The following is a 57,671-nucleotide window of genomic DNA, read 5'->3' on the forward strand; positions in this document are numbered from 1 at the left end:
TGATATGCAAAACAATGAATATGAAAAGGACACTACCCGATTCGATACTTCTAATGGACAGGCCTGTAGAAAACACCTATAGAAATATAGATATTCCCGCCATTAGGCAGGATATAGGTCTACAACACAGGCAACCGGATTTACTGGTATACGATTCAAAGCAGCACAATAGCGATTTCATACAGAACCGGCCTTTTCGATCCGGCCACTTTTCGGTGATCCTTATCATTAAAGGCAGCATGAAAATTAAGGTCAATTTCTTTGAATACGAACTGGCTGCAAAGGAAGTACTGATCATTCCTCCTAATGCTATCCGCGAGATGCTATGGGAAGGCAACGATGTACATTTTATTTCTTTACTCTTTACCACGGAGTTTCTGGCTGAGGCAGGGATACTCGGGAAATACTTTAACGTAGCGAATTTTCTCAAAGAAGGGATGGCTTCTTTTAGTAAAGTTTCCAAAACAGACCATGCCCTGCTGTTACAGTTGACGCAAATAATCTATACGCTGCTCAATACCGACCCTTATGCCCCCACTGATGATGAAGTGATACGTAACCTTTTCAGGGCTGTGCTGTTAAAGGTTAAGCAGTACTACGATGAAATCCCGGTAGATAAAGTGTTGTCTGCCAGCCTTATTTACCGATTTATAAAATTGCTCTCGCAGCATTACCTTAGTCATAGGGAAGTAGCCTTTTATGCAGAAAAATTAGGCATCAATGAAAAATACCTGACCCAGCTGCTTAAACGCAAAACGGGCAAGACAGCCCGCCAGTTTATTACCGAAATGGTTGTCCTTGAAACCAAGGTGTTGCTTAATGAAAATATTCTTTCCGTAAAAGAGATCGCCGCCAGGCTTCACTTTGAAAACCAGTTCCATTTTAGCCGCTTCTTCAAACAATATGCGGGCGTGTCCCCTACTGGATACAAAAAAGGATAAGAGATTTAGAGGTAGCACTAAAAATCTTAACTTTTTATTTTTTAGCATTTTGGTTAAACCATGAGATATAAGCATCAACTGCTTTTTTAATAAAGTCTTTTGTCCCGCCTTCTTTAATGGCTCCACTTTCGTCAAAGAGCTCATTCACCTTGGCGAGGTATACTTCCGGCTGCTGCATTACCGGTATGTTTAGGAAAACTAAGCTTTGCCTTAAATGATGGTTGGCACCAAAACCCCCCACAGCACCAGGTGAATTGCTAAAAATAGCTCCCGGTTTGCCATCCCAAACACTTTTACCATAAGGCCTTGAACCCACATCGAGCGCATTTTTTAGAACAGCAGGAACCGACCGGTTGTATTCCGGCGTGATAAAAATAAATCCGTCCAACTGACCTACCTCTTCCCTAAAAGCGGTATAGGCCTGCGGCACTTCATTATTGTCGTCGAAATCCTGATTGTAGACCTGCAGGTCGTCCAACCTGATTGCTTTAAACTCAAACCCCTCCGGCGCCATTGCTATTACAGCGTTGCTCAATTTTTTTGAAAACGATTCTTTACGCAGGCTCCCTGCCATGATACCTATTACTTTGCTCATATATTTTTATATTAATAGTTGTTGCATCTATACAGCAACTTAGTTTTACGAAAAATTACAAAAAAAAGTGCCGGTTACCCGGCACTATAATATTACTTTAACCTTTGTAGTCTCCAATTAAAAGTACTGATTTAATGGTCCTTCCTTTTTCAGAATCTTCAACCGCCTGGTTGATGTCTTCAAAAGCATAGGTTTTAATCAGCTTGTCAAAAGGGAACTGCCCGTGTTGGTACATTTTTATAAGCTTAGGTATAAATTCCTGGGGCACGCTGTCGCCCTGGTTTACGAATTTAATTTTAAAGCCTTTGGTAAGGAATATATTGGTTTCAAGTTCCAGCGGTTTGGTAGCAACGCCAATTATCGCGATTTCACCAACGGGAGCCAAAACGGCAAGCGCGTTATTGATCACTTCATTCCTTCCAGTGGTATCTACCGCATACTGTACCCCATTAGGAAGTATTTCCCTGATGCGTTCCTGCACATTTTCTCTCAGGCTGTTTATAGTATGGGTGGCACCAAGTTCCTTAGAAAATTCTAAGCGTTCATCATTAATATCTACCGCAATGATTGTAGTTGCCGAAGAAGCTTTAGCAGCCATAACGGCAGAAAGGCCCACAGCACCCGTACCTGATATCACCACTGAGCTGCCCACTTTAACTTTCAGGGTGTTGATTATTGCTCCGGATCCTGTTTGTATACCACAGCCCAAAGGGCCTAAAATTTCCAAAGGCGCATCTTTAGGCACAGCGATCACGTTATTTTTATGGGCAATGGAATACGTTGCGAAAGACGATTGCGAAAAGAAATTGTCATTAATGGGTTTATGGTCATGGTCATGGTGGCTGTGCGACCCGTCTACGCGCGCCCCGGAAAAATTCCTTTGGAAAAATTCATAACAGTACGCCGGGGTACCGCTACGGCAGATTTCGCATTCGCCACAATAGCCATAGGTAAGTACTACGTGGTCCCCAACCTTCAGGTGGTGCACATCTTCCCCTATCTTTTCTATAATACCCGCACCTTCATGGCCCAGTATTACCGGAAAATTAGGCGAACCCATGATAAAATCACGTGCTACCAAATCGGTATGGCAAATGCCGGTTGCTACTATTTTAACCAATACTTCTTCAGAGCCCGGCTCGTCAAGAAGCACTTTACCAAGCTCAAAATCGCTGCCTTTTTCGCCTACGATTGCTGCTGTAATTTCCATAAAATATATTTTTTTTAGATTGTTATTTCGGGCATTGTAGTTAGTACTACTGCCATAAATGATGATCAGGTTATTTTTAGGTACGATGATTTTATAACTTATAACCTGTATCGTTCTCTCAAAGTTCCTGATATTATTCATCATACACCCTTAACCTAAATTAAGAAATACTCTTAATTTAGGTTAAGCAAAATACTTGAACGCAGTAATTAGAATTTGAAAAGGAAGGGATAATACAATCCGTAAACAGATGTATTACAGCTATTATTTTACGAGGCGGATACCACTAAACTGCCATTGGTGCCTGGGATGAAAAAAGTTGCGGTATGTAGTGCGGCTATGGCCGTGCGCCGTTGCTACTGATGCCCCACGCAACACCATTTGGCTAACCATAAACTTGCCATTATACTCCCCTATGGCTCCTGTTTCTTTTTTAAAACCGGGATAGGGAAGGTAAGCGCTGTTCGTCCACTCCCAGCGTTCTCCCCATTTAAGGTTTACTGAACCTACTTCCCACTCTGCCTCGGTCGGTAATCGATGGCCTTTCCATGCTGCAATTGCGGACGCTTCATAAAAATTGACATGGCATACGGCGGCATTGGGGTCTATTTCACATAGCCCATTTAGGGTGTAATGCATCCACTTCCCATCGACCTGGTGCCAGTACAGCGGTGCCTGCACGCCTGTTTTCTTTACCCAGTCCCAGCCTTCCGAGTGCCAGTAGCGGAAATCAGTATATCCGCCGTCCTCTATAAACCAAAGGTATTCAGCATTGGTTACAGGCCTGTCCGCTATTTCAAAAGCATCCAGGTACACCTTATGCCTGCCCATCTCATTGTCAAAACAAAAGCCATCGCCTTTAAAACCTATTTCATAAACACCTGCGTCGACACGTATAAAGTGTACATCGCCATGCGCAGTTTCACTACAAACATTGTGGGTACTATAGGCCGGAAAAAGCGGGTTATGCCCCAGTATGTATTTAATATCGCTATACAGCAGCTCCTGGTGCTGTTGCTCATGGTTAAGGCCAAGCTCTAAAAGCCCGGCGAGTTCCTGTGATAACGTGCTGCTTTGTAAAAACAATTCCATCTGGACATCAACGTAAGCCCGGTACCGGTAAACATCATTAACCGAAGGGCGGCTCAGGTTGCCACGGTCGGTGCGCATTACCCGTGCACCAACACTCTCGTAATAGCTGTTGAAGACAAAATTATATTGCGGATTAAACGCTTTATACCCTATAAAATTTGGCTTAAGGATAAATGTTTCAAAAAACCAGGTGGTATGCCCCAGGTGCCATTTTGGCGGGCTCACATCGGCAATGGGCTGTACTACATAATCTTCTGTTTCAAGCGGTTTGCAAATATCCTCTGAATGCTTTCGCACCTCTTTAAATAGCTGCAAAAGTGTACTGTTACTATCGGTTGTTATCAAATTGCTTTCCATAGAATAAAATTATTGGGCAACCCATAATGAGTCTGTAAACCACCCATTAGAATCAGTAACAGAGCACGTGATTTCAAAACCTGTGGCGTTGGCAAGTACCTGAATATCCTCTTGGGAGAATTTTTGGGACACTTCCATATAAATAAATTCATCTTTAGCAAAAGAAATAATTTTTTCATCTATGGAAACCTTCTGGTCATCACAGCTTATAAGGAAACTACGGCAAGCTCCGGTAAGTGGGTCATAATTTTGGTAGTGCTTAAAACTATCTATATTAAAGTTAGCTTGTAACTCGCGGTTTATACGGGCAAGCATATTAAGGTTAAATGCGGCGGTTATTCCGGCCTTGTCGTTATATGCATCTAATATAGTTTGTGGGTTCTTTTTAAGGTCGAAACCCATTACTACGATATCGCCAGGATTTAAGTGCTCCCTAAGTTCAAGGCAAAATGCAAGCGCCTCTTCTTGTTCCATATTGCCAATGTTCCCTCCCAAAAATAAAACTACCTTTCGTCGTCCTGATATTTTAGTTGCCTTTTTAAGCATTGTAAAGTAATCACCTTCCAGGCAAGTTATAGGTAACCCCGGTATATCAGCCTTAAGTTTTTCATTTAAGACATTCAGGATGTTACCCGAAATATCAATGGGCATATATGCAAACTCGATATTTTGGCGAATAAGGTGTTTTAGAAGATACGACGATTTTGTAGCATCTCCTGCGCCAAGTTCGATAAGGTCGAATGCTGTACCTGCATTAGTAATAAGGGTAGCTAAATCAACTGTCCTGTTTTTAAATATATCAAGTTCACAACGGGTAAGGTAATATTCCGGCATTGTCATAATTTGCTGAAAAAGACCATCGCCGATTGCGTCATAAAAATATTTAGACTGCAATTTTTTAGGGGTATCGCCCAAGCCTTTTTTTACATCGGTCTTAAACTGATCCTTTATATTCCCTCGCTCCATAGCACTAATATGCAGCGATTTATCTGCTTGTGTCATCATTTGCTTCATCCACATCTTTTAAATTAACAATAATTGGCTTAGGTAGCTTAAAAAAGCCCATGCCCCAATATTGAAAATATTTATCGGCATCATAAAAAATTGAATTTTAAGCCGTTCACTAAACTTATAATACTATAAATTATATCCTGCCTTTTTTAAAAAGCACTATCCACCACACCGCCATCTACGCGTAACGCCGCACCCGAAGTAGCCGATGATAAGGGGCTGGCTATGTACACTACCATGTTAGCAACCTCCTGGGTATCTGCCCAGCGCTGGATAATGGATGACGGACGTTTCTCTTTAATAAATTCTATTTGTGCCTGTTCGACGCTAATACCTTTATCACGAGCAATTTGCTCAAACATTTTAGCGGTGCCTTCTGCCAATGTAGGGCCGGGTAAAATCGCATTGACCGTTACATTAGTCCCTTTTAAATGTTTTGCCAACCCGCGGCTTAAAGCAAGATATGCCGTTTTTGTCACGCCATAAAGTATCATGTCTTCCGGTATATTAATGGCCGACTCACTTGATATAAAAATAATACGTCCCCAGTTTTTAGCTTTCATTAGCGGTGCATAATGGCGTGAAAGGCGAACGCCGCTAAGAACATTTACTTCAAAATCATGCAGCCAGACTTCATCGCCGGTAGTTTCAAACGGCTGGTCGCCATAAACCCCGACGTTGTTAATTAAAATATCAACCTCACGCAGTGCACTAATCAGTTGGTTTACCTCTTCTACCTTTGCGAAATCGGCGACAAAACCCTCAACTAATGCTCCGGGAACTTCCTGCTTTAGTTTAGTTATAGCCGTATTTACAGATTCCCGGGACCTGCCATTTACATACACTGTGGTACCTTCTCGAAGTAAGCCAAGGGCAATACCATAACCTATACCACCCGTAGAACCTGTAACAAGTGCCGTTTTACCTTTCAACTGTAAATCCATATATTTTTATTTAGACGACTTTTATCGTCGTGAAGTTTACTGAATCTGGATAGATTCTATAATTTAAACCCTGAAACATATTTAAATTGAAACCTTAAAAGTGATTCAGGTATTTTTAGTGAAATTATACTTTAAGTAATGATTACAATCTTGCCTCCGCCGGAATTGGTTTCCATGAAGCGGTGGGCTTCGACGATCTCATCCAGGCTAAAGGTTTGCTTGATGGCCGGTTTAACGGCACCTCCCTCTATATCCTTTATAAATTCCTGAAAAAAATTACCTTCAATACGGATTTCTCCGGTATTGTAAACCGTAAGGCTTACCGTTACAGGAATAAAATCCATGGGGGCAAAATCTGCAATCGACCACTCTTCAGCAAGCATACCCGTCATGCAGACAACACCGCCCTGAGCCGTACAATGCAGAGAGTCTTTTAAGGTAGCTGTCCCGACCAGTTCGAGTACTTTATCAATTTTAAGGTGATCGTTGTTTTTAATAACCTCAGCAAGATTTCCATTGTCGATCAGCACCTCATCGGCACCATTATCAAGCAGTAGATCCCTTTTAGCTTCATTTCGGGTGGTGGCTATCACTCTAAGCCCGGCTTCTTTAGCCAGTTGTGCGGCCAACAAACCCACCGAAGATGTACCACCCCGAATAAGCAGCACTTCGCCTGCCTGAATCTTAAGTGCTTTATGAAGTGAGCCATAGGCAGTCTGGAACATTTCCGGTAATGCGCCAAGGACCTCCCAGGGCAAGGTACTGTCAAAAGGCGTTAGAAGCTGAACAGGCAGCAAAGCGTATTCTGCATAGCTGCCGTCAAAATCACGCCCCATGCCCCCCATAAAGGCAGCCACTTTTTGGCCCCTGGCGAAAAATCCGCTGGGGTCCTGCTCTACCTGCCCTATACATTCAATACCCAATACCCTTGGGAAAACCACACTGGGAGAAAGCCCCTTGCGGGTCATCAGCTCCGACCGGTTCAATCCGAAAGCCCTGACCTTTACCAGCACCTCGCCTTCGTTGGGTACTGGCATACTACGCTCTTCTATCGAAAAATTTTCAGCACCGCCAGCCTTTCTTAATACCGCTGCCTTCATATAAATTGGATTTTTTAAGGTTAACTAACCTGTTTTACATTGTTAAAAATGTAACGGTAAATTTTCCAGCCAGCATCGGTACGTTTCAGTATAAAAAGGTCAATACTGGTCTTATTAATGTTATTTTGTTTTAAAGCCCCCCTGTTCGATGTTTTTGCCAAAGCTTCGACAAAAGCATAGCGTTCGTCGATATTGATATTTTGTATAGCATACTCGATTTTAAAGCCGGATTCCTTTAAATAGGTATTGCCCAGGGCCTTTAGATCGCTGCGTTTGTACACCACATTCATACTGTCGGGTATAAACAAACCGTCTTCGGAATAAAATTCCGGAATTAATGCTGACTCGGCAGCATTGAGTACCTGGGCATACCGCCCAAGTACATTGCTTATTGCTTCTTTTTCCTCCTGATAACTCATAGCATTCTTATCTAATTGTTCATCACCAAATTTGAGTATAAGGACAGGCCTATTTAGTACCCTGGCTTTTTATACAGCTTTTCGAAATTTGGCTTTATTTCTTTGTTATACACTTCGTCCATCCATACCGCTTCGTCGACCTCTTCTATAGCTACCGATATGTATTCTTCCGGTTTACCGGTTTGTTCCTGAATTAACTTTGTAATCCCTTCTGCAATTTTTACTTTGTTTTCCTCAGGAGTACCCGGGTAAAATTTTACTACAATGTGTGGCATCTTATTTCTTTTAAAATTAATAGTACTTGCAGACAGTCCAATGATTATCTGCCATGTTACACTACAAAAGTGCGATGTAAAATCTACTTAATGCAATAAACCTGTTTAAGAAATATACTTAAACAGGTTTAAGGGTAAAACTTAACCTATATTAAGAATATGTAAACACCTTAATTGGGCTGGTTGTACTCATACCAGGCCAGCTTCCACTGGTTGTCTACTTTTTTCACGATGAAGATTTCGCGGTAGGCAGCGGGCGCTTCCTGTCCGGCAATAGTTACAGTACCGGCCGAATGAGAACGTACATAACCGTACTCTCCATCAATTACAACCTCATCTATAGTGAACGCAAGGTGTAATGCCAGCGAGCTAAACACGCTTTCATACGTTGCCTTAATTGCCGCAGTACCTTCCATTGTTGGGGCATCGGGAGCCATTAAAACACCATCTGCAGTAAACACATTTGATATTGCAGCAGCGTCAGAGGCATTAAGTGCGTTAGCGTACGTATTCGTTACCAGCGAACTAATAGCCGCACTATCCTGTTCATTATAGGAAGTTGTGTTATTTTGAACAACCTGCGTAGTAGTTGCCTGGCTTAATACACCCATTTTATTATAAATGTATCGCGCAAGCTTCCATTGGTTATTTTCTTTCTTGGCAATAAAAACTTCCCTGTTCTCTTCCGGTGCTGATGTGCCTGAAGCATTTACCGTGACAGTACCGGCAGATGTTGAACGAACGAAAGCATAATTATTTCCGACAATAATTTCGTCTACTTTAAAATTCAGTTCTAAAGCAACCGCACTAAAAATACCTTCGTAGGCGCTGTCCAACTGCGCGGTACCATTTGCCGTGGGTGAGCCTGGTCCCATAACCACACCGTCTGTTGTAAATACAGCCGTTATATTATCAGGATCGGATGATGCCAGTGCATCCCGATAGGATACCGTTACCAGCTTCTTTACGGCATCACTTTCCTGTTGTACAGTTGCAGTATTGTCGTCATCATTGTTGCAGGATGCAAAAAGAGCAGCTACTGCAAATAAAAAAATAGATTTTTTCATTGTTAGTGTTTTTAAAATTAGATGACAAACCTATACTATTGCCCTTGTCTTTACCTATAAACGATCTTAAGAAGTATCCTTAACATATTTTAAGATTGTTTCTTAATCTACATTAAGTTCTCCTCGAATTCGATATCGTAATTTTATTGTACGCTAAAGAACCAATAATCAGAAAGACTGGTTCAGGTTAACAGCGCATTATTGAAATTAAATTTTATTATGGCACAATTAAAAGACAAAGTGGTATTTATAACCGGCGCCGGTGGCGGCTTGGGTAAAGCCATAGCAGTAGCATTTGCAAAAGTGGGCGCAAAAGTGGTAGTAGCAGATATTAAAGAAGAATTTTTAAACAATACCGTAAAGGCTGTAGAAGCGGAAGGCGCAGAGGTACTTGCTGTTACTGTAGATGTTACAGACTATGAATCGGTTAAGGCGGCACTGGCTAAGACCGTAGCAACTTTTGGTACGCTGGATATTGGTGTAAACAATGCTGGTGTTGTAGGCATTGGCAGTATCGAGGAAATCGACACCAACGAATGGGATCGCGTATTAGGCGTAAACGCCAAAGGCGTATTTGTATGTACCAAAGCCGAACTTGAAATATTTAAACCTAAAGGCGCAGGTGCTATTATAAATACCGCTTCAATCGCAGGTAAAATGGGTATGGCACACCTGTCGCACTATGTGGCTTCTAAATTTGCTGTGATTGGTTTTACCAACAGTATCGCGAAAGAAGTAGCCGCTACAGGCATTACCGTGAATGCTATTTGCCCGGGTATTGTAGGTACCGGAATGTGGCGCGGTGAAGGTGGCGTAGCCGACCGATGGAAGTTAGATGGCGAAACCGAGGAGCAATCCTGGGAGCGTAACAAACAAAACCTTATACCGCAAGGGGTTGACCAAACGCCTGAAGATATCGCTGAAGCGGTATTGTTCATAGCAGGCGCCAAACATATTACCGGACAGGCGATTGCCATAGATGGCGGTATGACCATGTAATTTCTTTCCTAACACCCGCTAAAGAAAATTCTATAATTTCCTTTAACGGGTATTACTATAAATTGTAAATTTAAATTTTATAAAAAGACCCTCTTTAATTAAGGGTTGCTTATACCATGACAGAGATTTTTAAAATGTTCCGTATCACTACGGCAGAATCTGAAAAGATAATGCAGTCGGTCAATGAGCCCCATGCCCATAATTTTGAGGAACTCATCATTGGGATGCAGGGACAGCTGGAACATTTTATCGATTTTAAGTCGCGGCTTATGGATGCCCCTTTTATCAGTTTTATAACACAGGGCAAGGTCCATCGCGTTCGCCCCCTTCCTAAAGATGGGCAATGCGATATCTGGGTATTGCGGTTTAAAAGCGAATTTATTGCAGATACTACTTTTAGCCTGTACGCCTCTTTTCACGACAAGGCCAATATTTGTATGCAGGGCAATGGCTGCTCTGAAAAACTGAATATGATATGTGGCATCATTTATGACGAATACCAACAAATTGCTCCCGATTTTGCTGTCATTCGCCAATTGCTGAGTGCCCTGTTTACGATAATAGAATCGGAACGCAGAAAATTAAACCTGGATGACGAAGAATCTAAAAAGATACAGGGGCCTACTTTCAAAAATTTTCTGCACCTTTTAGAAGAACATTATAAAGAACCGAAGGACGTAAATTTCTACGCCGATAAGCTTTTTATGTCTTCGCGCAACCTAAATTTAATCTGTCAGGCCATATTGCAAAAAAGCGTTTCGGAAATTATCGAGATCCGAAAACTTACCGAAGCTAAAAACCTTTTAATGAGTACTGATAAAAATGTAGCCGAAATAGGTTATCTGCTGGGCTTTAACGAAAAAGCCTATTTTACCCATGCCTTTAAACGCAAAGCTGGTGTAACTCCAACCGAATTTCGTGAGGAAATGCAGAAGCTGATTTCCTAAAAACGCTATCTTTCTTCCGAAAAGCGTTACCGTTACCCTTCTGTTATGTTGCAACTTTGTATCAATAAAAAATGATACATTATGATACATTCAATCCTTAAACAAGCAGCTGCTACAGTACTTGTATTTACAGCCCTGACTACAACCGCTTTTGCACAAAAAAAAGATGACAAAGCGGCCTTGGTTAAACAAATTAAAGAGCTTACCGCAGCGAATGCCGAAGTTGCAAAACACCTGTCCACTTTTGATACGCTTGATTTTACCGTTTTTAGCAACCGCGACTGGACACGCCTGCATGAGAGCCACGCCAAAAACATTAAAGTACACTTTCCTGACGGCCATACCGAAATTGGATTGGAACAGCACATTAAAACACTGGATGCTATGTTCGTTTATGCGCCGGATACCCGTATTAAGGAACACCCTTTTAAAATCGGTTCAGGCAACATTACTGCTGTAATGGGGTATATGGAAGGAACGTTTACAAAACCAATGCCTATTGGCGATGGCAAATTTATACAGCCTACTGGTAAAAAATACAAATTACAAATGGCAACTATTGGCGTTTGGGAAAATGGTACCATGATAGAAGAATATCTATTTTGGGATAACAAATCGTTTATGGACCAAATGGGAATTGGTAAATAATTAATTACAATGGACAGAAAAGATTTTCTAAAGACTATGGCTATTTTACCTTTAGGGGCTGCAGCATTAAAGCTGGGCACTCTTAAATCAGTAACCGACACCTTTGCTCCAACAGAAAGGATGCCTGTCCTGTTTTTGGGGCACGGCAACCCTATGAATGCCCTGGCCGACAACAATTTTACCCAAGGGTTTCAGGCAATTGCCAAAACTTTGCCCAAGCCCCGCGCTATATTGTGTATATCGGCTCACTGGGAAACCAAAGGCACTTTTGTAACTGCCATGAAAAAGCCGGAGACCATACATGACTTTGGAGGCTTTCCAAAACAGCTTTTTGATTACCAATACCCTGCCCCCGGCAGCCCGGAGCTTGCTATGGAAACACAGCAGTTAATCAAATCGGTTCCTGTTGGATTGAGCGACGCATGGGGCCTTGACCATGGCTGCTGGACGGTAGTTAAATTTTTATACCCAAATGCAGATATCCCTGTAGTAGAAATGAGCATCGATTACTCGCAGCCCGCCTCTTACCATTATGCCCTTGGCAAAGAGTTGGCGGCACTACGACGCAAAGGCGTACTTATTGTGGGCAGCGGTAATTCGGTACACAACCTGCAGCTCGCTGCCTGGGATAAAATGATGACTCCGGGATACGCCTTTGACTGGGCTACCACGGCCAACGAAAAGATAAAAAAAATGATCCTGGATAAAGACCACCAGTCGCTTATTAATTTCGACAAGCAAGGCCGTGAGTTTAAACTGGCCGTACCAAGCCCGGAACATTATATTCCATTACTATATACACTGGCATTACAGGAAAAAGACGAAAAGGCTACGTTGTTTAATGATGGCATCGTGGCGGGGTCGCTCAATATGCTGTCGGTTAAAATAGACAAGGCATGATCAAAAATAAATATGTAAGGGGCATTATCGTTATCCTTATTTTAGTTTCAACTTTTAGTTTTACAGTTATGAATAGTACACCAACACAACCCAAGCTGCATTACCTGGTAAGGCAGCCCAAGGTTAAGACAACGCACCCTCCTCTATTACTTTTACTTCATGGGGTTGGGGGCAACGAGCAAAACCTGTTTTCATTTGCCGATGCATTGCCCGATAACTATCTGGTGGTTTCAGCACGCGGCCCACTTACCCTTGGTGCTAATAGCTTTGCGTGGTTTCAGGTCGATTTTTCGAGCGGCAGGCCACAGATCAATGAAATACAGGCAGAAGCCGCAAGGGTAACCCTACTTGATTTTATAGAAACCCTTAAAAAAGACCTGGATTTTGACGAGAAGCAGGTCTACCTGATGGGCTTTAGCCAGGGAGGTATTATGAGCTACAGCGTGGCACTTACCGAACCGGAGAAAATTAAAGGCATTGCCGTAATGAGCGGAAGGCTATTACCGGAGGTTAAACCTTTGGTTGCCGATGAAAAACGCCTGGCCAAATTAAAAATATTTGTATCGCACGGTAAGCAGGACCAGGTTTTGCACTTTCCTTTCGCTACAGAGGCTGTCGATTATCTGGAAAGCAAAGGCCTAAATCCTGATTTTCATCAGTATGATGATGGCCACACGGTAAACCAGCAAATGCTTGCCGATGTTATAACCTGGCTTAACAAAAATTAGCCTGCTCTCGCCCTGTATTAATTATCCATCCTTAAACTACATTAAGGGTAAATATTAAAATAGTTTATTCCGGTTAGCTTGATAAAGCAGGAACTTTGCCATAAACAACCGTTCGTAAATCCAGATGTAGAAGTCCTTCCGAACGGATAAATAATTTAATGATGAGAAAAATCCTGACACTGGCATTTTTAATTTTATCCAGCTTTGTTATGAAAGCACAAGACCAATACAGTGGAAAACTAAAGATCGAAAAAATGATGGAATCCGGCCAGAACAGCATGGGCCAGAAGATTGTCTACCCCGATTTTAAAGATGCCAAGGTAAGCATGATGAAAATCACGTTTCCCCCCGGAGAAACAACCGGCTGGCACAAACACGATATTCCTGTATTCTCCTACGTGATGCAGGGAACACTGACTGTAGAAATGGAAGACCACAAAATTATGGAATTTAAAGAGGGCACCTGCTTTGCAGAATCCTTCAACCTGTATCATAAAGGCACAAACTTAGGAACCAGCGATGTAGTGGTTTTTGTAGTGTACTTGGGCGGAGATGGAAAAAGTTTATCGATTAAAAAGAAATAGCAATTTTTTTTCAAATAATAACAACATATCGAATTAAGGATTTTTCCTTAAATTCGGAAGTTAAATAGTAAAAAAACAATTAATAATTAAACACAGTAAAAAATGAAAAAATTTAATGTACTTACACTGGCAGCTGTTACTTTATTTTTAACGGCATGTGGTGGAAAATCATCTGAAGAAGTTAAAACAACCGAAGAGCAGCAGGTAGCCGAAAAAACAGGCGAAGTGCTTGCTGTAAACCTTGAAACATCTAAGGTAGACTGGAAAGCATTTCATAAAGGGGGCATGGCTCCGCGTTGGGGAACCCTTGCTATAAAATCAGGCGAAGTATCTGTTGAAGGTGAAGCGCTTACAGCTGGTGACTTTGTTATCGATATGACATCTCTTAAAGTAGACCCAGCCTCGGTAACAGAAAAAGATAAAAAATATTCTGAATTAGAAGGCCACTTAAAAAGCGCTGACTTTTTTGACGTTGAGAAAAACCCAACGGCTGATTTTAAAATTACCAGCGTTACCGCTTTAGATGGAGCAGCAGCGAAAGATGCAGTAGCAGGCGCTAATAAAACCATAAGCGGAAACCTTACCCTTAAAGGTAAAGCACTTAATGTTACATTCCCTGCAAAAGTTACGGTAGCAAACGGAACCGTGACACTTGAAGCTAAATTTACGGTTAACCGTACCGATTGGGATATCAAATTTGGATCTTCTGAGGCAGACCCTGCTGAGTGGATGATAAGCAAAGATATCGAAATCGGTATCAATGTTAGCACAGCCAAAAAATAATAAAAGGTTTATTATTATTCTAAAAGTGCTCCTCGTTCTCTAAAACGGGAGCAATTTTTTTGCGTTATTTATCAGACTATAAATTTGCTTTAAAGACGATACTAATTAGATACTTAGCGCAGAATATTTACCTGATGCACCTCTGTTGGCGTATACCCAAAATGATACAACGGACCCTGGAGCAAATGCGCCAGACTTACTTGGTATATCAGGAAGCTCCAGTTGTGTTCCAATTAAGCTGGTCTCACTATTTGAAACTAATGTGGAGTGATGATTATATTGAGAGAAGATTTTATGAAATAGAATCTGTAAAAAAAAATGGAGCTTAATGGAATTAAACAGGCAATATTATTGTGCCCTTTTTACCCGGCGTTCGCTTACAAGAGACGGATCAGAGGTTCTAAGGCCATCTATAGAAGGCCAATTGTTAGAAAACCAAAGGATCTTATTTCAAGATCGTTATATCCTGGAATTTATCGGGTTGCCTGACCGAGCAAGCTATTCTGAAAGCGAACTCGAGTCAAAGCTGATTGAGAAGTTGGAGCATTTTATCCTGGAATTGGGTACTTTAAATCTGTCGCCAGGCAGGACCGTTTAAGTTTCGATGATAAGCATTAGGATCGACTTGGTATTTTACAACCGCATCTTAAAATGTTTTGTACTTATTGATCTAAAACATTATCGAAGACCCAAATTACAGCGTAGCTACTGACCGTTTTTAGCATAATCATAAAATTAGGTTGATTAACTGGTAATTTATTTTTAACTTAGTATTGCAACAGTAGCGAAAGGCGGCCTAAAGGCCGCCTTTCTTATAACACAGGTTAAATGAAAAGAATTACAGATATACTGAACCTGCGCGATGGCGAAGATGACAGGCAAAAGACATTAGAAAGCGTTAAGAAAAATATTGATTTTAAGGGAGCTAATCTTTGGATTCTTGCCTGTGCCATCATTGTGGCCTCCGTAGGGCTGAACGTAAATTCTACGGCAGTCATTATAGGGGCCATGCTAATTTCTCCCCTAATGGGTCCAATCGTGGGTGCGGGCTTTGCCCTAGGCATTTATGACTTTACCCTGCTCAAAAGGTCATTACGAAATTTGCTTAATGCGACGGTAGTAAGCCTGTCCGTTTCTACGCTTTACTTTTACCTTAGCCCTTTTAAAGATGTACAGTCAGAGTTGCTTGCCCGCACGTCGCCCAATATTTATGATATCCTAATTGCTTTTTTTGGAGGTGTCGTAGGGGTTATCGCTGTCACACGTACTGAAAAAGGAAATCCGATTCCGGGTGTGGCAATTGCTACCGCTTTAATGCCGCCGCTATGTACCGCGGGATACGGGCTAGCGACAGCACATTGGTCCTTCTTCTTTGGCGCATTTTACCTGTACTGCATCAACTGCGTCTTTATTGGGATCGCCACATTCATTATAATCAAATACCTCAAATACCCCGCCATCAAACAGGCAAATGAAAAACAGCAAAAAAGGGTGAAAATAATTATACCTGTTCTCATTACGGCAATGCTCGTTCCCAGTGGTTACCTGGCGTATTCTTTGTATAGGGAACAACAGTTCAAGAAAAATGCCGACCTTTTTATCGAAAGGGAGTTTAGTGATAAAGGATATACCGTGGTTTATAAAAAGACGGATTTTAATCCTAAAGGCAAAAAGCTGGAACTAGCCTTCCTATCCAAGAGGTTTGATAGCTTAGAAATTAAAGAACTTAAAGAAGAAATCAACGACAACCAATACCTAAGAGGTACGTCACTCGTTATACGGCAGGATAGCACCGACCGCTTTAATGCACTTAAGGGCGATATCCTCAGCCAGATTAAAAGTAGCGAAAATGAAATGAATGCTAAGGATGTCAGGATCGTGCAGCTTGAAAAGGAACTGGCAAAGAACACCTTTGATAATAAACAGCTTTTAAAAGAAAGCAGGGCATTATTTCCAACGATTACTTCCATTTCCGTGACCAAAAATACCCTTGTTACTCCCAGAGATAGTGTTATTCCCCTCACGGCTGTAATCTATGATGTTACCAAAGCGTTGAGTGGTGATGACCAAGAAAAATTCAGGAACTGGCTTAATGAGCGGTTATCGGTTAAGAATGTGGAACTTTTTAAAAAACAATAGCTTTCTTATCTTGTTTTTGCTTTTGTTGCCTTCTATTGTACAGGCTTAAAACAGCATATCCTGATATACCGGCAAATATTGAAGCAACCAGCACGGCAAACTTCGCTTCATTTTGGTATTCGGGTTTCTGAAATGATAATAGGGCTATAAAAATTGACATGGTAAAGCCAATGCCCCCCAAAAGGCCTAACCCTAAAACATGAATCCAGTTAGTTCCTTCAGGAAGGTCCGCTATCCTTAATTTAACCGATAGCCACGACATTATAAAGATACCCGCGGGCTTTCCTAAAAACAGCCCCAGCACAATGCCCAGCCCAAGGTTGCTGGCAAGCCCTTCGATCATCCCCGATTCAAAAGTAATGTTGGTATTGGCAATGGCAAACAGGGGCATAATGAAAAAATTTACCGGGCGTGTTAAGGCATGCTCCAGCTTCTCAAGTGGCGAATCGGTATCTTCTTCATTGGTGGGCAGGGTAAGTGCGGTGAGCACGCCGGCAATCGTAGCATGGATACCCGAATGGTGGATAAAATACCACATTAAGGCACCGGGCACTAAATAAAAAAACAGGTTTTTGAAGCCCAGCCTGTTAAAAGCAATTTGCAGGGCAAAGATACCGGCTGCATACCCCAGGTATATAAAATGCAGGTCGGACGAATAGAATACCGCGATAACTAAAATAGCCATAAGGTCGTCCACAATGGCCAGTGCCGCCAAAAATATCTTCAGGCCGGAAGGTACCCTGCTTCCCAAAAGGGAAAGTATCCCTAAGGCAAACGCAATATCGGTAGCCATGGGGATGCCCCAGCCCTTGGAAGTTGAAGTATCGGCATTAAATAGTGCGTAGATCAATGCTGGTAGTGCCACCCCGCCAATGGCTGCCAGCACAGGAAGTGCAGCATGCCGTAGCGTCGACAGCTCTCCCTCTATGATTTCCCTCTTTATTTCGAGCCCTACAAGCAGGAAAAATATTGCCATAAGCCCGTCATTGACCCACAGTAAAACCGGATAGCGCAATTCAACCGTGTCATTGGCAAAACCAAGTTCGTTGTTCAGCAGCTCCTGAAAAGATTCCGCCCAGCCCGTGTTAGCTATTATGAGTGATACTGCCACACATAAAAGCAGGATGATTCCACCGGCCGATGATGAGTGAAAAAAACGCGCGAAAATTTTGAGGTTGATGAGTTTTGCCATAGGTGCAAAACTAACGGTTATTGCCTGATCAGGCAAGTATATTATCTTGATAAACCTAAAGAATAAAAAGTTATGATCTATCCATACCACTTTATTTCGTAACCCTCGGAGCGAATTCTGTATTAGCTTGCCTTACTCTTTTTTAACGAAGTGTAACAAATTACATACTGAAATTACAATACCTAAAATAGCAAGCAATAGGATCGTTATCTCATAAAATATCAGTCCTGGCTCTAAGGAGTGACAGAACGCAAACATAAGCTGGAAAATAATTTACTGACACAGTACCTATATAAATACAATAAATATTAGCCGTTACCAAGCTTTAGGTTAATTGCTTCTTCATGATTAATTAAGTTTGTATGTTTGGAGTACTTAGCCTAATGAGCAATAATCGCTCCTGGTCATATTTAACCATAATTTTCTCCCGCTCTATTATTCCTTTTAAAGGTAAGTGCCGTGATTTATACCACTTGTTTTTATAGCGGCCTGAAATTGGTAACTGCACCTTCTATGTTACTTACATCATTCTTATGCGTAAAACAGAAAGATTAGTGAAATACGGGAAGTCGTTGAATAGCATTGTGAGCTTTCACCTCCTGCACCGACCGGGTGCGACCATTGCCGAACGGTCTTATATTCGCAGCATCGCCCTGACCGAGATTAAGGCTGTTTCGTGTGAGTGAATCAGCCGGATGAATTAGATTTCATCTTTTAAGAGAGTGAAAATTGCTGCAATTTAATACTGTCAGATCGTATTTCCACTCCGTTCGCAAAAGGGGGTGACAGGCAGTAAAGTCTTTGTCTAAAACAGTCAAAAGTACCTATTGAGATTGCCTTATACGGGCAAGGCCTTCAGGTCTACTGTGCAATACTATAAAATATCACTTCAACGAAATGGGATATTATAATGGTAGTAAGCCTTAAAACCAGAGCAGATCGCTTTTATCTTATTTGTATCTATTATTTCATGCGCTGAAGGATCTGCTTCATCTGTAGTATTTCTTCCTCCTGAGATTTTATGATGCTATCGGATAACCTCCTTAACTCCGGGTCTTTAATATTCGCATTTTTACTGGTCATTATAGCGGATGAATGGTGAGGAATCATTGCCTTCATATATTGTACGTTTCCAATAAATGCCTGGCTTCGCAAAGCAGTGAATGCAAATACAAAAACAGCAATAGCAGCTATTGTTATGATAGAATTAAGTTTTTTAATCGTATACATACTGCGCATCATCGCTAACATTAAGAGTGCCATGGGCGAAATCATTAGAAGTGTCATATACAGCCTTGTGAAGCTTAAATAAATGTGGCTGAATTCATCCACATTAAAAAACATTACGATATACATAATTACAAAAGAGATAAGTAACATTAAGGCAAGCTTCCTGTAAGGGGTGGTAGTGCTGTTTTCCATAGTATTTTTTTATTTAGCAAGTTACATATATAATAATGAGAGACTTAACAATAATCGTGTTTAACAAGTTATTGGCAGTGGATAGCGCTATTTCAGATGCCTGAAATGATAAGCCCCATATATAGATCTGATTCTTAAAATAATATTTATTCGGCGAAATCCGCCAAAATTGTGCGCACTTCGCGGGGATCTTTAATAAAATAGCGGGCAGCCGTTTTTTGGCTGCCTACCTTTATGGTATAGGCAGTATCAGGCAGTTCCTCAAACATAAACTCGTCGGTCCAGTCATCGCCGACAGCGAGTATAAAATCATATTCTTTGCCACTGGTCAGCCGTGAGGCTGCCCGGCCTTTGTTTACGCTGCTGCTTTTTACTTCAAGCACTTTATTACCCTCTAAAACCGACAGCGAATTATTGGCAAGCAGACCGGTAAGTACATGTTTAAGTTCCATGGTACGCAGGTTCGCTAAATCGCTGTCCGCCCTTCGGTAATGAAATGCAAGGGAGTAGTTTTTCTCCTCGATAAAAGTACCCGGTGTACTGTCACTAAAATTTTCCATTATGGGCCTTATGTTTTCTTTCCAATCGGTTTTAAGCCGCTCCAGGCTTGTCCAATCCTTTCCTCTTTTTCGCAGCCATACGCCGTGGTCAGTTATAAGGGTATAATTTTTATGGCCAAACCATTGCTCAAGTGTAGCACGGTCCCGGCCGCTGATAATGGCGACCTCTGTACTTTTATCGGCCGCCAGGGCGTCTAAAAGCTCATATAGGTTGGCATCGGGCCGGGCATCTGCCGGGATATTCTGGAAGCCTACAAGTGTGCCGTCATAATCGAGGAGCAGCAATTTTCTTATTGCCGTCTTGTAATGCTGCCTTATCTTTTCACGGTGCACACCATTGAATTTTTTAGAAACCGCAACAGGCTCAATAACTTTAGTCGTGGCAAGGGCTTTCATGAATTCTCCGGCCCATCGTTCCACATTGTACCGTGACACCCTTTTTTGGAGGGCGCCCATACGGGCTTTTTGCTCATCGGCAGGCATCTCTAACGCGTATTTTATACTGTCAGCAACCTGTTCAAAATTATTAGGGTTCACTAAAATTGCCTCATGGAGCTCTTTTGCTGCCCCTGCCATTTCGCTTAATATAAGCACCCCTTCTTTGGTTGTCCTTGTGGCTACGTATTCTTTTGCAACAAGGTTCATCCCGTCCCTGATGGGTGTAATCAACGCTACGTCGGCAGCTACGTAAAGGTCTATAAGGTCGTCAAAAGGCATAGAGCGGTAAAAATACCAAATTGGCGTCCAGTTTACGGTAGCTAACCGCCCGTTGATCCGGCCCACCAACTCATCTGTTTCCCGCTTCAGCATCTGGTACTGGGGTACATCTTCCCTTGATGGGACCGCCAGCATAACAAGCCGGACCTTGCCTTTATATTCAGGGTATTTATTCAGGAAGTATTCAAATGATTTTATCCTGTTGGGTATTCCCTTGGTATAATCCATCCTGTCAATAGACAATACAAGGCTGGCATCCCCGTAAGACAAATTATGCAATTCGATATTGCGCATAAGCTCGGATTTTGACTCCTCAGGCCTCAGGCTATGCTCAAGTGCGGCACTGTGATAGCGTGTGTAGTCTATACCCATTGGGAAAAAATCTACCTTTATAACGCGCTCTCCGTATACAATCTCATTGAACCTTACCTCAAGCCCGGTGATCCTGGCTGCTGAACTGAGAAAGTGGCGCACATAATCATACGTATGAAAGCCAATCAGGTCGGCACCCAACATACCGTTAAGCAACTCATCGCGCCATGGGCAGGTACGGAAAAGTTCAAAAGAAGGGTATGGTATGTGCAGGAAGAACCCTATTACAAGGTCGGGCCGTTGTTCCCGGATCATTTGCGGGAGCAGTAAAAGTTGGTAGTCATGTATCCATATCGTGTCGCCTTCATCCGCATTGCTTATCACAACATCGGCAAATTTTTGATTTACCTCTTTATACGACTCCCAATGGATGAGCTCAAATTGCGTGTAGGCCTGGAAATAATGAAAAAGGGGCCATAAGGCCCTGTTACTGAATCCGAAATAATAGTTTTTTATATCTTCTGCTGTCAGGGGAACCCTGATGCATTTTTCATCCCGCAGGGCACGGTCAACGTGCGCATGCTGTCCATCCCCAATTTCTTCTTCCGTGAGTCCGGACCAGCCTATCCAGATCCCGTTGCCCTGAGAATGCACTGATTTCATGCCCGTGGCAAGCCCCCAATACTGGACTTGGCCACAAGGGTATCATTATCAAATCGGAGATCGACAGGAAGGCGGTTGGAAACTATTATAGTTTTATTCATCTAAACGGGTTTACATTAATAAGCGGTTTACGTAAATTTAAAAAATTACATCCCCAATACCAACCTATTACACAACTTTATGATTAAAAATAATAAATCCCCAATGTTTATCGCCCTACAATATTTTTACTTTGCGTAGGTGCTACAATGATACTTAAAATGAAAATTCAGACCGGCAGCCCCTTAAGTTCGTAAAAATGTTATAAATTAAAATTTTCTTGGAATGCGATTTTAATATGCGTAATTTTGAACCACTAATTATCGGAACACTACTATATATTTATAGCTGTGTGTAAATAATTCGTTATTGCTTTACATCGATGGGCTGTTAATTCTACACCCCGGCTACCACAGGTATAATTTTCCGACACCCTGACAATCCATCACTAAAAGTACCCCTGCGTCTACATTATACATCTTAGTATAGCTTTGTGCCCGTTAATCACAATAACACAACGTAAAACTTTTACTATGGATAACATTCTGAATGTACTTTTTTTAGACAATACGCTTATAAATTGGATAATAGCAGCGATAATAATCACAGTATCTTTTTTAATCACAAAAATTTTAAAAACTGTTGTAATCAGGCGGTTAAAAAAATGGGCGCTTACCACGAATACCACTTGGGATAATTTTATAATTGATATTATAGACAGGTCTGTAATCCCACTTTTGTATATCAGCTCGGTTTATTTTGCCCTCCTGACACTGAAATTCAATGCCACTGTGGAGAGGGTTATCCATATTGCCTATCTTTTCTCCGTTACTTTTTTCGTGTTAAAAGTTATTAGTGCCGCATTTAAAAAGTTTGTATATTCCTTTATACAGCGCGAAGAAGATAGTGAAAGTAAAGAAAAACAGGCCGGCGGGCTTATTGCAATTGTAAACATCATTATTTGGATCTGTGGTGTAATTTTCCTTATAGATAATATGGGGTATAACGTAACTACGCTTATTGCCGGGCTGGGTGTGGGAGGTATTGCAATTGCACTGGCCGCACAGGCTGTACTGGGCGACCTTTTTAGCTACTTTGTCATATTCTTTGACCGCCCGTTTGAAATTGGCGATTTTGTTACCTTAGGCGATGAAAATGGTGTTATTGAATATATTGGCATTAAGACCACCCGTATTCGTACCCTTAGCGGAGAGCAGCTGGTTTGCTCCAATACGGACCTGACTAATTCCAGGCTACACAATTACAAACGCATGGAAAAGCGCAGGATCGTGTTTTCACTCGGGGTTACCTATCAAACCACTCACAGGCAGTTAGCAAATATACCCGTAATGGTAAAAGATATTATAACCTCCCGATCGCAGCTCCAGTTTGACAGGGGACATTTTTCAGGCTACGGGGACTTCAGCCTTAATTTTGAATTTGTTTATTATGTGCTCAGCCCTGAATATAATATCTATATGGATAACCAACAGGGCATCTATCTGGACATCTTTACTGCTTTTGAAAAAGAGGGTATTGAGTTTGCCTTCCCCACACAAACCCTGTTTGTAAACCAGGAAGCACAAGTACAAGAAGGAGTTTAATCCAATGTGGGCCTTAAGGTAACGCCAGCTCATTGTAGCTACATTATTAGCCGGACGCCTCCAAGCTCGGAAACCCTGTAGGAGAATTTATCACCGGGAGAGGCAATAAACATAAAGTTTTTAGGGATGCCCCATTCTTCGGAAAGTTCATTGATAAGGTCCGGCCCGAAAACCCCGTCGATTTCTACAAATTCGATGTGTATATCAGGATACGCCCTGTCAAGCACTTCCAGGTCTTTCTTTAACGCTTCATTACAATCATCACTACCTTTTACATTAACAATCTTGAGCTTTCTGGTAGTTTCGTTATCCTGTACGTATTGCATCACCTTGTTTAATATCGCAACGTCATCGCCTTTAGTAAAAAACACAAATTCCTGCGAATTAATTTTGCGGTGCATTTTCTTTAAATAGCGATTGCTGACTATAGCAAACCTTCGCACCGGTTTGTAAAAATATTCCAGGGAATCAAGGCTTAACTGGATAATCAGGGAGCGGTTCAGCATAATAAGTACCAGTACTATTGCGGGTACCAAATATTTTATAAAAGTTATAAAGGCATCCCTGTTGAGGATGATATTACCGAAAAAGCCAACGACAATAAAGGCTATTGCAACAACCACGGCCAACCCTTTAGCTTTCTCAGGCCTGGGTAATTTCCGGCGCTTTACCTTTAAGAGCAGGTTGCCAATTCCAAACAGTGCCATCACTGCAAGGAACGAGAACGTATATACCCCGGCAAGCGATTCAAGTTCCCCATTAGTGACAAACATTACAGATACACAAAGAATTAGGAACGTTATAATGATCCGGTAATTAGAGCCGTTCTTGTTTTCTTTTAAAAAATAATTGGGCAATATACGGTCCAGCGTCATCCTTTGAAGCAGCCCCGAAACACCTACAAAAGAAGTAAGCACCGCGCCGCATAAAACCAATACGGCATCGATAGATATGAGCCACGATAGCCATGCGCCACCAGTGGTATGCCCCAGGTAGGATAAAAGTGATTCCCTGTGTTCTCCAAGTTCAGCAATCGGTATAATAGCAATGAGCAGCAATGCTATTACGGGGTTAAAAAAACTTACGATAGCCCACATATTGCGCAGTGTTTTTCGGAATACACCCGGCTGCTGCTCCTCTACAAAGTTTGCGGAGCTTTCAAAACCGGATATCCCCAGCATTGCCGCCGAAAAGCCAAGGAATAGCGTATAGATAATTCCCTTTGACGTGAGTGGGAGTTCCCAGTTAAGGTGAAAGGTATCTAAGCCATTTGAAAAAACAAACCACGCCGAGGCCGCTACCAACAGTGTTAAGGAAAGCAAATGGGTTATAAAGATAATTACAGCAACAATCGCCGATTCCCCAATGCCTATAATTGCCAGAATTGTAAACAATACAAGTACAACACCGGCAGCGATAAGAACATTAAGCCCATGGAAAATGGTACTTAAATAATGCATTGCTTCGGTAGCTGAAATTACGGCGGTAGTCATATATGAAAGTACCGTAAGCACCGCGGCAAAAGATGCAATGCGCTTTGTAGAGGTATTAAGCAGTACATTATAGGCGCCTCCATTAAGTGGCAGTGCACCTACCACCTCGCTGTAAATTTTGCGGAAGAGGAATAAGACAAACGCTACAATGAGCAGGGAAAGCCATGCATATTGTCCTGCGTAGCCTATGGTTAGCGCTGATACATACAGGCAGGATGAAGTTATATCATTACCGCAAATAGCCGTGGCCTGTAGTTCATTAAGTTTATGCTTTATCTTTTCTGTCATAATTAAGATTTACTTGGAATATTTCTGGATAAGTTTATCGTAAACATTTATTTGAGGAGGTGATTTACTTTAGTATTTTGCTGCTTCAAATCGAATATACCCTACCAGCATAACTGTAAAATACCTCTTTTTAATTCTGTTTCCGGCTCAATATCCTGGCCACTTTGCCTACGGTAAGCCCCTGAATCATAATGCTGAAAACAACGCAGGAATAGGTGATAAACACAAGGACATTTCTCGCAGGACTTTCCGGCAGGGAGAGTACCAATGCTATTGAAAGCCCTCCGCGCAGGCCGCCCCACACAATTATTTTTGCTTCGTTTCCCGTAAAATCTACAACTTTAGGCAACAACAATTTAGGAAGAAATATAACTATTATCCGGGATGCCAATACGATCACTACTGATACGACCCCGAGTAAAAAGTACACGCTTTCGAATTCGATTACCACCAGTATGAAAGCGATGCTTATAAATAATACTGCATTGAGTATTACATCCACGAGCTCCCAGAATTTATGTACATATTCCTGAGTTTTATCACTCATAGATTTTTCCCTCTTGTAATTCCCTACAAGCAGCCCCATAACCACCATGGCTAATGCTCCTGATAAATGCATGTAGTTGCTGACAGCATAGCCCGCCATAACAAATGCCGCGGTAAGCAATACTTCGGTTTCATAATTATCAATTGATTTTAACAAGTAATGCAGGCAAAAGCCTAAAGCAAGCCCGAAAATGAGGCCGCCTATGGCTTCCTGTAGGAAAAGCACCCCAAAGTGCGCAAAATCAATTTCGGAATTCCCCAGTTTCAAAGTTTCAAGCAGGGCAATAAATATGACTACCCCGACGCCATCGTTAAATAAAGATTCGCCTACGATGGTCGACTCTATTTTCTTCGAGACGTTCGCTTTGGTAAGGATACCCAAAACCGCTATGGGGTCGGTCGGTGATATCAGCGCCCCAAATATCAGGCAGTGCAACAGGCCAAGGGTAACGCCAAAGGCATTTGCCGTGTAAAATAAAGTTGCACCAATCAGGATTGTTGAAAGTGCTACACCCATAACGGCAAATAATGTTATAGGTTTAAGCTGGCTCTTAATACTATCCCATTTGGTATGCAGTGACCCGGCAAACAAAAGAAAACCCAGCATAATATCCATAATGACCCTGCTCAGCTCAACTTTAGAGAGGATGGCCCTGATCTGCATGTAATGCGTAATATCCCACCATCGGCTACTAATAATTAGAAGGGAAAGTACCGTAGATAAGAAAAATAGGCCTATGACAAAAGGCATGCGTATAAACCTATGGTTTATGTAGGCAAAGCCTGCTGATAACGTAATGAGGACAACAAGTATTAAGTAGGCGTTCATCAATAATTTTTATTTGCAATTTACAATTTTCCGAAGTATTCATCTTCGAAATATAATGGTTAAGTTTATTCAAAATCGCTACAAAATCTGCCCTTAGCTTCCTACCTTTAGCATAAAAAATAGCATGGAACATCTTAATGACAGGGAACTTGTCAGGGAACATTTAGCAAATGAAAGGACGTACCTGGCCTGGACCCGTACAGGTATCGGAATAATGGCTTTCGGCTTTGTCGTGGTAAAATTTTCATTATTCATCAAACAAATTGCCTTAGGCTTCAACACAGATAATCCGGTCCACAACAAAGGCTACTCCTCGCTGATAGGTATCTCTCTGGTGATCGTAGGAATTATGATAACCGTCCTGGCCTTTGTACGCTATAGGAGGAATATACTGCTTATTAGAAATCACAGTTTTAGCTACTCTTCAACATTAGCATCGATTCTAGCCCTGATTATTGCAATAGCGGGTTGTGTGGTTGTTGCCTATCTTCTTGAAACCGCGCGATAGCTCTTTTTTAGCTGTATTTAGTTCCACCAATTGTATTTGGTGGAACTTGTTTAATCTATAATGTCGCCATCTTTAATTTCATTGTTTGCTTTCAGGACAATTTGGTCTGCTGCCGTCAGCGATCCGAAAACTTCGGTCGTGCTCTCGCCAGTCATGCCTTCCTTAACATCCACCAGATTAGCAACCCTATCCTTAACAACAATTACATATTTACGTTCAGTAGTCTGCACTATGGCGGTGTTGGGCACCAGCAGGGACTTCGCCCCGGACAGCATCGGGATGGAGACTTCGCCATACATTCCCGGTTTTAATTTTCCACCTTTGTTAAGAACGTCTATTTCTATCGCTTCAGAACGCATATCGCCTAAAGCGTTGGATACACGGCTGATCTTTGCGGAATACTTTTTCCCGGGCATTGCGTTAAACGTAAAGGTAACGTCCTTCTCCAGATCTACTTTATCAACGTAATTTTCCGGGATAGCCACCTCCAGTCGTAATTTACGGGTATCCTGTAGTACCAGCATGGGCTGGTCACTTGCTTTTCCCGGCGATACCAAAGCTCCGGGTGAAATATTACGCTGTACGATGGTTCCATCAAAAGGGGCATAAATTTCAAGGTACCCCTGCATTGTCTTTACCGACTGGACATTGGACTTTTCCGAATTGGCGATTGCCAGGTCCGATTTCATCCGCGACATCGCATTATCAAGATCAAGCGGTGACACCGATCCCGGTTCGGCCGCTGCCTGTTTTAAGCGATTGTACTTCTCCCTGCTGGCATTTGCTGTCTCCTGTGCCTGCAGGTAACGGGAATTGGCAGCCTGGAATTGTGATTCCATTTCGGGTGCCTCAAGCGCAATCAATAGCTGACCGGCCCTGACCTGGGACCCGCGGTCAACATGTATGGATTTGACGAACCCATTGACTCTCGGGAATATATTTACTTCATTAAAAGGGTGGAGCTTGCCGGGCAACCGCACGGAACTCGACAATGCCTGCTCGGTAATGGCACCAATTTCGTAGGCGCTTTTCTCATTATCATTTGCTTCGGTCAGGTCTTTTGGCTTTTGATTGTTGCCACAGCCTGTTACTATGTAGATTAGGAGTGCTGAAAGTATCAATTTTGTTTTCATGTATTATGTGTTGAGGTTTTTAATAGTTGTATCTTCAGGAAGTAAAGAAGGTGATTTGTAGGTTGTTTTAGCCTGTACCCATGCAAATACCAAAGGTAAAATGAACAAAGCCGCTAATGTAGAAGCAAACAATCCCCCAATCACGGCGCGGCCTAAAGGTGCAGTTTGCTCGCCGGCTTCACCCATACCTGCAGCCATCGGCACCATACCTGCCATCATGGCAAGGCTGGTCATTAAAATTGGACGCAGACGTATCGCTGCACTGGTGATGGAGGCGCGTGTCGCATCCCTGAATTCAAGGCGCAGTTTCTCTCCGTTGGTAACGATGAGTATCGCATTGGCAACGGATACACCTGTAGACATAATCATCCCCATATACGATTGCAAATTCAGGGTGGAACCTGTTAGCAACAGCACCGTTAAAGATCCCAGTATTACGGCAGGCACTGTGGACAATATGGTAAGCGACAATGTAAATGACTGGTAATTTGCCGCCAATAATAAAAAGATTACCAGAATAGCGAAACCTAAACCTGTCTGCAGGCTGCTCATAGTATCTGTTAGCAAACTTGTCATGCCCTTTAATTCCGCTACCAGGCCTTTGGGCGGTGTCCCTAAATCTTCCATCGCCTTTTGGACATCTGTTGTGGCAGTCCCTAAATTCATTTTGTTGATATTAGCACTAACGGTTAAAAACCGCCTTGGCCCGGCACGGTCATATTCGCCGGGGGCGTAGGTAATTTTAAATTCTGCAACTTCGGAGAGCGTCGGCCTGCTCTGGCCTTCCAGTAATGGAATTTCCTTTAGTTCTTCCATAGTATTCATCGTATATTCGGGAATTTGCACCTGTACCTGGTAGGTGTACTGCTTATCTTCATCCAACCACTGATTCTTCTCGGTAAAGCGGCTGGACGATGTACTCGCCGTCACCGAACGGGCGATGTCGGATACATTCAACCCAAACTGGGAAACTTTTTGGCGGTCCAGCGTAATTGCAATTACCGGTATCTTTAAAGGCTGTACGATCTGGACGTCACGGAGGTACGGAATTTGCTTTAATCGTGTCACCGCCTTGTTGGCGTAGGCCTCAATTTGTGCCATATCCTTACCAGCAACCCGCACCTCAATCGGTGTGGCGGCTCCCTGGCTCATTATTTTTTCTGTCATATCAATCGGCTCAAAGTTTATGCGCAGGTCCGGTACAGCACTCTTTATGTTTTTTCTAAGTGCGTCCTTTAACTCGTCCATATTGACTTTATAGTCGTCATCAAGTTTTACCTGTAGTACGGCCTCGTGCGTACCGGTATTGAATATGTACAGGTTGCTCGTGCCGTAACTGCTGGGTACGATACCCACATAACCCGAACTGATCTCAATGTGGTGGTCAACCGTTTTATCAATTATAGCTAAAACCTGTTTAAATTTATCTTCAGTCCGTTCCAGGCGGGTGCCATCGGGCGCCTTGATGCGCATTAAAAACTGCCCATTGTTCACTTTCGGCATCATATCTTTTCCAATAACGGCAAAACCAATGCCGGCAAGTACAATGACCAACACCAGGTATATAGGCACAATTATTTTCTTATGGGGCATCCACCGCGTGATAATGCCGGCAAATTTTATTTTGATCGTTTCGAAAAAATCGTTTTTTTCAGGATGCTGCTGTTCTTCCTGCAAATGCCGGTTTACCTGCAGTTCCTCATCGCGGTCCAAAGCTTCGCCTGCATGGCTGTGAACTTCGCCGTGATGATAATGCTGGTACTGATCCGCATTGATCAGCCAGTTACTCAAAATCGGCACGAGGGTCTGTGCAAGGATATACGATACGATCATGGTCAGGCCAATAGCCATTGACAAGGGCAGGAACATAGCCTTTGGCACGCCATTCATAAGGAAGGAGGGTGCAAAAACAGCAAGGATACACAGCAGGATCAGCAGTAGCGGAAAAGCGATTTCCTGGCAGGCATCAAAAATGGCCAGCTTTTTTGATTTGCCCATTTCAAGGTGCTGGTGAATATTCTCGATAGTAACCGTCGCCTGGTCAACGAGGACACCAATTGCTAATGCCAGCCCGCTCAGCGTCATGATATTTATGGTCTGCCCAAAGGCACCCAGTAACATTACACCTAAGAGGATAGAAACGGGAATTGTTATTACTACAATCAGGCTGCTGCGCCAGTCGCGCAGGAACAACAACACCATTAAGCCCGTTAGCAAAGCACCCAGCCCCCCTTCTGTAATAAGGCTTTCAACCGCATTTATAACAAAAACAGACTGGTCAAATTCATAAGACACCTTAATATCGTCAGGAAGCAGACTTTGCATTTCGGGTAATTTACTTTTCAGGCCCTGTACTACGGACCATGTGGAAGCATCGGCAGTTTTTACAACGGGGATATAAACCGATCGCTTGCCATTAATTAATGCGTAATCTACGGTTATATCCGAGGCATCGGCCACGCGTGCTACGTCCTTCACAAGGACCGATATACCATTTTTGGTTTTGATAGGAATCTCGCCGAACTCTTCTGATTTTTGCACCAGTGAATTAACCGTCGTGGTAAACATTGTATTGTTTATGCGAAGGTTGCCGGAGGGGGACATTACATTGAATTTGGCGAGTGCCTCCACCACCTGGTCGGGTGTCAGATCATAGCTGCGCAATTTAGAAGGGTCAATACTCACGGTAATGGAACGGGAATTGGCTCCGAAGGGTGGCGGTGCAGAAAGCCCGGGTACCGAGGCGAACATGGGCCGTATGCGTGTAGCCGCCATATCATAAATCTCTTTCAGGCTGCGGTTTGGGGCTGACAGGACCAATTGCCCTACCGGTAGGGATGACGCATCATACCGGACCACCTGCGGCGGCGGGGCACCCGGCGGGAAAAACTTCATTGCCCGGTTAACCTGCAGGGCAACCTGCGCCTGTGCTTCGGCCATATTAGTATCTTCATAAAAACTTATTTTAAGCATGGTTAGCCCTTGTATGTTCTTTGTTGATATATTTTTAATGCCATTTACATACAGGAACTGGTCCTGTAAACGGGTGCTGAAAAAACCTTCCATTTGCTGGGGTGACATACCCCCGTAAGATTCTATAACATAAATGGTTGGCTGGTTTAACTGAGGGAATATATCTATAGGTATTCTAAGTGCACTTAGTACAGCAAAAATCAAAAGGCTCAGGGTAATAACGACAACCGTTATTGGCCTTTTGAGCGCGGAGGTGACCATTGACATGATGGATTAATTTAGAAGGTTTAAAAGAGAATTGACTTGATTGCCGGTAACTGCTTTTTGAAATAATGCACTTACATAGGAAAAGCGGGCCTGTGCATAATCCGTTTCCGCACGGTACAAAATAGCAAGCGCGGCATTAAGCTCAATAATGTCGGTAAGGCCACTGTTGTATAGCGAAAGCTTTTGGCGATAACCCGCCTTTGCTGCTCTCAGCTGGTTAGGAATTTCTTCCAAACGCTGTTCTGCTGTATTAAGTTCCAAATCGGCCTGGCTAACAGCCAGTGACAGCAGGGCTTTCTGCTCATCAAGGCTTTTTATAGCGTAGTCGGTGACTTTTTTTTGAGTGCGGAGCTTTAATTGCCTGTGCCGAAAATCAAAAATATCATAAGAGATTGCAAGGCCTACGAGATAATTAGTGCGGTCAAACCCAATGCCGGTGGACAGATCGTTAAAATTATCATTGGCATCCACACTGGCACCGCGGCCCCAGACTGCTGCCTCGAGCAATACTTTGGGATTGTACTGATTTTTTACCAATTTTTCTTTCTCCCGGCTATTTTGCACTAATGAATTGAAGTAATTGATCACAGGATGATTGTCTGTATTGGCAAGGATCATTTGCCGATTCCTGGCTTTTGCGATAAGGCGGGTGGTTACCAGCGTATCGGGAATGATGCGTTCAGGTGGAAGACCGCTTAGTGCCGCCAATTGCAGCTGCGTATTTTTTAGTTCCTTATCTAATTCGATATACGTCAAACGGGCCTTTGAGAGTTCGGCTTCAGCAATACTGCTTTCAACACCGGGGCGAACACCATTTTTCACCAACGACTGTATCGACCGGACAATCTCTTCGCTGCGCAGAATGGTTCGTGACTGGATCGTTAAGAAATCCTGTAGCCGCAGCAATTGCAGGTAATTGCCAATAGTATACGCCTGCAATCTGTATTTTAATTGCTGGAATTGATTTTGCCCGACTTCGATATCCGATTTCGCTACGTTGTTTCGGGCTTCGAAGGCACCAAAATTATATACTTCCCAATCTAAGGCAACGATACCTAAATTAGTGAGCACAGGGCTTGTGTTGCTCTCCGTACGTACGCCCCTTGTATTCGAAGGAATGATCCCAAAGCCAAAATAAGGTCCGGCAGTATTGTTGTTGGTGCCCAGATCTGCCTGATAATTTAGATGAAGGTTAGGCATCCAGCTGGCACGGGTTTCATTGGCCTGGGATTCAACTATTGCAACGGAAGCCGATCCGGAGATTAATCCTGGGGCCTTACTGTAGACGTTATCCAGTAAATCTTTAAGTGCGATTTGCTCTTGGGCATGGGAAACCCCACTCAATAAAACGCATAATGCAGCGCACACATTTTTGCACCTGTATTTCGTTTCACTGGGAAATACATTAAGTTTAGAAGCGATTGCAAGCCATGCCGTTCGAAATCTTCGCGTGCTGTCGGCGCTTCGAAATTTGTCATCAAACAGCGGCCGCTGCTTTGTTGCCGTGTCGTTTTTAGCAGCTTCTGTAAAGCAGGAAAAAAGCGTATATAAGGAGTTTGCACCGGATGATCGGTGATTTTTTTTGAGTATCATATAGTAATATAGTAAAGTGATATACCCCCGAAACACAAGTAGTGCCGGGCTGCAAATTAGGTGATTTATGCAGGGTTGCAGGGTCTTTAATATTGGAATTGTCCGGCAAATCCTGATGAGCGACTGTCATCACTTATTGAAGGAATAACCCAAACCTAAATCCCCCTGTTTACAACATTCGGTTAGAACAGCTGGTACAGATGCAGGTAGGTATGCCTGGAAATAGTATAGCGTACTATCAGGCTGTAAATCATTGAATCATGGAAACACCTTAACGTGACAAATTCTCTGTAATAAAAATCAGGTAAAAGGTTCGTCTCCAGGGGGAGCGCTTTTCTCCTCATTCCTTTAGCGAACAACGAACGGGCATTTTCCTTCTTGTCAAACTTAAAATAAGGCAGCTTTTTTGTTTCGTCCCTAAAGAAAATGCTGGTTCCGGCCGGCAATTCTTTTACAGAAATACGTTGAGCAGTAAAATTTCTAACCGCAGGCTCTGCCTTGCCAGAAGCAACTCCGCTAACGGAAAGCAACAGCAGAACGATATAGTAGATAATTTTAAAACGTTTCATAATGTACGTTTATCAATATATTTAAAATTAATAAGCCCGAAATTCAAAAATACTATTTTACAAAGGTAAACCGCTAAATTTAACATACAAAACGGACTAAGTACATTAGATCGTTGTGATTGCCTGTTTTAGCGGGAGCGTTATAATAAAGTCACTCCCCTGCCCAATTACTCCTGTGGCCCTTATGGTACCATGGTGCCGTTCGACTATATTTTTACATAGTGCCAGTCCGAGGCCATTGCCCTCAAATTCATTCTTGGGGTGCAGCCTTTCAAAAGGCATAAAAATTTTGTCCTGGTACTTAGGGTCTAGTCCAATTCCATTATCATTAATTACGATTTCCACGAGCGCAACAGGATGATCGCGTAGTATTGAACTGTAAATGGTAACACGGGGCGGTTCCGCCGCTCTGGAGAACTTGAGCGCATTGCTCATCAGGTTATAAAAGAGCTGGGTTAATAATAGGCTTGAACCCTCAATTTCCGGCAGTTCGTCCTCAATCAAAATAGCCTGTTTTTCATGTATTATAAGTTCAAGGTCGATTTTGATTTTTTTTATTATTTCGCCAAGATTCACTTTTTCAGTCAGGAATCCGCCTGAACTTACTTTGGAATAGTTAAGTATACCGTCAATAAGCAAAGCCATCCTGTCCGCGGCTGTAGCAACTTTTTGATTATATTCATGCCCGATGCCGCTAAGCATTTCACCCCTTAGCATATTGTTATAAATTTTCACCTTTCGTACCGGCTCCTTAAGGTCGTGGCTTACTGAACGTGCAAAATGCAGTAAGTCTTCATTCGAACGGTGCAATTCCTCAGTGCGTTTTTGTACGAGAATAGATAGCTGTTCTTCTGATTCCTTTTGAAGTGTTATGTCCTGTACAATTCCGATTAACAGGGCAGGTTCGCCGGCATTGTCCTTTATCAGGGTGCCGTTAATTCGCAGCCAGTGAATCGTGCCGTCTTTATGAAATATACGAAGCTCGTAGGATACCCTGCCCTCATTTCCCATATTTTCATGGGCTGTTTCCCGGATATGCACGTCATCGGGATGCAGGCGGCTAAGGATCATTTCCTTCGTAATTACATCGTCTTCAATATCCCATATCGTCCTGAAATTGCCTGAAATGGTAACGGCATCATTGAATAAATTTATTTCATAAGTGCCCAGCTCCGCCGAATTTACCGCAAGGCGTAATTTTTCCTCGGCCTCTGTAGTTTGCTGGCGCGCGAGCATAAGGTCGGTCACGTCGGCAGCGGTATTCAGGACACCGTAAATATTGCCTTCTCCATCGTACAGGGGTGTAAAGGTAAAATTAAAGTAATGGATTGTCATGATGCCGTTGATAACAAGGTCAATACGGCTATTTTTAGCCTCATATACCTTGCCCGTATGAAATACCTGTAGTAGCTCTTCATAGACACCAAAACCGTTAAGTTCGGGTAGCACGTCAAAATAAGACCTGCCGATAATATCGGGGCCTTTGCCCCATGTGTCAACAAGTGCCTTGTTGGCTAAAACTACCTTCATCTCACGACCGGTATACACTCCAATCGGAAAAGGGGCATTTTCCACTACATTCCTAAGCTGAAATTCAATATTTTGTAAGGTGGTTTGCATAGTAAGGAGTTAAGGTATTTGTTATTGTACATTTTGGTTACAGCCACAAAATTAAATATTACATCATTTCTTTTAATATCAGTGAGTTATCACAATGTTTCTTAATCAAAATTCATCGCCCGAAGTTTATTTCTATACGCCTCCAACGCGTCGGATTTACTGATAAAACCAAAGTATTTTCCCTCTTTGACTACCGGGAGGTAGGCTTTAATGCTCGCTTCAAATTTTTGCATAACGGCTTCCATACTATCTGTATAGTTTACAATCTGCTGCGGGATTGTCATAAAATCTTTTACCTGTAGCGGGTTATCACTAAAAATAACTTCCCGTACATCATTAAAATAAACCGTGCCAATAAGCGTGTCTTCTACGGTTACAGCAAAAATCACCTGTTCAGAACCTGACCTCCGAACTAAATTCCGTACTTTTTCCAGATTGTCCTGGGGTGATAGGGTGGAATAATCGGTATGGATAATCGTATCAATATTCAGTGTCCATAGAATATTGGTATCCTTATTACTTGTAAAGACGTTACCCTTTTTCACAAGGCCTTTAACGTCAAGAGAATGCTTCTCAAATCGTTTAGAGATTGCGAAGCTTATCGAAGCGACAATCATCAGTGGCACGATAAGGTCATAACCACCCGTTATTTCAGCAATAAGGAAGATGGCGGTAAGCGGGGCATGAAACAGACCGCTCAATATACCTGCCATACCGACCATTGCAAAATTACTGACAGGCAGGTCTGTAAGCCCCGTAAGGTTTAGGAGTTTTGAGAAGAAATATCCGGCATATGAGCCCAGGAAAAGGGATGGAGCAAAATTCCCCCCGTTACCACCACTGCCCAATGTTATACCGGAAGCAAAAGCCTTAAGCATCATGGATAAGCCTACAAAAATAAGTAGCACCCACTCGTTATTGCTAAAGTCCGCAAAAAGCGTATTCTCCAATAGCTTGCCCGGATTTTTATCGGCAAGGGTTTTAATACTTTCATATCCTTCGCCGAAGAGGGTCGGAAAAATAAAAATCATGAGGCCGAGCAGCAACGCCCCAATAAGTGCCTTCTTGTAAACGCCATATTTAAGATGTGCAAAAAAATGTTCTGTTTTTAAAAACTTACGGGAGTAGTAAACGGATATGAGCCCGGTAAAAAGCCCAAGGAATATGTAAAGGGGAATATTTTTGTAATCAAATATTTCTTTTTGCCTGAATGACAGTAGCACGTCTTCATTTAAAACGATAGTAGATACCAGTGTGCCTGTTGCTGCCGCAATCATAATAGGTGTAAAAGCAGCGATTGTTACATCCACTAAAAGTACTTCTATTGCAAAAAGGACCCCTGCAATAGGTGCGTTAAACGCTGCGGCAATGCCCGCTGCAACGCCGCACCCCACCAGTAGTGTCCGCTCCTTGTAACTTAACCGGAACTGTTGTGCATAATTGGACCCGAAAGCAGCACCCGTAACTACAATAGGGCTTTCCAGCCCTGCTGAACCTCCCAGCCCGACAGTAAGCGAACTGGTAATGATCTGGGCGTACATTTGCTTTTTAGGAACGATGCTTGATTTACGGGCTACGGCATAAAGAATTTGTGACGTCCCTTTTTCAATGGTGCCGCCAAGCACTTTCCTTACAACCAACACTGTGAGTAATATTCCTATAACCGGAAGGATGCTATTTATAAAGCTTAGTTTTAAAATGCCATTGATGTATGTGGCAAACGAATAAACCGAATGTGCGAACGCCTTAAGCAGTATGACGGCTGCTGCAACCGCTATTCCAACGAGGACGCTGGATAAGAAAATAAACTGTTTTGGAGAAAGTTTTTTCCTGCCTAAAATCAGCAGGGATTCAATTTGTAAAAGTTCCTTCTTAAACATAAATAATGGTAATCAGATAAGTAATATAAAGATGAGCCTAGGGTCAATAACATATGGAACGACGCCTTTACAGGCAAGTAAAAAGGTCTTTGCGGGTTTAGTTTGCGTATAACTATACTTTCAGCGCTATGTATTCGCTGCTTCAAGGCAATAGCTACATAAATTGGATGTATGATACTACGGGGCCTTTGCAGTAAATAATTACCAAAATAGCTTGCAGATTCACAGCATCAAATTGCTTGTATACGGTAAATGGTGTCGCAACCGGCCTTTTAAAAGGATTGGCTCTAAAAAAGGTGGTATAAATGAAGGTGTATTTGTTTCGATAACAAATAAAGTTTAACACCACTAACCAGATCACGATCGACCGGAATACTGACTTTTATAAAGTTTGCAGTATAAAAAAGAAAAAAGAAATCACTCTCTAAAGGCAGTGCCTTCTTTCTTGATCCTTTATTAAAAAACGATTTGATCCGTGCAGTATCAGAAAATGAACAGGTGACGAATTTTGCGTTTCTATTCAAACTTGAACTTACAATTTTAAAAGAAGCACTATTGAACAATTCAAGTTCAGTAGTACGACTTTTGGTTTCACAACGTGCCGCCGCATACGCATTTCCGGGATAGGAAATACTAAGCAATAGTATAAAATAGATGATTTTAAAACTTTTCATGCGTTACACTCTTACGGGCTATCGGTTGTCACAAGGATAAGGCTTCAAATTTAGGGCTTTATAACAGGAAAGTAACTCTATTAACGAAATAACTCAGTTAAATTTATACCAATCTTTTAAGTAGGTAAAATTTTGGGATGATACTAATATTAACTAATTGTTAAATATCGTAATACTACGATGACAGTCTTTTTATATCGTAATATTGCAATATTAAAATATAAGAGATGGGAGCGACAAAGACAGATCATTTTACAGGGCAGCAAAACGAGTTGGCGATTTTAGCTAAGGCACTCGGGCACCCTGCCAGGATTGCCATAGTAGAGTACCTAATGAAAGTGGATACCTGCATATGCGGCGACATCGTAAACGAATTGCCCCTGGCGCAGCCTACCGTATCACAACACCTAAAGGAATTAAAAAATGCCGGGCTAATAAAGGGTAACATTGAAGGTGCCGCAATTTGCTACTGCATCAACGAGCCGGGCTTCGAGAAAATCAAAGGGTTCTTTGAGCAGATCGCTGCTTACCTTGATAAAAAGAAAAACCAAAGCGAATGCTGTTAAACAAAACCACTACGACTATGAAACTATCCGAAATTAAAAATCATCTTACGGCTGTTGAAGCTGTAAATTTTGTACTGCCTGACGGCACGCGTGTACCTGAAAATTTCCACGTGACGGAGGTTGGCCTCATCACAAAAAACTTTATTGATTGCGGGGGCACCGTCAGGAAAGAGACAGTGGTTAACTTCCAGCTCTGGGAGGATGCCGGTGATCAGGACCACAGGCTTAAGCCTAAAAAGTTGCTGGACATTATTACTTTATCCGAAAAAGTATTGGGCATCGAAGACTACGAGATTGAAGTAGAATACCAGGGCACTACTATAGGCAGGTACGGACTGGGCTTTAACGGCGCAGCGTTTACGCTGGTAAACAAGCAGACGGCCTGCCTTGCCCTAGACCAGTGTGGTATCCCTGCTGAAAAACAAAAGGTAAGCTTATCCGCTATAGGCTCTAATAATTCCAACAGCTGTGCTCCCGGCGGGGGCTGCTGCTAAATCCATCTGTATATGTCAGCAAACAACTGCGCCCCTGCGGCCAACCGGAAAAAACTGGGTTTCCTGGACCGCTTCCTTACCTTGTGGATATTCCTGGCCATGGCCTTCGGTGTTGCCATAGGTTATTTTATACCATCCAGCAGTGGGTTTATCAACTCCTTTTCCAGTGGCACCACCAATATCCCCCTGGCAATTGGACTGATACTCATGATGTATCCACCACTCGCCAAAGTGAAGTATGAAGAAATGGGTACCGTTTTTAAGAATACTAAAATATTAGGCGCATCCCTTTTGCTCAATTGGGTTGTAGGGCCAATACTGATGTTCTTCCTTGCGCTTTTATTCTTAAGCGGCTATCCGGAATATATGATAGGCCTGATATTAATTGGCCTTGCCCGTTGCATCGCAATGGTTGTTGTATGGAATGACCTTGCTGAGGGTAACCGTGAATATGCCGCAGGGCTGATTGCCCTGAACAGTGTCTTCCAGGTGTTGCTGTATAGTGTTTATGCCTATCTGTTTATTACCGTATTGCCACCGTATTTTGGTTATGATGGTTTTGAGGTAAACATCAGTATCGGGCAGATTGCCGAAAGTGTAGGCATTTATCTCGGTATCCCTTTTGCTTTGGGAATCATTAGCCGTTATGCACTCATAAAGCTAAAGGGTGAAAATTGGTTTTCTACTAAATACGTGCCTTTTATTTCGCCCATAACCCTAATAGCATTGCTCTTTACAATTGTGATCATGTTCAGCCTTAAAGGCGAATTGATCGTACAGATACCTATGGATGTGGTGCGCATAGCTATTCCGCTTGTCATCTACTTTACGGTAATGTTTGTGATCAGTTTCTTCGCCGGTAAATATTTTGGCGCGGATTATTCTAAAAGCACCTCAATTGCCTTTACAGCCACCGGCAATAATTTCGAATTGGCCATAGCGGTTGCCATTGGCGTTTTCGGCATCAACAGCGGTCAGGCCTTCGCCGGTGTGATTGGGCCTTTAGTCGAAGTTCCGGCACTAATTGCTCTGGTCAACGTCGCCTTCTGGTTCAGGAAAAAATATTTTACACCCACTACTACTAATACTATCTAATAATGAAAATAGCATTATTCAGCGATATCCACGCTAACCTTCCGGCACTGGAAGCTTTCTTTGCCCATCTCGAAACCGTAAAGCCTGATGCAGTGTACTGCCTGGGCGATTTAGTAGGTTATAATATCTGGCCCAATGAGGTAATTAATGAAGTAAGAAAAAGGGGTATCCCAACAATAGCTGGTAATTACGATTTTGGCATTGGACGTACGAGCGATGATTGCGGGTGCGCCTATAAATCGGATGACGAAAAAGCAAATGGTGCGGTATCCATATCTTTTACCAATTCTTTGGTCAATGATGATGAACGTAAATACCTAAGGACATTGCCCGCACATATAAAACTGGAATTCCATCTCAATAACGACAAGCTGAACCTGCTCCTGGTGCATGGGAGCCCCCGTAAAATAAACGAATACCTCTTTGAAGACCGCGACGAGAAAAGCATGCTGCGCATTATGCAGCAGGCCGATGCCGACATTATGTGTTTTGGGCATACCCATAAGCCCTACCACAGGGTTATGAACAGTGGTAATGAGGGTTCTGACCATTTCAGGCATGCCATTAATATCGGATCTGTGGGTAAGCCTAAAGACGGTGACCCAAGGGGCGGCTATGTACTCCTTACTATTGACGAGAACGGTTCTGTTTCCGATAAAGACAGTGTACGAGCTGAGTTTGTACGCTTTGAGTATGATGTGGAAAAAGCGGCAAAGGCTGTTGAGGACAGCCCGCTGCCCAATGCTTATGCAGAGAGCCTGCGAAACGGTATATAAGTATGAGAATAGCAATATTGTCCGACATCCATGCCAACCTCCCGGCACTGGAAGCAACCCTAAAAAGCATTGACAGCCAAAAGCCCGATGCCATATACTGCCTGGGCGATTTAGTGGGCTATAATGTATGGCCTAATGAGGTTATCAATGAAATCAGGAAGCGCGGCATTGCCACCCTGGCCGGGAACCATGACGCCAAGGCGAAAAAAGTGTGGCATGATGGAACTGAAGGCAGCAATTATGCCTACTCCATCATCGGGACTAATGAAATGGACTATTTGGCTACGCTCCCGGCCCACATTCGCCTGGAGTTCAGCTTCAACGGCAAACCCATACATCTCCTTATGGTGCACGGCAGCCCGTACAGCAACAAAGAATATTTGCTGGAAGACAAGGATGAGGCTGAATTCCTAAACATTTTTACCGATACCGGTGCCCACATCTTACTCTTCGGCCATTCCCATAAACCTTACCACAGGATCCTTCCGGCAGGAAACGGGACGGATCAAGAGTATGTCCACGCCATAAATGTGGGGTCAGTGGGCAAACCAAAGGACGGCGACCCACGCGCCTGCTACGTGATGCTGACCCTTACCGAAAACAGCAATTTATCAGATAAAGATACTATCACGGTCGGGTTTATCCGCGTAGCCTATGATATTGAAAAAGCGGTTGCCGGGATAAAAGACAGTCCGTTACCCGATGAATTTGCAGATATGCTGCGCAATGCTTATTAATCTAAAAATAGAAGCCATGAATTTTCCTGACAACGTAAAGTACCATACCGAGCATACCTGGATTAAGGTCGAAGGAACTATCGGTAGTATCGGCATTACCGATTTCGCCCAAAAAGAACTGGGCGAAATTGTATATGCAGACCTGCCAAATAGTGGCACAAACCTGGACCAGGATGAAATCTTCGGCTCGGTGGAGGCCATAAAGACCGTGAGTGACCTCTTTATGCCGGTATCCGGCAAGGTACTGGAGGTAAACGTTGCCTTAAATGATGAGCCAACGCTGGTTAATACAGACCCCTTTGGAAAAGGCTGGATGCTGAAGGTCCATTTGTCAAATCCTGAAGAGCTAAGTGCACTACTGGACGCTACAGCCTACCGGGAGAAGGTCGGATACTGATGGTAGCGAATTTATTTTACTTTACCCCATGTAACAAATGTTACTGACCATATGTTTTACATCGCATTACTTTGCCGTCATTAAAACTAAAAAGTATGAACTGGATGTATGAACCCTGGCCCTGGTATATTTCAGGCCCGCTTATTGCACTTACAATGGCGGCGCTCTTATTTGCCGGAAAAAATTTCGGAATGTCCTCCAACCTGCGTACCGTTTGCGCTGCCCTTGGCGCGGGAAAAACCTGCGATTTCTTTTCGTTTGACTGGCGCTCACAACGCTGGAACCTCTATGTAATGGCAGGCGCCGTGCTTGGTGGCTTCATTGCTGTGAATTTCCTTTCCCTAAACCCTGTGCCTGATATCAACCCTGATGTGGTTGCGAAACTCAACACCATCGGATTTAAGAGCGCAGGCAGCACGTACCAGCCTTCCGAATTATTTGGCAACAGTGCCTTTACATCGTTGAAAACGGTGATGCTGCTTATTACAGGCGGCTTTTTGGTGGGTTTTGGTGCGCGCTATGCCGGTGGCTGTACCTCCGGCCATGCCATTTCTGGGCTGAGCAACCTGCAACTGCCTTCGCTCATTGCAGTCCTTGGCTTCTTTACCGGTGGCCTTATCATGGTACATGTAGTATTCCCTTTACTGTTTTAATACCGTAGTTATGAAAAACATCGTATTCCTTATCATCGGTACTTTTTTTGGTATCGTGATGTTCAAGTCCGAGGCGGCATCCTGGTTCCGCATTTATGAAATGTTCCTGTTTGGGTCATTCCATATGTATGGCATTATCGGGTCTGCGTTAGTAATAGGCACTATAATCGTGCAACTTATCAGGCACAAAGAATTAAAACACATAGGGGGAGCTAAAATAGAGATTGCCCCTAAAGAAAAAGGTATTGCCCGCTATGCAATAGGCGGCACCTTGTTCGGGCTGGGCTGGGCACTTGCGGGAGCCTGCCCCGGGCCGATGTTCACGCTTTTAGGTGCTGGGTTCGGCCCCATTATTTTAGTAATTGGAGGGGCCCTGGCAGGTACATGGACCTATGGGCTAATAAAAAATAAGCTGCCCCATTAATTTGTATATTTACATGTAGCACAATACAATATGAAAGCAGCGATAGCATTAGCGTATGGTAATATTTTTGAGCCAGCCCTGATTGACGAAATTTCAGGGCTGGCCTCTTTTGTGGATTTTAAAGAAGGCGACAAACTCATTGAAATAGGCAAATACATTCGCCAGATGCCCCTTTTGGTTAGCGGTGCCATAAAGATCCTTCGCGAGGACCGTACCGAAGGGGAACTCTTGCTCTATTTCCTTGAAAGAGGTGATACTTGTGCCATGACCCTCGCCTGCTGCATGGGCGATACCAAAAGCGAAATACGTGCCATTGCTGAAACCGCTGGTACTGTAGCCATGATCCCTGTAGCTAAAATGGAGGAATGGCTGGGCAAATACAAAAGCTGGCGCAATTTTGTGTTTAGCAGCTACAACAAAAGGCTTAGCGAAATGCTCACGGCTATAGACAACCTGGCCTTTATGAAAATGGATGAGCGGCTGCTGGCTTATTTAAAAGAGAAGGCAAAAGTGAACAATACTGCCACCGTCGCCAATACCCACCAGGAAATAGCTTACGCGCTCAACACCTCGCGTGTTGTGGTTTCCAGGCTGCTCAAGGCCATGGAAAACGAAGGGATTGTGAAATTGCACCGCAATACCATCGAACTTTTAAAATAATAAGGCTTGTGTAACTTTTGTTACTGCACAGCCTCTCTGAGTGCTCTACTTTAGCCTGATATTTCTAAAGATAATTATATGGATCTTTTAATGGTATCAGGCTTTTTTTTGGCATTGCTTGTTGGGGTTTCACTGGGCCTTGTGGGCAGCGGTGGCTCTATCCTTACAGTACCCATTTTAGTATATATACTGGGCTTTGATGCCGTTACCGCAACTGGCTACTCCCTGTTTGTTGTTGGCGGTACTGCGCTTGTAGGCGGCATCCGGAATATCTGGCAAGGCAATGTGAATTTTACTATCGTCCTTTTTTTCGGCCTTCCTTCACTGATTACAGCGTGCTTTGTACGTGCATGGCTTATACCTGCCGTTCCTTACACTATGTTCACGATGGGAAGCCTTATCGTTACGAAGCCGTTAGTGTTGATGGTACTTTTTGCTGCCGTAATGGTGCTGGCTGCTTTAAAAATGATACGTTCGGCTCCGGTCCTTACCGGTATTGGACGTGTTCCCGGGATAAAACTCATTACAAGCGGCGTTGGTACCGGCTTCATGGCCGGGGCGGTGGGTGCCGGGGGCGGTTTCCTTATCATCCCTGCATTGGTGTTCCTGGCGGGGCTGCCCATGAAAAAAGCCGTGGGCACGTCACTATTCATCATCGCCATACAATCCTTGGCCGGTTTTGCGGGCGATGCCTTTGGAAAAGCACTAGATTGGGGATTTCTGTTGCCTTTTACCGGTGTTGCCATAGTGGGCATTTTTATAGGTATACGGGTTTCCCGTGAAGTAAACGGCGAAAAGCTTAAGGCGGGTTTTGGCTACTTTGTACTGTTTATGGGTCTGTATATTATTGTTAAAGAACTTTTTATCCGATAAGTGCTGTGTAACTTTTGTTACTGCACAGGTTGCCCCCTTATACTAATTTTACTTTATAATTTAAACCGGGTTAATAACAACAACTTAAAATAATAGCTATGTATTTTCAACACGTATACGATACCTCACTGGCACAGGCCAGCTACTTTATAGGCTGCCAGGCAAAAGGCGAAGCCATTGTAATTGATGCCAAAAGGGATATGGACACCTATCTTGAAATTGCCGCGCAAAACAATATGAAAATTACCCATATTGCCGAAACGCACATCCATGCCGATTTCCTTGCCGGCTCTCGCGAACTGGCTGCTGTAACAGGGGCTACAATGTACCTGTCTGATGAGGGTGGCGACGAGTGGCAGTATGAATTTGATCATGTAGGCCTTAAGCATGGCGATATCCTAAAAGTAGGCAAGCTTACCCTGGAGGTGCTGCACACACCGGGCCATACGCCGGAGAGCATCAGCTTTTTACTGACCGACCACCCGGCCACCGATAAGCCTGTGATGGTATTTACAGGCGACTTTGTATTTGTGGGCGATATAGGCAGGCCGGACCTTTTAGAAAAGGCTGCCGGTTATGTAGGAACGCAGGAAAAAGGCGCGAGGCAAATGTATGATTCCCTACAGCGTTTTGCAGAACTCCCTGGCTACGTGCAGGTATGGCCGGGGCATGGCGCCGGATCCGCTTGTGGTAAGTCCCTGGGCGCAGTGCCCAGCTCTACCGTAGGATATGAAGTGATACGCAACTGGGCCTTTCAGTATGAAAACAATGAGCAGGGATTTGTAGACTACCTTTTGGAGGGACAGCCGGAACCCCCAAAATACTTTGCCATGATGAAGCACCTCAACAAAGTCAATCGCCCACTGCTTATCAATGTGCCAAAACATAAAAAACTTACCAAAGAAAAATTTGATAAGGCTTACACTAAAGGTATTACGATAATTGATACGCGCAGTAAAGCTGATTTCGCAAAAGCGCATTTACCCGGAAGCATAAACATACAGGATATCAACTCTTTCGCTACCTGGTGCGGGTGGATATTAAACTATGATAAGCCTTTTATCCTAATTGCTGACACGTTGCAAATGGACGGTCTTACACGAAAGCTCATGCGCATAGGCCTTGATAGTATGCTGGGCTTTATAGAGGATATAACCCAAATCGGCATAACACCAGAAAGCAGCGAAATACTTAATATCGAACAGTTTCAATACTACATCGGCCTGCAGGGGGTCCAGGTCATCGATGTACGCAACGCGACCGAATATAACGCGGGGCACATTGAAGGAGCCGAAAACATATTTGTAGGAACCCTTGAAAAGCATCTTGATAGGATTGATAAGAGCAAAGAAATAGTGATCCATTGCCAGAGTGGCGACAGGGCTACTATTGCACAGTCGCTGCTTGCAAAAAATGGTTTTAAAGAGGTGAAAAACTACGCCGGGGGCATGAAAGAATGGAATGAAAAGATGTTTCAAGTCATGAACAGTTAGTAGATTTAGGGCTATTACAATTATCCTAAAACATACCGGATGGATCACGGAAACGTTTATTTTAATTTTTATCTTTAAAAAAATTATCTGATGGATAAAAAACAGCACTGGGAAACGGTTTACAGCACAAAAAAAACAGGGGAAGTGAGTTGGTATCAGTTAATCCCGCACACGTCATTGCAACTTATTGAAAGTTCCGGAATCGGAATTTCTTCGGCAATAATCGATGTAGGCGGTGGTGACAGCCTCCTGGCCGATAATTTGCTTGAGCTCGGTTATACCGCTACAAGCGTATTGGCATTTCTGCCACATATGGCAATGTATCCACAAAAGGAGGGTGAATCTTCAAAAACCTGGCTTAAAAGTTTGGAGGTACGTACACTTTTAGACATCTCAGCCGTTACATTACAAAATTTTGGGTAAACGGCACATTACCTTATACAAAAATAGGGAGCCTTATCTATTATTAAACTAATACAGGCTTGTTTTACAGTATCAATACGTGCTTCTATTTCGGAAAGATTAATTTGATATTCAATAATAGCCTCGGTATGGTTACCGAATGTTGTACCCTTCTCCAAGCCTCTTTGATTAGCAGTATCATGAGATATCTTCTCCACGCGCTTCCTGCCATAACCGTCCCATGCCGCAAACACAAAAAGGCGCGAACAATCAGCCACAATCTGCTGGTTCTAGGAAATCGGGACTATTTTATTTTTAATTTCCTGATTGTTTATCGATATAACCCTGTAAGGCTGCAAGCCGTACGACGATGGGGCCAGTCGGGCAGCTTCAATGATTATTTCAATATCCTTAGTTGCTACACTTTTTGTATCGTCATATTTCTTTGTGGCATAATGCCAATTCAAATCTTCGATTTAAAGGCATACAATTTATTTTAATGGTCGTTTATTCTTAAAAAGCAAAAACAGCTGCGGCAGCTGCCAGTACAGTATTATACTACTGCTGATGTAAACCCCGGATGCCCCTGTATGGTCAAAAAATATTCCACCAAAGGCAGCTCCCATTGTAATGGCGAGTTGTATGGTGGCAACCTGTAAACCTCCGGCACTTTCTGCCTCATCGGGAATGGTACGTGTTAGCCAGGTAGGCCATCCTAACTACACTATCCCAAAGGCCATTCCCCATAAAGCAATGAATACAGAAACTACTATTAGGCTGTCGCTGAACAATACCATGGCAGCGACCAGGATACCCATTACTAATGGAACGAAAGCCAGTGACTGTTTTAGTTTCTTTTCAAGCAGGAACCTGCTAAGTGTTGTGCCAAAAAAAAAAAGCGGCTATCCCAAAACCTAACAGTATAATGGAAAGTATATTCTCGTCAACACCCGCGGCTTTTTCTAAAAAAGGGCGCAGGTAGGTAAAAATCTAGCATAGCCCATAAAGATGAACATAGTTGCAAGCAATCCTTCTTTTATTTTAGGGCGTTTTAATACATGAAACAGCGTAGTTACCTGCACGCGTTTCCCGGTTCGCATTGAAGGCAGAGTCATTGCCTGCCAAACCATAGCAATAAGCCCTATAGCAGCAGCAATAAGAAAAACATTGCGCCAGCCTATATGTGCCCCAAGGAAGCTGCCCATTGGCGCGGCCACTACAGTTGCAACAGACAGGGATCCGAAGATAATGGATAAGGCTTTTGGAACCAAATGCTCCGGTACTAACCGCATTGCCGTAGCCGCAGACATTGCCCAGAACCCTCCGAGGCCAATGCCAAGAAGAATACGCCCAAGTAACAGTAACGCAAAACTGGGAGCAAATACAACCAGTAAATTCGACAGTACCTGCAACAGACAGAAAGATAACAGCACATGCCTGCGGTCTAACCGCTGGGTTACCACTGTTACAAACAGGCTGGTAATCATTGCAGCAATGGCGGTAAAGGAAATCGTTTTCAATCTGTTATCACCTCCCTTTATATTAGGCATCCTATTAACGTATCAGTATCGCCATCAATAAATTTATAATACACATACCAATCTTTAGAAAGTGCATTGCTTTGCTCTTCGTTAGAGAGTTGATCCCATAGTGCAATATCAACTCCTCCTATATAAATTTTGGGTTGTGTAAATTTCTTTTTGAGTGGCAAAATGCTGGCTGTTTGGTGTACTGTCTTTAAAAGTAGTAAAATATTAGATATAAAAAAGCTGGTTAATGTACACTAACCAGCTCGTTTTAAATAAAATACTTTTGTAGCCTTGCCCGAACAAATGTCGAACTATTTTGAAGAGGATTTGGAACGTTTATCTAAATTATTCACAAGTAAGATATAACTTCTTATTTACGCTGTAGCTGACTAATGTTTACATTAATTTGGTTAACTTCGATTATCCAGGCTGCAACTCTTTTATTACAGCTTAAGCAATTATAAAGTTTTCAGTGAGCCGACTTAAAATTTCAGAAACTTAAAAGTAAGCGTGATCGATACTTTTGGAAAAAGTAAAAGCAATGCATTCCGACAGGTACTTTACGATAAATATAATCCCGTATACTGAATGAACTTAATCAAGCCTGCAAACGGAAAACTCCATTTCCTTGCTGACAAGGACGCTATCGGGATCTATTTATAAGGTAAAAGTATACTATGAAAATATTCTTTAAGTTTTAAACGCACAACATCTCTATCACATAGCTGCGAGTTTTTCCAATTAAAAAGTTGATTGATAAAGGGACTTCCGGAAAATAAACGAGGTACAAAAGCAATTATGTGTTTAGCATTGGGAAGGTTTCGAAACAGAAAATTATCAAATTTTGAAATGAATGTTTCAAATATTTAATTAACTTTGCTTCCCGGATGAACAAATATTCTAAGACTTAAATCTGAAACAAACATTTTATAATTATGAAGACAGTCAACATTCCCGATGCATTCAGCAGTTATTACGCTGCCGGCACGAAACCCGAAATAGTAGAGATTGGAGAAATGAATTATCTATCCCTACTAGGGACCGGAAGTCCAGGAACGACACAATTTTACCAGAAGAAAAAAGCAATACTTGAATTTGTGGGTCACCTTCAAAATCTCGTTAAGGGAACGGGTAAGGAATTTAAAAGCGATATCGTCGAAATATTTTATTGGTTTGACGAGAAGCATGGATTCGTAGATATAGGTGACTTCTATACAACCCTTGATTTAAGTCTACTACAGTATAGGATTGCTATTCTTCTGCCGGAATATATCACAGCGGAAGATATTGAAAGTACAATCAATAAAAACGGTACTATCCCCTTTGCTTATGAATTTGAAAAGTTTGTGTATACCGCAGGTAAATGTGTACAGGTAATGCATGTAGGGCCTTTCGCCGACGAATTAGAAACATTGCCAATCCTTCAGGATTTTGCGGATCACAACAAATTGGCTAAATCAGGGATGCACCATGAAATTCACGTGACCCATTTTGAGCAGGGACAGAGCCAAAAGCATTTAAAAACAATTTTAAGGGATCCGGTTCAGTCCTTTTAAGTTAAATATCTTGCAATAAATCTAAAACAAACGTTTTAAAAACTAAATTATATAAAAAAAATGAAAGACACAATTCGACAATTAGAAGGGAAAGTTGCATTAGTTACTGGGGGAACAAAAGGCATAGGAAAAGCTATTGCTGATGAGCTGGCATCGCTGGGTGCTACGGTAATCGTTACCGCCCGAAGCAAGCCGGCAGAAGACATACACTATGATTTTATCGCCGCTGATTTGACCAAGAGCCAAGATAACGAAAGCCTTGCTAAGGCTATTACGGAAAATTATGGCGGATTGGACATCCTGATTAATAATGTCGGGGGCACTTCTTCGCCTGCAGGAGGTTTCAGCGTGCTCTCCGATGAAGATTGGGAAAACGATCTGCAGTTAAACCTTCTGGCGGCAATCCGGTTAGACAGAGCCCTTGTACCGTCTATGATCGATAAAAAAACAGGGGTTGTTATCCATATCTCTTCATTAAACGGTAAACTTCCGCTTTATGCTTCGAATTTCTCGTACGGAGTTACCAAAGCAGCCCTGAATAATTACAGTAAAACGCTGGCAAGTGAGGTCGCCCAACATGGCCTGCGCGTAATAACCGTTTCCCCGGGCATGGTCAAAACTACAGCCATGGAAACCTTCCTAAATGGGTTAGGGACTACTATCGGTAAAAACTTTGAAGAAACGACGCAAGTGGTGATGGACAGTTTGGGCGGGGTGCCAATGAACCGTTTGGCAAGTCCTGAAGAAATTGCCAATTTAGTGGGCTTTTTGGCTTCACCTAAAGCCTCCTATATTACAGGAGCTAATTACGTGATCGATGGTGGCACAATCCCAACCACTTTTTAAGGTTCTATTCTAAAACAAATGTTTCGAAATTATGAATATGTATATTGTAAAACAGCAGAATCCGCGTTACTTGATGTTGTTGAATGTGTGCGTTAAAGGAATTTAAAGAAGCATTTATTCCACCTGGACCGTAGTCGTTTCATTGTCTGAGGTAAGGTTATCTAATCTGTCACGTATTTTAAAGTCTGCTGTGCAGTGCAGCAGGCTTTAATTTATTTATAACTATGGCATACTGTTTCCAACGGCAGGCAGGCGTTCAGCATAATGACCAACTATTTAGAGATTTGTTCTATAAGGTATTTTGCCATTTTCTTGATCCTTATTGGGTCTTGGTGTAAGATATAAGATTCATGCCAACCCGTAAATGCATTTATAATGTAATCCGTTACGGTTTCCGGGTCCGTTTTAGAATCGATCTCATTTGCCTCGACTGCTCCTTTAATCAGACGCAGTAAAAACTCGTAGGTAAAATCATTATCCTGTTTTAGTATGGCCTGTATATCAGCGTCGGTGGCCGCCAATTCAAAGGTAGTCTTGATGGCCAGGCAACTATTGTTGCTGTAGAGAATAGTATTCGCAGCATCGTTAATAAAATTGACTATCGCTTTCAACGGCGATTTCGTCCTGTCAGCGTTAGCCTTGGCATCCTCTATACGCCCTTCAACGTAGTTGCGTATACACTTGACAAATAATTGGTGTTTATCACCAATGGTATTATATAAGCTACTGCTGTTTATTTGCATAGCATCGGTAAGGTCACGCATTGAAGTACCGCTATAGCCTTTTTTCCAAAATACCTCCATGGCTTTCTGGATCGCTAAATCTTCATTAAATTCTACATTTCTTGCCATAGGGGCAAAGATACAAAAACCATACCTAACCTTACTATTGTAAACGTGACCAATAAGTACTTATATAATTTTTCCGAACATCGTGTTTTTTTTAAATAATCGTAACATTATCTAAGATGGAGACCCTAGCTTTAACACCACAGCTGCCTGTAAGCCGTAACCTGTACAGCACCCCTTCAAATAATTTAGCAAATTACAATTTCGAGGTGGTACGCCTGCCCGCTGATGACATCTTTGTATGCCAGCCCTATAACAAAAAGGGTATTTACAAGATCAGTATCCACCAGGGGCACAATAGGGTACATTATGCTGGAAAAGTTGTGGAAATTAAAGAAAGGGCCATATTGTTTTCGCGCCCTAATATGATCTATAGGTTTGAGCCGATCGGTAAGCAGCATCCAGCGTATCTGTGTGTATTTACAATCGATTTTTTTGACAAGTTCGCCAACATTGCGAGCTACCCCCTTTTTGATCCTGAGGCATCGCCTATCATGGAAATCACACAGGAACAACTGGATTCCTTTACGGGTATATTTCACGGGATGGAAAAGGAAATTACACAGGAATTTGGCTATAAATATGATGTTATACGCACTTTAGTCCTACAGCTGATCCTCGATGGGCTTAAACAACAGCCCGCCCCGCACCTGCAGCTAAGGGAATCGAACAGCGCTATACGCATAACCGGGTACTTCAAGGAATTGCTTGAAGGCCAATTTCCAATAATCAACCCATCGTACAGGATGATATTGCGCCATCCGCTGGAGTTTGCCGACTCCCTGTCCGTACATGTCAACCACCTTAACCGATCCCTAAAGCAAGTCACCGGTCGGACGACCACCCAACTTATTGCAGATCGAATAATTAAAGAGGCAAAAGTACTCCTTCAGGATACCGAATGGAACATTATGGAGATTGCCTGGTCCCTGGGGTTTGAGGATTTCTCCCATTTTGTAAAGTTTTTCAGGAAAAGCGTGGGAAGTACCCCCAGCACCTTCAGAAAAAATACTGTTGTTTGATTTTGCCTATTTTCCGCTTGATTATGCCCAATTTCCTGAACACCGCCGGGGTAACTTTACACTGTTAAAACAACTATCACATTTAAGTGATACGCTTACAGAAATCAGTTATGGGAAGCAAAGAACGAATGGAGCGGCATAAGGAACAGGTACGGCGCGATATAATGGATGCCGCCCTGCAGATCGGCAAAGAATCCGGCTGGAATGCACTTAGCATGCGCAAGATCGCCGACGCAATTGAATACACTGCACCCCTGATCTATGAATATTTCAGGAATAAAGACGATCTTTTAAGGGAGCTTACCCGCGACGGTTTTGTTTTACTCACCAGGCATGTTTCCCAGGCATTAGCGAGGACCAGTGACCCCTTACGGCAACTTCCCGCCATGTGGATCGCCTATTGGAATTTTGCAGTTTCCGAACACCAGCGCTACCAAATCATGTTTGGCATCGAGTTCATTTGCTGCGACTTTAAGAAAACCCTGCCCGAGGCCCAGGCATCGGTGTCCCTGTTTATTTCAGTTATACAGAAAATCCTGCACGAGCAGGAAGCGCCATCAGAACTTGCGCTGAAATATTACTATACATTCTGGTCAACCATACATGGCCTCATTTCCATCAACCACATACGTGACGACGTACCTGAAAAGGTGAGCATGCAGGTGCTGACCGGGGCTCTTGACGGGATAATGAACATGCTGGTAGCATCAGTACCGGGCCGAGGCGCCTAAAACCTTCACGCGGTTACCTGTCCCATCCCTCCGTAATCAATTTATTTATTGTTAAACAATTTACTATGTCAGATTTAAAATCCACGATGTCCGGGCTACCCATGCCCAAAGTCAAAAAACTCATTACATTTCTTTCTGCTGCTGCAGTACTCATTGCCTGCAGCAAAAAACAGGACGCCCCACAGCAGGCACTTCAAAGCCTGCCAGTTATGTCCGTTACCGTAGACACCGCTACCACTTTTAAGGAATATCCCGCCGGTGTTGAAGGTACTGACAATATAGAGATCCGCCCCGAGATCAGCGGCAAGCTCCAAAAGCTGCTTGTGGATGAAGGCGCTTTTGTACAAAAAGGGCAATTACTATTCGTTATTGACGACCATCCCTTCCGGGAGCGCCTCAACACGGCCAGGGCCACGCTCCGCGCCGCCGAGGGTGCACTAACTACAGCGAGGCTTGAAGTTGAAAAGTTAGGTCCGCTTGTAAAAAATAACGTGGTATCCTCTTACCAGCTCAAGACTGCCGAAGCTGCAAAAGAAACAGCCCAGGGAAATGTTGACCACGCCCGCGCCGGGGTAAAATCAGCACAAATAGAATTAGGGTATACCCAAATCAAGGCGCCGGTAAGCGGGTACGTTGGGCGCCTTGAAAAAAGGCAGGGAAGCCTTGTCTCGGCAAATGATCCTGAGCCTTTGGCCCTTCTTTCCGATATCCATGATGTGCATGTCTATTTCTCGATGAGTGAAATAGATTTCCTGAAATTCAAGGAACAGTATAAGGGAATTACAGTTGAAGAAAAGATCAAAAACCTTCCGGCCGTGCGGCTTATCCTGGCAGACCGCAAAGTCTACCAGCGCCCGGGCCACATCGATATGGTCGATGGGCAGTTTGACCAAAATACTGGCGCGGTGGCACTCAGGGCAACTTTCCCTAACCCCGAACGAACCCTTCGCTCAGGGAACACGGGCAAAATACGCCTGGGAACCCTGCATGATAATGTTGCCATTATCCCACAGGCCGCCACGCTAGAAATGCAGGATAAAATTTTCGTATTCACCGTGGGGGACGGTAATACACTGGCCAAGCAACTTATCGCAGTTTCCGGTAAAAATGATGAAAATTATTATGTAAAAAGCGGCATTAAATCAGGCACCAAGATCATCACCTCCGGGATTGAGCATGTAAAGGAAGGCGAAAAAATAATTCCACAGGAACCGTCAGCCGATTTGCAGGCGGCTGCTACTGTTAAACACAATTAAGACCATGATAAAGAAATTTATAGAGCGACCTGTCCTGGCGACCGTTATCTCAATACTACTTGTAATCCTCGGAGTCCTGGGCTTGCTCCAGCTTCCGTTACAAATGTTTCCTGATATTGCCCCACCTGCGGTCCAGGTAACGGCTATTTATCCGGGAGCCAACGCTGAAACGCTTTTAAGATCCGTCGCCCCTTCGCTGGAAGAAGCCGTGAATGGCGTAGAGAACATGATGTACATGAATTCCACCGCCAGCAATGACGGCAGTTTAGTACTGACTGTTTACTTCAAGCTGGGCACTGACCCTGACCAAGCCGCCGTAAATGTGCAGAACCGGGTATCGCAGGCCCAGAGCCAGCTTCCCCCCGAGGTCATCCAACAGGGCATAACCACAGCCAAGCAGCAGAACAGTAATGTCATGTCTGTCGACCTGTATTCAGAAGATGGTTCAAAATATGATGAAACATTCTTAGTTAATTATGCCCAGATAAATATTATGCCTGAGATAAAGCGAATCCCGGGCGTAGGCTCAGTCGTCGTTGCCGGCGGTAATAAGGATTATTCGATGCGCATATGGCTTAACCCGAAGCAAATGGCAAATTATAACCTGACACCAAAAGAGGTCATGGCCGTAATCCAGGATAAAAATGTAGAGGCAGCGCCCGGAAAACTGGGCGAAAGCAGTACCGAGTCTTTTGAATACATCATAAAATACAAGGGGAAGCTGAATAAGCCCCAGGATTATGAAAACATGATCATCCGTTCCGATGCCAGCGGTTCGGTGCTTAGGCTAAAGGATGTGGCACGCGTGGAATTCGGGGCCTATACCTATGGCAGCCATACCTCCATTAACGGCAAACCGGGCTTTATGATCGGTGTTTTCCAGCAAAGTGGTTCCAATGCCAACGATATCCAGGTAGAGATCAAAAATATAATGGAAAGAGCCTCCAAGAATTTCCCTAAAGAAGTAAAGTACCTGATACTCTATAGTACTAAAGAAGCGCTTGATGAATCAATCGACCAGGTGGTACATACACTGATCGAGGCATTCCTGTTGGTTTTTGTGGTGGTGTATCTGTTCCTACAAGATTTCCGCTCAACCCTTATCCCTGCTATTGCCGTTCCGGTAGCCATCCTGGGGACATTCTTTTTCATGTATATATTCGGCTTTAGCATCAATCTCCTTACAATGTTTGCACTGGTCCTTGCTATCGGTATTGTCGTCGATGATGCCATTGTCGTCGTCGAGGCGGTCCATGCAAAGATGGAACACGACCGCCTGGATGCACGTAGTGCTACCATGAAGGCAATGAGCGAGATCAGCGGGGCTATCGTCTCCATTACGCTGATTATGGCTGCGGTATTTTTACCCGTAGGCTTCCTAAAAGGGTCTACCGGGATATTTTACCAGCAATTTGCCTTCACCATGGCTATCGCCATAGTAATCTCCGCAGTCAATGCCCTAACACTAACACCGGCGTTAGCCGCCTTATTTTTGAAAAATGTCCACCTGGAAGAAGAAGGCACGCACCGGAAAGGCTTTATCGGCAAATTTTTCATCGGTTTCAATAGGTCTTTCGGCAACATGACCCAAAGGTATACCCATTCCCTTTCCTTCCTCATCAGGCACAAATGGCTGAGCATGGCAGGCTTGGGGCTTGTAGTGATTATAACGGTTTTCCTTATGAACCAAAGTAAGACAGGCTTTATTCCTTCCGAGGACCAGGGCTTTATTGCCGTTGCCGTTTCTCTGCCTCCCGGGGCATCCCTGGATCGCAATATGGAAGTTTCAAAGGAGATAGAGAAGCTACTGCTCAAAGAACCCTACCTGCGTGTACTGAGTATAACCAGCGGGCTGAACATCCTTACACTGACCAATAGCCCGTCCCAGAACGTCACCTTTGTACTGCTCAAACCAAAAAAAGAGCGCGGGCCGGTACAGGATATCAATGAGATTGTATTGATCATCAGGGAGAAACTAGCGGTAATTAAAAATGCCAATTTCTTTGTCTTCACCTTCCCAACCGTACCTGGATTCAGTAATGTTGAGGGGCTGGACTTTGTCTTACAGGACAAGACAGGTAGTGGCAATCTGAACAAACTCGGCAACATAGGCGATAATTTTATTGCTGAATTAATGAAACGCCCGGAAATTGCTGTCGCTTTTAGCTCATTCCAGGCCAATTATCCGCAATACGAACTCGAAGTCGATGATGAAAAAGCAGACCAGTTGAGCGTAAGTACAAAAGACATCCTCCAAACGATGCAGGCCTATTTTGGGGCAACCCAGGCATCGGACTTTAACCGCTTCGGGAAATACTACCGCGTAATGCTCCAGGCCGATATTGCCGAGCGTAATGATCCTTCAGCACTGGACGGTGTACTGGTAAAAAACAAATTTGGTGAGCGCGTGCCTATCAACACGCTCGTTACCCTTAAACGGACCTTTGGCCCTGAAACCGCCTCACGCTATAACCTTTTCACTTCAATGAAAATCAATGCGATCCCCAAACCCGGCTTCAGTACCGGGGATGCGATCAGGGCTGTTGAAGAAGTCGCCGCAAAAAGCCTTCCTACAGGCTATGGATATGAATTTTCGGGAATTACCCGCGAAGAAATATCCTCCGGTGGGCAGTCTGTGGTCATCTTTATGCTTTGCCTTGTATTTGTATACTTTTTACTGGCAGCACAATATGAGAGCTACATATTACCACTGGCGGTGATGCTATCTATACCAACCGGAATATTAGGGGTATTCGCTACCATTGGTATTGCCGGGATCGATAACAACATCTACGTGCAGGTTGCCCTGATCATGCTTATCGGGCTGCTGGCCAAGAATGCAATATTAATCGTTGAATTCGCAGCGCAACACAGACGTATGGGCCATAGCATTATAGCCTCCGCCATAGAAGCCGCACAATCCCGTATCAGGCCCATCATCATGACCTCGCTGGCTTTTATTGTAGGATTGGTACCCATGATTTTTGCCACCGGGCCTTCTGCCCAGGGTAACCATTCCATCAGTATTGGCGCCATTGGCGGAATGCTGTTCGGAGTAGTGGTGGGGCTTTTGATCATACCTGTGCTCTATGTCATTTTCCAGCGACTCCAGGAACGCTTTACCGGTGATCCGGGCAACAAGGGCCCTCACACAAATTCCATTCAATAAAATAATTCATGAAAGCTATATTTAAACCACACGGTGCAATTGTTATACTCTTTTGTACCCTTCTGCTGGCCAGTTCGTGCAAGGTATCCCTTGATGCGCAGCAGCCGGATATCGCCTTGCCCGAGACCTTCCGTGGTGCGGCAGCGGCAGCCACTACCCCGGTGGACGTACTTCCCTGGGGCGATGCCCTGAAGGAAGAACACCTAAAGCAGCTTATCGACACTGCGCTGGTAACTAATGCGGACCTGCAGCTCGCCGTTAAAAACATTGACGCCGCCAGCCAGTTGCTAACCCAGTCGAAACTTGGCTACCTGCCAAATGTGAACCTGGCCGTAAATGCGACAAGCAGCCGCCCGTCGGACAATAGTCTTAACGGCATCAGTCTTAACCAGTTCCTTGGAAAAAGACATATAGAGGACTATACTGCAGGGGCAGGTCTTTCATGGGAAGCTGATATCTGGGGGAAGGTCAGCAGCCAAAAGAAAGAGGCCCTTGCAGCATACCTGCTGACCGGCGAAGCAAA

At 43.3% G+C, this 57,671-nt stretch carries 55 protein-coding genes (1 of these 55 only partly in view); 31 read left to right on the plus strand and 24 right to left on the minus strand.

Annotated features, from left to right (window positions below):
• Positions 1-20: 20 nt before the first annotated feature.
• Complete coding sequence (locus DYH63_RS08755; RefSeq protein WP_162926969.1) at positions 21-941, plus strand: AraC family transcriptional regulator; 921 nt, start codon at positions 21-23, stop codon at positions 939-941.
• 34 nt (positions 942-975) lie between these two features.
• Here DYH63_RS08755 and DYH63_RS08760 read toward each other — a convergent pair whose 3' ends face one another.
• The 9 genes from DYH63_RS08760 to DYH63_RS08800 all read right to left on the minus strand — a co-directional run bounded on the left by DYH63_RS08760 (position 976) and on the right by DYH63_RS08800 (position 9,011).
• A complete protein-coding gene (locus tag DYH63_RS08760; RefSeq protein WP_116788451.1) occupies positions 976-1,536 on the minus strand; it encodes an NADPH-dependent FMN reductase in 561 nt (186 codons plus the stop codon).
• Between the two features lie 97 nt (positions 1,537-1,633).
• The gene (locus DYH63_RS08765) at positions 1,634-2,890 is read right to left on the minus strand and encodes an NAD(P)-dependent alcohol dehydrogenase (protein ID WP_205528295.1); all 1,257 of its coding nucleotides are present in this window, start codon (positions 2,888-2,890) and stop codon (positions 1,634-1,636) included.
• Between the two features lie 120 nt (positions 2,891-3,010).
• Positions 3,011-4,195, minus strand: coding sequence for an ergothioneine biosynthesis protein EgtB (gene egtB / locus DYH63_RS08770; RefSeq protein ID WP_116788452.1), 1,185 nt, complete (start codon positions 4,193-4,195; stop codon positions 3,011-3,013).
• Between the two features lie 9 nt (positions 4,196-4,204).
• Positions 4,205-5,200 carry an L-histidine N(alpha)-methyltransferase gene (egtD, locus tag DYH63_RS08775; protein ID WP_240409083.1) on the minus strand — a complete coding sequence of 332 codons (996 nt, stop codon included), beginning with the start codon at positions 5,198-5,200 and terminating at the stop codon, positions 4,205-4,207.
• Positions 5,201-5,355: 155 nt separating this feature from the next.
• Positions 5,356-6,150 (minus strand): SDR family NAD(P)-dependent oxidoreductase, encoded by a 795-nt coding sequence (locus tag DYH63_RS08780; protein ID WP_116788453.1) that lies wholly within the window; start codon positions 6,148-6,150, stop codon positions 5,356-5,358.
• A gap of 131 nt (positions 6,151-6,281) precedes the next feature.
• The gene (locus DYH63_RS08785; protein WP_116788454.1) at positions 6,282-7,250 is read right to left on the minus strand and encodes a zinc-binding alcohol dehydrogenase family protein; all 969 of its coding nucleotides are present in this window, start codon (positions 7,248-7,250) and stop codon (positions 6,282-6,284) included.
• 20 nt (positions 7,251-7,270) lie between these two features.
• Complete coding sequence (locus DYH63_RS08790; RefSeq protein WP_116788455.1) at positions 7,271-7,669, minus strand: Cif family virulence factor; 399 nt, start codon at positions 7,667-7,669, stop codon at positions 7,271-7,273.
• Between the two features lie 53 nt (positions 7,670-7,722).
• The gene (locus tag DYH63_RS08795; RefSeq protein WP_116788456.1) at positions 7,723-7,944 is read right to left on the minus strand and encodes a tautomerase family protein; all 222 of its coding nucleotides are present in this window, start codon (positions 7,942-7,944) and stop codon (positions 7,723-7,725) included.
• A gap of 170 nt (positions 7,945-8,114) precedes the next feature.
• Positions 8,115-9,011, minus strand: a complete 897-nt coding sequence (locus tag DYH63_RS08800; protein ID WP_116788457.1) for a YybH family protein — start codon at positions 9,009-9,011, stop codon at positions 8,115-8,117.
• Between the two features lie 219 nt (positions 9,012-9,230).
• Here DYH63_RS08800 and DYH63_RS08805 point away from each other — a divergent pair, with 219 nt between their 5' ends.
• From DYH63_RS08805 to DYH63_RS08845, 8 genes are all read left to right on the plus strand, one after another.
• Complete coding sequence (locus tag DYH63_RS08805) at positions 9,231-10,010, plus strand: SDR family NAD(P)-dependent oxidoreductase (protein ID WP_116788458.1); 780 nt, start codon at positions 9,231-9,233, stop codon at positions 10,008-10,010.
• A 116-nt stretch (positions 10,011-10,126) separates the two neighbouring features.
• On the plus strand, positions 10,127-10,957 hold the full coding sequence (locus tag DYH63_RS08810; protein ID WP_116788459.1) for an AraC family transcriptional regulator: 831 nt from the start codon (positions 10,127-10,129) through the stop codon (positions 10,955-10,957).
• A gap of 81 nt (positions 10,958-11,038) precedes the next feature.
• On the plus strand, positions 11,039-11,605 hold the full coding sequence (locus DYH63_RS08815; RefSeq protein ID WP_116788460.1) for an ester cyclase: 567 nt from the start codon (positions 11,039-11,041) through the stop codon (positions 11,603-11,605).
• A 9-nt stretch (positions 11,606-11,614) separates the two neighbouring features.
• Entirely contained in the window at positions 11,615-12,505 is an 891-nt protein-coding gene (gene ygiD / locus DYH63_RS08820) for a 4,5-DOPA-extradiol-dioxygenase (RefSeq protein WP_116788461.1), read from the plus strand.
• Complete coding sequence (locus DYH63_RS08825; RefSeq protein WP_205528296.1) at positions 12,502-13,233, plus strand: alpha/beta hydrolase; 732 nt, start codon at positions 12,502-12,504, stop codon at positions 13,231-13,233. Before ygiD ends, DYH63_RS08825 begins: the two co-directional genes overlap by 4 nt.
• Positions 13,234-13,442: 209 nt before the next feature.
• Positions 13,443-13,817, plus strand: coding sequence for a cupin domain-containing protein (locus DYH63_RS08830; RefSeq protein ID WP_116788463.1), 375 nt, complete (start codon positions 13,443-13,445; stop codon positions 13,815-13,817).
• A 102-nt stretch (positions 13,818-13,919) separates the two neighbouring features.
• Positions 13,920-14,600, plus strand: coding sequence for a YceI family protein (locus tag DYH63_RS08835; RefSeq protein WP_116788464.1), 681 nt, complete (start codon positions 13,920-13,922; stop codon positions 14,598-14,600).
• 828 nt (positions 14,601-15,428) lie between these two features.
• On the plus strand, positions 15,429-16,739 hold the full coding sequence (locus DYH63_RS08845) for a DUF389 domain-containing protein (RefSeq protein ID WP_116788465.1): 1,311 nt from the start codon (positions 15,429-15,431) through the stop codon (positions 16,737-16,739).
• Here the strand turns inward: DYH63_RS08845 and nhaA are convergent.
• The 3 genes from nhaA to DYH63_RS08860 all read right to left on the minus strand — a co-directional run bounded on the left by nhaA (position 16,726) and on the right by DYH63_RS08860 (position 21,605).
• Positions 16,726-17,931: a Na+/H+ antiporter NhaA gene (nhaA, locus tag DYH63_RS08850; protein WP_116788466.1), complete on the minus strand. Its 1,206-nt coding sequence runs from the start codon at positions 17,929-17,931 to the stop codon at positions 16,726-16,728. The two genes, DYH63_RS08845 and nhaA, sit on opposite strands and share 14 nt — an antisense overlap.
• 963 nt (positions 17,932-18,894) lie before the next feature.
• The gene (locus DYH63_RS08855; protein WP_116788467.1) at positions 18,895-19,353 is read right to left on the minus strand and encodes a DUF305 domain-containing protein; all 459 of its coding nucleotides are present in this window, start codon (positions 19,351-19,353) and stop codon (positions 18,895-18,897) included.
• A gap of 146 nt (positions 19,354-19,499) precedes the next feature.
• A complete protein-coding gene (locus DYH63_RS08860; protein WP_369692834.1) occupies positions 19,500-21,605 on the minus strand; it encodes a bifunctional alpha,alpha-trehalose-phosphate synthase (UDP-forming)/trehalose-phosphatase in 2,106 nt (701 codons plus the stop codon).
• A gap of 572 nt (positions 21,606-22,177) precedes the next feature.
• On the opposite strand from DYH63_RS08860, the gene DYH63_RS08865 reads away from it, so the two are divergent.
• Positions 22,178-23,248 carry a mechanosensitive ion channel family protein gene (locus tag DYH63_RS08865; protein ID WP_116788468.1) on the plus strand — a complete coding sequence of 357 codons (1,071 nt, stop codon included), beginning with the start codon at positions 22,178-22,180 and terminating at the stop codon, positions 23,246-23,248.
• A gap of 38 nt (positions 23,249-23,286) precedes the next feature.
• Here the strand turns inward: DYH63_RS08865 and DYH63_RS08870 are convergent, their stop codons facing one another.
• Together DYH63_RS08870 and DYH63_RS08875 are read right to left on the minus strand one after the other, a co-directional pair.
• Positions 23,287-25,029 carry an APC family permease gene (locus DYH63_RS08870; RefSeq protein ID WP_116788469.1) on the minus strand — a complete coding sequence of 581 codons (1,743 nt, stop codon included), beginning with the start codon at positions 25,027-25,029 and terminating at the stop codon, positions 23,287-23,289.
• Positions 25,030-25,159: 130 nt separating this feature from the next.
• Entirely contained in the window at positions 25,160-26,404 is a 1,245-nt protein-coding gene (locus tag DYH63_RS08875; RefSeq protein ID WP_116788470.1) for a cation:proton antiporter, read from the minus strand.
• 124 nt (positions 26,405-26,528) lie between these two features.
• On the opposite strand from DYH63_RS08875, the gene DYH63_RS08880 reads away from it, so the two are divergent.
• Positions 26,529-26,912, plus strand: a complete 384-nt coding sequence (locus DYH63_RS08880) for a YidH family protein (protein ID WP_116788471.1) — start codon at positions 26,529-26,531, stop codon at positions 26,910-26,912.
• A gap of 50 nt (positions 26,913-26,962) precedes the next feature.
• On the opposite strand, the gene DYH63_RS08885 is transcribed toward DYH63_RS08880, so the two are convergent.
• From DYH63_RS08885 to DYH63_RS08910, 6 genes are all read right to left on the minus strand, one after another.
• Positions 26,963-28,045 carry an efflux RND transporter periplasmic adaptor subunit gene (locus DYH63_RS08885; RefSeq protein WP_116788472.1) on the minus strand — a complete coding sequence of 361 codons (1,083 nt, stop codon included), beginning with the start codon at positions 28,043-28,045 and terminating at the stop codon, positions 26,963-26,965.
• A gap of 3 nt (positions 28,046-28,048) precedes the next feature.
• Entirely contained in the window at positions 28,049-31,285 is a 3,237-nt protein-coding gene (locus tag DYH63_RS08890; protein ID WP_116788473.1) for an efflux RND transporter permease subunit, read from the minus strand.
• Positions 31,286-31,291: 6 nt separating this feature from the next.
• Positions 31,292-32,878, minus strand: coding sequence for a TolC family protein (locus DYH63_RS08895; RefSeq protein WP_116788474.1), 1,587 nt, complete (start codon positions 32,876-32,878; stop codon positions 31,292-31,294).
• Positions 32,879-33,060: 182 nt separating this feature from the next.
• Complete coding sequence (locus tag DYH63_RS08900) at positions 33,061-33,447, minus strand: hypothetical protein (protein WP_116788475.1); 387 nt, start codon at positions 33,445-33,447, stop codon at positions 33,061-33,063.
• A 105-nt stretch (positions 33,448-33,552) separates the two neighbouring features.
• Positions 33,553-35,067 (minus strand): ATP-binding protein, encoded by a 1,515-nt coding sequence (locus tag DYH63_RS08905; protein WP_116788476.1) that lies wholly within the window; start codon positions 35,065-35,067, stop codon positions 33,553-33,555.
• Between the two features lie 101 nt (positions 35,068-35,168).
• The gene (locus DYH63_RS08910) at positions 35,169-36,947 is read right to left on the minus strand and encodes a chloride channel protein (protein ID WP_116788477.1); all 1,779 of its coding nucleotides are present in this window, start codon (positions 36,945-36,947) and stop codon (positions 35,169-35,171) included.
• 901 nt (positions 36,948-37,848) lie between these two features.
• Here DYH63_RS08910 and DYH63_RS08920 point away from each other — a divergent pair.
• The 12 genes from DYH63_RS08920 (at position 37,849) to DYH63_RS08975 (ending at position 46,212) form a co-directional block, all read left to right on the plus strand.
• The gene (locus DYH63_RS08920) at positions 37,849-38,187 is read left to right on the plus strand and encodes an ArsR/SmtB family transcription factor (protein ID WP_116788479.1); all 339 of its coding nucleotides are present in this window, start codon (positions 37,849-37,851) and stop codon (positions 38,185-38,187) included.
• A 17-nt stretch (positions 38,188-38,204) separates the two neighbouring features.
• On the plus strand, positions 38,205-38,681 hold the full coding sequence (locus tag DYH63_RS08925) for a DUF6428 family protein (protein ID WP_116790784.1): 477 nt from the start codon (positions 38,205-38,207) through the stop codon (positions 38,679-38,681).
• 12 nt (positions 38,682-38,693) lie between these two features.
• Positions 38,694-39,776 carry an ACR3 family arsenite efflux transporter gene (gene arsB / locus DYH63_RS08930; RefSeq protein WP_116788480.1) on the plus strand — a complete coding sequence of 361 codons (1,083 nt, stop codon included), beginning with the start codon at positions 38,694-38,696 and terminating at the stop codon, positions 39,774-39,776.
• Positions 39,777-39,778: 2 nt separating this feature from the next.
• On the plus strand, positions 39,779-40,552 hold the full coding sequence (locus DYH63_RS08935; RefSeq protein WP_116788481.1) for a metallophosphoesterase family protein: 774 nt from the start codon (positions 39,779-39,781) through the stop codon (positions 40,550-40,552).
• 2 nt (positions 40,553-40,554) lie between these two features.
• Positions 40,555-41,289: a metallophosphoesterase family protein gene (locus tag DYH63_RS08940; protein ID WP_116788482.1), complete on the plus strand. Its 735-nt coding sequence runs from the start codon at positions 40,555-40,557 to the stop codon at positions 41,287-41,289.
• Positions 41,290-41,305: 16 nt separating this feature from the next.
• The gene (gene gcvH / locus DYH63_RS08945) at positions 41,306-41,686 is read left to right on the plus strand and encodes a glycine cleavage system protein GcvH (protein WP_116790785.1); all 381 of its coding nucleotides are present in this window, start codon (positions 41,306-41,308) and stop codon (positions 41,684-41,686) included.
• A 95-nt stretch (positions 41,687-41,781) separates the two neighbouring features.
• Positions 41,782-42,339, plus strand: a complete 558-nt coding sequence (locus tag DYH63_RS08950; protein ID WP_116788483.1) for a YeeE/YedE family protein — start codon at positions 41,782-41,784, stop codon at positions 42,337-42,339.
• Between the two features lie 10 nt (positions 42,340-42,349).
• Positions 42,350-42,763: a DUF6691 family protein gene (locus DYH63_RS08955; protein ID WP_116788484.1), complete on the plus strand. Its 414-nt coding sequence runs from the start codon at positions 42,350-42,352 to the stop codon at positions 42,761-42,763.
• Positions 42,764-42,793: 30 nt separating this feature from the next.
• Complete coding sequence (locus DYH63_RS08960) at positions 42,794-43,423, plus strand: Crp/Fnr family transcriptional regulator (RefSeq protein WP_116788485.1); 630 nt, start codon at positions 42,794-42,796, stop codon at positions 43,421-43,423.
• Positions 43,424-43,501: 78 nt separating this feature from the next.
• On the plus strand, positions 43,502-44,296 hold the full coding sequence (locus DYH63_RS08965; protein WP_116788486.1) for a sulfite exporter TauE/SafE family protein: 795 nt from the start codon (positions 43,502-43,504) through the stop codon (positions 44,294-44,296).
• Between the two features lie 98 nt (positions 44,297-44,394).
• Positions 44,395-45,789, plus strand: coding sequence for an MBL fold metallo-hydrolase (locus tag DYH63_RS08970; protein WP_116788487.1), 1,395 nt, complete (start codon positions 44,395-44,397; stop codon positions 45,787-45,789).
• Positions 45,790-45,879: 90 nt separating this feature from the next.
• A complete protein-coding gene (locus DYH63_RS08975; RefSeq protein ID WP_116788488.1) occupies positions 45,880-46,212 on the plus strand; it encodes a hypothetical protein in 333 nt (110 codons plus the stop codon).
• Positions 46,213-46,481: 269 nt separating this feature from the next.
• Here the strand turns inward: DYH63_RS08975 and DYH63_RS21770 are convergent, their stop codons facing one another.
• Entirely contained in the window at positions 46,482-46,658 is a 177-nt protein-coding gene (locus DYH63_RS21770; protein ID WP_162926970.1) for a nitroreductase family protein, read from the minus strand.
• Between the two features lie 175 nt (positions 46,659-46,833).
• Between DYH63_RS21770 and DYH63_RS08990 the strand changes: the two genes are divergently transcribed.
• Complete coding sequence (locus DYH63_RS08990) at positions 46,834-47,109, plus strand: hypothetical protein (protein ID WP_116788491.1); 276 nt, start codon at positions 46,834-46,836, stop codon at positions 47,107-47,109.
• 44 nt (positions 47,110-47,153) lie between these two features.
• Here the strand turns inward: DYH63_RS08990 and DYH63_RS08995 are convergent, their stop codons facing one another.
• On the minus strand, positions 47,154-47,711 hold the full coding sequence (locus DYH63_RS08995; protein WP_162926971.1) for an MFS transporter: 558 nt from the start codon (positions 47,709-47,711) through the stop codon (positions 47,154-47,156).
• Between the two features lie 17 nt (positions 47,712-47,728).
• Positions 47,729-47,902 carry a hypothetical protein gene (locus DYH63_RS21275; RefSeq protein WP_162926972.1) on the minus strand — a complete coding sequence of 58 codons (174 nt, stop codon included), beginning with the start codon at positions 47,900-47,902 and terminating at the stop codon, positions 47,729-47,731.
• A gap of 753 nt (positions 47,903-48,655) precedes the next feature.
• On the opposite strand from DYH63_RS21275, the gene DYH63_RS09000 reads away from it, so the two are divergent.
• On the plus strand, positions 48,656-49,276 hold the full coding sequence (locus tag DYH63_RS09000) for a GyrI-like domain-containing protein (protein WP_116788493.1): 621 nt from the start codon (positions 48,656-48,658) through the stop codon (positions 49,274-49,276).
• Positions 49,277-49,336: 60 nt separating this feature from the next.
• Entirely contained in the window at positions 49,337-50,122 is a 786-nt protein-coding gene (locus DYH63_RS09005) for an SDR family oxidoreductase (RefSeq protein ID WP_116788494.1), read from the plus strand.
• A gap of 272 nt (positions 50,123-50,394) precedes the next feature.
• Here the strand turns inward: DYH63_RS09005 and DYH63_RS09010 are convergent, their stop codons facing one another.
• Complete coding sequence (locus tag DYH63_RS09010; RefSeq protein WP_116788495.1) at positions 50,395-50,973, minus strand: TetR/AcrR family transcriptional regulator; 579 nt, start codon at positions 50,971-50,973, stop codon at positions 50,395-50,397.
• Positions 50,974-51,089: 116 nt separating this feature from the next.
• Here DYH63_RS09010 and DYH63_RS09015 point away from each other — a divergent pair, with 116 nt between their 5' ends.
• The 5 genes from DYH63_RS09015 to DYH63_RS09035 form a co-directional block, all read left to right on the plus strand.
• Entirely contained in the window at positions 51,090-51,992 is a 903-nt protein-coding gene (locus DYH63_RS09015) for a helix-turn-helix domain-containing protein (protein WP_116788496.1), read from the plus strand.
• Between the two features lie 110 nt (positions 51,993-52,102).
• Positions 52,103-52,723 (plus strand): TetR/AcrR family transcriptional regulator, encoded by a 621-nt coding sequence (locus DYH63_RS09020; protein WP_116788497.1) that lies wholly within the window; start codon positions 52,103-52,105, stop codon positions 52,721-52,723.
• Between the two features lie 65 nt (positions 52,724-52,788).
• Complete coding sequence (locus DYH63_RS09025; RefSeq protein ID WP_240409084.1) at positions 52,789-53,979, plus strand: efflux RND transporter periplasmic adaptor subunit; 1,191 nt, start codon at positions 52,789-52,791, stop codon at positions 53,977-53,979.
• 4 nt (positions 53,980-53,983) lie between these two features.
• Entirely contained in the window at positions 53,984-57,148 is a 3,165-nt protein-coding gene (locus tag DYH63_RS09030) for an efflux RND transporter permease subunit (RefSeq protein ID WP_116788498.1), read from the plus strand.
• Between the two features lie 8 nt (positions 57,149-57,156).
• On the plus strand, positions 57,157-57,671 hold the start of the coding sequence (locus tag DYH63_RS09035) for a TolC family protein (protein WP_116788499.1). It continues 910 nt past the right edge of the window; 515 of the gene's 1,425 nt are visible here — the first part of the coding sequence; it begins with the start codon at positions 57,157-57,159; the stop codon falls past the right edge of the window.

The organism is Flavobacterium psychrotrophum, assembly GCF_003403075.1.
GTDB classification, from domain to species: Bacteria; Bacteroidota; Bacteroidia; order Flavobacteriales; family Flavobacteriaceae; genus Flavobacterium; species Flavobacterium psychrotrophum.

Excerpts from the sequence above, each read along its gene's own strand:
- DYH63_RS08755 (WP_162926969.1), top strand. The coding sequence starts at position 21 with ATGAAAAGGACACTACCCGATTCGATACTTCTAATGGACAGGCCTGTA.
- DYH63_RS08760 (WP_116788451.1), bottom strand. The coding sequence starts at position 1,536 with ATGAGCAAAGTAATAGGTATCATGGCAGGGAGCCTGCGTAAAGAATCG.
- DYH63_RS08765 (WP_205528295.1), bottom strand. The coding sequence starts at position 2,890 with ATGATGAATAATATCAGGAACTTTGAGAGAACGATACAGGTTATAAGT.
- egtB (WP_116788452.1), bottom strand. The coding sequence starts at position 4,195 with ATGGAAAGCAATTTGATAACAACCGATAGTAACAGTACACTTTTGCAG.
- egtD (WP_240409083.1), bottom strand. The coding sequence starts at position 5,200 with ATGATGACACAAGCAGATAAATCGCTGCATATTAGTGCTATGGAGCGA.
- DYH63_RS08780 (WP_116788453.1), bottom strand. The coding sequence starts at position 6,150 with ATGGATTTACAGTTGAAAGGTAAAACGGCACTTGTTACAGGTTCTACG.
- DYH63_RS08785 (WP_116788454.1), bottom strand. The coding sequence starts at position 7,250 with ATGAAGGCAGCGGTATTAAGAAAGGCTGGCGGTGCTGAAAATTTTTCG.
- DYH63_RS08790 (WP_116788455.1), bottom strand. The coding sequence starts at position 7,669 with ATGAGTTATCAGGAGGAAAAAGAAGCAATAAGCAATGTACTTGGGCGG.
- DYH63_RS08795 (WP_116788456.1), bottom strand. The coding sequence starts at position 7,944 with ATGCCACACATTGTAGTAAAATTTTACCCGGGTACTCCTGAGGAAAAC.
- DYH63_RS08800 (WP_116788457.1), bottom strand. The coding sequence starts at position 9,011 with ATGAAAAAATCTATTTTTTTATTTGCAGTAGCTGCTCTTTTTGCATCC.
- DYH63_RS08805 (WP_116788458.1), top strand. The coding sequence starts at position 9,231 with ATGGCACAATTAAAAGACAAAGTGGTATTTATAACCGGCGCCGGTGGC.
- DYH63_RS08810 (WP_116788459.1), top strand. The coding sequence starts at position 10,127 with ATGACAGAGATTTTTAAAATGTTCCGTATCACTACGGCAGAATCTGAA.
- DYH63_RS08815 (WP_116788460.1), top strand. The coding sequence starts at position 11,039 with ATGATACATTCAATCCTTAAACAAGCAGCTGCTACAGTACTTGTATTT.
- ygiD (WP_116788461.1), top strand. The coding sequence starts at position 11,615 with ATGGACAGAAAAGATTTTCTAAAGACTATGGCTATTTTACCTTTAGGG.
- DYH63_RS08825 (WP_205528296.1), top strand. The coding sequence starts at position 12,502 with ATGATCAAAAATAAATATGTAAGGGGCATTATCGTTATCCTTATTTTA.
- DYH63_RS08830 (WP_116788463.1), top strand. The coding sequence starts at position 13,443 with ATGAAAGCACAAGACCAATACAGTGGAAAACTAAAGATCGAAAAAATG.
- DYH63_RS08835 (WP_116788464.1), top strand. The coding sequence starts at position 13,920 with ATGAAAAAATTTAATGTACTTACACTGGCAGCTGTTACTTTATTTTTA.
- DYH63_RS08845 (WP_116788465.1), top strand. The coding sequence starts at position 15,429 with ATGAAAAGAATTACAGATATACTGAACCTGCGCGATGGCGAAGATGAC.
- nhaA (WP_116788466.1), bottom strand. The coding sequence starts at position 17,931 with ATGGCAAAACTCATCAACCTCAAAATTTTCGCGCGTTTTTTTCACTCA.
- DYH63_RS08855 (WP_116788467.1), bottom strand. The coding sequence starts at position 19,353 with ATGGAAAACAGCACTACCACCCCTTACAGGAAGCTTGCCTTAATGTTA.
- DYH63_RS08860 (WP_369692834.1), bottom strand. The coding sequence starts at position 21,605 with ATGAAATCAGTGCATTCTCAGGGCAACGGGATCTGGATAGGCTGGTCC.
- DYH63_RS08865 (WP_116788468.1), top strand. The coding sequence starts at position 22,178 with ATGGATAACATTCTGAATGTACTTTTTTTAGACAATACGCTTATAAAT.
- DYH63_RS08870 (WP_116788469.1), bottom strand. The coding sequence starts at position 25,029 with ATGACAGAAAAGATAAAGCATAAACTTAATGAACTACAGGCCACGGCT.
- DYH63_RS08875 (WP_116788470.1), bottom strand. The coding sequence starts at position 26,404 with ATGAACGCCTACTTAATACTTGTTGTCCTCATTACGTTATCAGCAGGC.
- DYH63_RS08880 (WP_116788471.1), top strand. The coding sequence starts at position 26,529 with ATGGAACATCTTAATGACAGGGAACTTGTCAGGGAACATTTAGCAAAT.
- DYH63_RS08885 (WP_116788472.1), bottom strand. The coding sequence starts at position 28,045 with ATGAAAACAAAATTGATACTTTCAGCACTCCTAATCTACATAGTAACA.
- DYH63_RS08890 (WP_116788473.1), bottom strand. The coding sequence starts at position 31,285 with ATGTCAATGGTCACCTCCGCGCTCAAAAGGCCAATAACGGTTGTCGTT.
- DYH63_RS08895 (WP_116788474.1), bottom strand. The coding sequence starts at position 32,878 with ATGATACTCAAAAAAAATCACCGATCATCCGGTGCAAACTCCTTATAT.
- DYH63_RS08900 (WP_116788475.1), bottom strand. The coding sequence starts at position 33,447 with ATGAAACGTTTTAAAATTATCTACTATATCGTTCTGCTGTTGCTTTCC.
- DYH63_RS08905 (WP_116788476.1), bottom strand. The coding sequence starts at position 35,067 with ATGCAAACCACCTTACAAAATATTGAATTTCAGCTTAGGAATGTAGTG.
- DYH63_RS08910 (WP_116788477.1), bottom strand. The coding sequence starts at position 36,947 with ATGTTTAAGAAGGAACTTTTACAAATTGAATCCCTGCTGATTTTAGGC.
- DYH63_RS08920 (WP_116788479.1), top strand. The coding sequence starts at position 37,849 with ATGGGAGCGACAAAGACAGATCATTTTACAGGGCAGCAAAACGAGTTG.
- DYH63_RS08925 (WP_116790784.1), top strand. The coding sequence starts at position 38,205 with ATGAAACTATCCGAAATTAAAAATCATCTTACGGCTGTTGAAGCTGTA.
- arsB (WP_116788480.1), top strand. The coding sequence starts at position 38,694 with ATGTCAGCAAACAACTGCGCCCCTGCGGCCAACCGGAAAAAACTGGGT.
- DYH63_RS08935 (WP_116788481.1), top strand. The coding sequence starts at position 39,779 with ATGAAAATAGCATTATTCAGCGATATCCACGCTAACCTTCCGGCACTG.
- DYH63_RS08940 (WP_116788482.1), top strand. The coding sequence starts at position 40,555 with ATGAGAATAGCAATATTGTCCGACATCCATGCCAACCTCCCGGCACTG.
- gcvH (WP_116790785.1), top strand. The coding sequence starts at position 41,306 with ATGAATTTTCCTGACAACGTAAAGTACCATACCGAGCATACCTGGATT.
- DYH63_RS08950 (WP_116788483.1), top strand. The coding sequence starts at position 41,782 with ATGAACTGGATGTATGAACCCTGGCCCTGGTATATTTCAGGCCCGCTT.
- DYH63_RS08955 (WP_116788484.1), top strand. The coding sequence starts at position 42,350 with ATGAAAAACATCGTATTCCTTATCATCGGTACTTTTTTTGGTATCGTG.
- DYH63_RS08960 (WP_116788485.1), top strand. The coding sequence starts at position 42,794 with ATGAAAGCAGCGATAGCATTAGCGTATGGTAATATTTTTGAGCCAGCC.
- DYH63_RS08965 (WP_116788486.1), top strand. The coding sequence starts at position 43,502 with ATGGATCTTTTAATGGTATCAGGCTTTTTTTTGGCATTGCTTGTTGGG.
- DYH63_RS08970 (WP_116788487.1), top strand. The coding sequence starts at position 44,395 with ATGTATTTTCAACACGTATACGATACCTCACTGGCACAGGCCAGCTAC.
- DYH63_RS08975 (WP_116788488.1), top strand. The coding sequence starts at position 45,880 with ATGGATAAAAAACAGCACTGGGAAACGGTTTACAGCACAAAAAAAACA.
- DYH63_RS08990 (WP_116788491.1), top strand. The coding sequence starts at position 46,834 with ATGGTGGCAACCTGTAAACCTCCGGCACTTTCTGCCTCATCGGGAATG.
- DYH63_RS09000 (WP_116788493.1), top strand. The coding sequence starts at position 48,656 with ATGAAGACAGTCAACATTCCCGATGCATTCAGCAGTTATTACGCTGCC.
- DYH63_RS09005 (WP_116788494.1), top strand. The coding sequence starts at position 49,337 with ATGAAAGACACAATTCGACAATTAGAAGGGAAAGTTGCATTAGTTACT.
- DYH63_RS09010 (WP_116788495.1), bottom strand. The coding sequence starts at position 50,973 with ATGGCAAGAAATGTAGAATTTAATGAAGATTTAGCGATCCAGAAAGCC.
- DYH63_RS09015 (WP_116788496.1), top strand. The coding sequence starts at position 51,090 with ATGGAGACCCTAGCTTTAACACCACAGCTGCCTGTAAGCCGTAACCTG.
- DYH63_RS09020 (WP_116788497.1), top strand. The coding sequence starts at position 52,103 with ATGGGAAGCAAAGAACGAATGGAGCGGCATAAGGAACAGGTACGGCGC.
- DYH63_RS09025 (WP_240409084.1), top strand. The coding sequence starts at position 52,789 with ATGTCAGATTTAAAATCCACGATGTCCGGGCTACCCATGCCCAAAGTC.
- DYH63_RS09030 (WP_116788498.1), top strand. The coding sequence starts at position 53,984 with ATGATAAAGAAATTTATAGAGCGACCTGTCCTGGCGACCGTTATCTCA.